Origin of the sequence: Priestia veravalensis (genome assembly GCF_001457055.1) — a bacterium.
Taxonomy (GTDB): Bacteria; Bacillota; Bacilli; order Bacillales; family Bacillaceae_H; genus Priestia; species Priestia flexa.
In genome coordinates this window covers 1-55,017 of the sequence record NZ_KQ758641.1, presented here as the reverse complement: position 1 = coordinate 55,017, position 55,017 = coordinate 1, and the positions used below count along the sequence as shown (strand labels likewise).

General features: G+C 37.2%; 67 protein-coding genes, 1 rRNA gene, 4 pseudogenes and 1 riboswitch (1 of these 73 only partly in view). Of the genes and pseudogenes, 42 read left to right on the top strand and 30 right to left on the bottom strand.

Going from position 1 to position 55,017, the window contains the following annotated elements; genetic code table 11:
* Both AS180_RS08635 and AS180_RS08630 read right to left on the bottom strand, forming a co-directional pair.
* Positions 1 to 659, bottom strand: the 5' portion of a protein-coding gene (locus tag AS180_RS08635) for a LytR/AlgR family response regulator transcription factor (RefSeq protein WP_025907306.1). It extends 103 nt beyond the left edge of the window; the window shows 659 of its 762 coding nt (coding positions 1–659); its start codon is at positions 657 to 659; its stop codon lies off the left edge, out of view.
* Between the two features lie 13 nt (positions 660 to 672).
* Positions 673 to 1,641, bottom strand: coding sequence for a sensor histidine kinase (locus tag AS180_RS08630; protein WP_197414236.1), 969 nt, complete (start codon positions 1,639 to 1,641; stop codon positions 673 to 675).
* A 31-nt stretch (positions 1,642 to 1,672) separates the two neighbouring features.
* Here AS180_RS08630 and AS180_RS23185 point away from each other — a divergent pair, with 31 nt between their 5' ends.
* From AS180_RS23185 to AS180_RS08590, 11 genes are all read left to right on the top strand, one after another.
* Complete coding sequence (locus AS180_RS23185; protein WP_152545187.1) at positions 1,673 to 2,038, top strand: hypothetical protein; 366 nt, start codon at positions 1,673 to 1,675, stop codon at positions 2,036 to 2,038.
* Positions 2,039 to 2,599: 561 nt separating this feature from the next.
* Entirely contained in the window at positions 2,600 to 4,084 is a 1,485-nt protein-coding gene (locus AS180_RS08625) for a hypothetical protein (protein WP_156413465.1), read from the top strand.
* A 14-nt stretch (positions 4,085 to 4,098) separates the two neighbouring features.
* Complete coding sequence (locus AS180_RS08620; RefSeq protein WP_062686689.1) at positions 4,099 to 4,539, top strand: ATP-binding cassette domain-containing protein; 441 nt, start codon at positions 4,099 to 4,101, stop codon at positions 4,537 to 4,539.
* The gene (locus tag AS180_RS08615) at positions 4,520 to 4,825 is read left to right on the top strand and encodes an ATP-binding cassette domain-containing protein (protein WP_062686688.1); all 306 of its coding nucleotides are present in this window, start codon (positions 4,520 to 4,522) and stop codon (positions 4,823 to 4,825) included. The genes AS180_RS08620 and AS180_RS08615 overlap by 20 nt, the downstream gene beginning before the upstream one ends.
* A complete protein-coding gene (locus AS180_RS22455) occupies positions 4,818 to 4,988 on the top strand; it encodes a hypothetical protein (RefSeq protein WP_153301208.1) in 171 nt (56 codons plus the stop codon). The genes AS180_RS08615 and AS180_RS22455 overlap by 8 nt, the downstream gene beginning before the upstream one ends.
* A 182-nt stretch (positions 4,989 to 5,170) precedes the next feature.
* Complete coding sequence (locus AS180_RS08610) at positions 5,171 to 5,395, top strand: hypothetical protein (protein ID WP_025909868.1); 225 nt, start codon at positions 5,171 to 5,173, stop codon at positions 5,393 to 5,395.
* Between the two features lie 5 nt (positions 5,396 to 5,400).
* Positions 5,401 to 5,529 (top strand): AgrD family cyclic lactone autoinducer peptide, encoded by a 129-nt coding sequence (locus AS180_RS22450; protein ID WP_139109175.1) that lies wholly within the window; start codon positions 5,401 to 5,403, stop codon positions 5,527 to 5,529.
* A gap of 183 nt (positions 5,530 to 5,712) precedes the next feature.
* Complete coding sequence (locus AS180_RS08605; protein WP_061786685.1) at positions 5,713 to 6,588, top strand: YitT family protein; 876 nt, start codon at positions 5,713 to 5,715, stop codon at positions 6,586 to 6,588.
* Between the two features lie 142 nt (positions 6,589 to 6,730).
* A riboswitch (Lysine riboswitch) is annotated at positions 6,731 to 6,915 on the top strand.
* A gap of 108 nt (positions 6,916 to 7,023) precedes the next feature.
* Positions 7,024 to 7,860: a transporter substrate-binding domain-containing protein gene (locus tag AS180_RS08600; RefSeq protein WP_061786686.1), complete on the top strand. Its 837-nt coding sequence runs from the start codon at positions 7,024 to 7,026 to the stop codon at positions 7,858 to 7,860.
* A gap of 66 nt (positions 7,861 to 7,926) precedes the next feature.
* Complete coding sequence (locus AS180_RS08595) at positions 7,927 to 8,655, top strand: amino acid ABC transporter permease (RefSeq protein WP_025909871.1); 729 nt, start codon at positions 7,927 to 7,929, stop codon at positions 8,653 to 8,655.
* A gap of 24 nt (positions 8,656 to 8,679) precedes the next feature.
* A complete protein-coding gene (locus AS180_RS08590; protein WP_025909872.1) occupies positions 8,680 to 9,420 on the top strand; it encodes an amino acid ABC transporter ATP-binding protein in 741 nt (246 codons plus the stop codon).
* Positions 9,421 to 9,444: 24 nt separating this feature from the next.
* Here AS180_RS08590 and AS180_RS08585 read toward each other — a convergent pair whose 3' ends face one another.
* Complete coding sequence (locus AS180_RS08585) at positions 9,445 to 10,059, bottom strand: TetR/AcrR family transcriptional regulator (RefSeq protein ID WP_062686698.1); 615 nt, start codon at positions 10,057 to 10,059, stop codon at positions 9,445 to 9,447.
* A 174-nt stretch (positions 10,060 to 10,233) separates the two neighbouring features.
* Here AS180_RS08585 and AS180_RS08580 point away from each other — a divergent pair.
* From AS180_RS08580 to kynB, 3 pseudogenes are all read left to right on the top strand, one after another.
* Positions 10,234 to 10,644, top strand: a pseudogene (locus AS180_RS08580) (kynureninase); the annotation flags it as partial.
* A gap of 53 nt (positions 10,645 to 10,697) precedes the next feature.
* Positions 10,698 to 10,943: pseudogene (locus tag AS180_RS08575) on the top strand (tryptophan 2,3-dioxygenase family protein); the annotation flags it as partial.
* A 25-nt stretch (positions 10,944 to 10,968) separates the two neighbouring features.
* Positions 10,969 to 11,592: pseudogene (kynB, locus tag AS180_RS08570) on the top strand (arylformamidase).
* Between the two features lie 38 nt (positions 11,593 to 11,630).
* On the opposite strand, the gene AS180_RS08565 reads toward kynB, so the two are convergent.
* From AS180_RS08565 to AS180_RS08540, 6 genes and pseudogenes are all read right to left on the bottom strand, one after another.
* On the bottom strand, positions 11,631 to 12,104 hold the full coding sequence (locus tag AS180_RS08565) for a DMT family transporter (protein ID WP_062686686.1): 474 nt from the start codon (positions 12,102 to 12,104) through the stop codon (positions 11,631 to 11,633).
* A gap of 21 nt (positions 12,105 to 12,125) precedes the next feature.
* Positions 12,126 to 12,553 (bottom strand): annotated as a pseudogene (locus AS180_RS08560) (DMT family transporter).
* A gap of 56 nt (positions 12,554 to 12,609) precedes the next feature.
* Positions 12,610 to 12,930: an ArsR/SmtB family transcription factor gene (locus AS180_RS08555; RefSeq protein WP_025909875.1), complete on the bottom strand. Its 321-nt coding sequence runs from the start codon at positions 12,928 to 12,930 to the stop codon at positions 12,610 to 12,612.
* 239 nt (positions 12,931 to 13,169) lie between these two features.
* Positions 13,170 to 13,451, bottom strand: a complete 282-nt coding sequence (locus tag AS180_RS08550; protein WP_062686685.1) for a cytochrome c oxidase subunit II — start codon at positions 13,449 to 13,451, stop codon at positions 13,170 to 13,172.
* A gap of 3 nt (positions 13,452 to 13,454) precedes the next feature.
* On the bottom strand, positions 13,455 to 13,745 hold the full coding sequence (locus tag AS180_RS08545; RefSeq protein WP_062686684.1) for a hypothetical protein: 291 nt from the start codon (positions 13,743 to 13,745) through the stop codon (positions 13,455 to 13,457).
* A gap of 49 nt (positions 13,746 to 13,794) precedes the next feature.
* Positions 13,795 to 14,058, bottom strand: a complete 264-nt coding sequence (locus tag AS180_RS08540) for a YesK family protein (protein WP_025909877.1) — start codon at positions 14,056 to 14,058, stop codon at positions 13,795 to 13,797.
* Between the two features lie 182 nt (positions 14,059 to 14,240).
* Between AS180_RS08540 and AS180_RS22445 the strand changes: the two genes are divergently transcribed.
* A complete protein-coding gene (locus tag AS180_RS22445) occupies positions 14,241 to 14,417 on the top strand; it encodes a hypothetical protein (RefSeq protein WP_156413464.1) in 177 nt (58 codons plus the stop codon).
* A gap of 168 nt (positions 14,418 to 14,585) precedes the next feature.
* Positions 14,586 to 15,257 (top strand): zinc-ribbon domain-containing protein, encoded by a 672-nt coding sequence (locus AS180_RS08535; RefSeq protein WP_025909878.1) that lies wholly within the window; start codon positions 14,586 to 14,588, stop codon positions 15,255 to 15,257.
* Positions 15,258 to 15,329: 72 nt separating this feature from the next.
* Here the strand turns inward: AS180_RS08535 and AS180_RS08530 are convergent, their stop codons facing one another.
* The 6 genes from AS180_RS08530 to AS180_RS08505 all read right to left on the bottom strand — a co-directional run bounded on the left by AS180_RS08530 (position 15,330) and on the right by AS180_RS08505 (position 21,401).
* Entirely contained in the window at positions 15,330 to 16,691 is a 1,362-nt protein-coding gene (locus AS180_RS08530) for an amino acid permease (protein ID WP_062686683.1), read from the bottom strand.
* Between the two features lie 209 nt (positions 16,692 to 16,900).
* The gene (locus AS180_RS08525; protein ID WP_025909880.1) at positions 16,901 to 17,581 is read right to left on the bottom strand and encodes an ABC transporter ATP-binding protein; all 681 of its coding nucleotides are present in this window, start codon (positions 17,579 to 17,581) and stop codon (positions 16,901 to 16,903) included.
* Position 17,582: 1 nt separating this feature from the next.
* Positions 17,583 to 18,617: an ABC transporter permease gene (locus AS180_RS08520; RefSeq protein WP_025909881.1), complete on the bottom strand. Its 1,035-nt coding sequence runs from the start codon at positions 18,615 to 18,617 to the stop codon at positions 17,583 to 17,585.
* Positions 18,618 to 18,726: 109 nt separating this feature from the next.
* Positions 18,727 to 20,106: a sensor histidine kinase gene (locus AS180_RS08515; protein WP_062686682.1), complete on the bottom strand. Its 1,380-nt coding sequence runs from the start codon at positions 20,104 to 20,106 to the stop codon at positions 18,727 to 18,729.
* The gene (locus AS180_RS08510) at positions 20,103 to 20,780 is read right to left on the bottom strand and encodes a response regulator transcription factor (protein WP_025909883.1); all 678 of its coding nucleotides are present in this window, start codon (positions 20,778 to 20,780) and stop codon (positions 20,103 to 20,105) included. The genes AS180_RS08515 and AS180_RS08510 overlap by 4 nt, the downstream gene beginning before the upstream one ends.
* A 189-nt stretch (positions 20,781 to 20,969) precedes the next feature.
* The gene (locus tag AS180_RS08505) at positions 20,970 to 21,401 is read right to left on the bottom strand and encodes a hypothetical protein (protein WP_062686681.1); all 432 of its coding nucleotides are present in this window, start codon (positions 21,399 to 21,401) and stop codon (positions 20,970 to 20,972) included.
* A 155-nt stretch (positions 21,402 to 21,556) separates the two neighbouring features.
* Between AS180_RS08505 and AS180_RS08500 the strand changes: the two genes are divergently transcribed.
* Together AS180_RS08500 and AS180_RS08495 are read left to right on the top strand one after the other, a co-directional pair.
* Positions 21,557 to 22,228, top strand: a complete 672-nt coding sequence (locus AS180_RS08500) for an NAD(P)H-dependent oxidoreductase (RefSeq protein WP_025909885.1) — start codon at positions 21,557 to 21,559, stop codon at positions 22,226 to 22,228.
* Between the two features lie 316 nt (positions 22,229 to 22,544).
* Complete coding sequence (locus tag AS180_RS08495) at positions 22,545 to 23,168, top strand: LysE family translocator (protein WP_062686680.1); 624 nt, start codon at positions 22,545 to 22,547, stop codon at positions 23,166 to 23,168.
* 123 nt (positions 23,169 to 23,291) lie between these two features.
* On the opposite strand, the gene AS180_RS08490 is transcribed toward AS180_RS08495, so the two are convergent.
* Positions 23,292 to 23,723 (bottom strand): YfmQ family protein, encoded by a 432-nt coding sequence (locus AS180_RS08490; protein WP_025909887.1) that lies wholly within the window; start codon positions 23,721 to 23,723, stop codon positions 23,292 to 23,294.
* Positions 23,724 to 23,964: 241 nt separating this feature from the next.
* On the opposite strand from AS180_RS08490, the gene AS180_RS08485 reads away from it, so the two are divergent.
* Entirely contained in the window at positions 23,965 to 24,594 is a 630-nt protein-coding gene (locus tag AS180_RS08485) for a nitroreductase family protein (RefSeq protein ID WP_062686679.1), read from the top strand.
* Between the two features lie 69 nt (positions 24,595 to 24,663).
* On the opposite strand, the gene AS180_RS08480 is transcribed toward AS180_RS08485, so the two are convergent.
* On the bottom strand, positions 24,664 to 24,915 hold the full coding sequence (locus tag AS180_RS08480; protein ID WP_062686678.1) for a methyl-accepting chemotaxis protein: 252 nt from the start codon (positions 24,913 to 24,915) through the stop codon (positions 24,664 to 24,666).
* Positions 24,867 to 25,022: a hypothetical protein gene (locus tag AS180_RS22435; protein WP_153301207.1), complete on the bottom strand. Its 156-nt coding sequence runs from the start codon at positions 25,020 to 25,022 to the stop codon at positions 24,867 to 24,869. Before AS180_RS22435 ends, AS180_RS08480 begins: the two co-directional genes overlap by 49 nt.
* A 160-nt stretch (positions 25,023 to 25,182) precedes the next feature.
* Between AS180_RS22435 and AS180_RS08475 the strand changes: the two genes are divergently transcribed.
* From AS180_RS08475 to AS180_RS08465, 3 genes are all read left to right on the top strand, one after another.
* Positions 25,183 to 25,791 carry a methyltransferase gene (locus tag AS180_RS08475; RefSeq protein WP_062686677.1) on the top strand — a complete coding sequence of 203 codons (609 nt, stop codon included), beginning with the start codon at positions 25,183 to 25,185 and terminating at the stop codon, positions 25,789 to 25,791.
* Positions 25,792 to 26,220: 429 nt separating this feature from the next.
* Positions 26,221 to 27,735: a glycine betaine uptake BCCT transporter gene (locus AS180_RS08470; RefSeq protein ID WP_062686676.1), complete on the top strand. Its 1,515-nt coding sequence runs from the start codon at positions 26,221 to 26,223 to the stop codon at positions 27,733 to 27,735.
* A 196-nt stretch (positions 27,736 to 27,931) separates the two neighbouring features.
* On the top strand, positions 27,932 to 30,721 hold the full coding sequence (locus tag AS180_RS08465) for a dynamin family protein (protein ID WP_062686675.1): 2,790 nt from the start codon (positions 27,932 to 27,934) through the stop codon (positions 30,719 to 30,721).
* 423 nt (positions 30,722 to 31,144) lie between these two features.
* Here the strand turns inward: AS180_RS08465 and AS180_RS22430 are convergent, their stop codons facing one another.
* The 5 genes from AS180_RS22430 to AS180_RS08450 all read right to left on the bottom strand — a co-directional run bounded on the left by AS180_RS22430 (position 31,145) and on the right by AS180_RS08450 (position 34,547).
* Positions 31,145 to 31,306 carry a hypothetical protein gene (locus AS180_RS22430; protein ID WP_156413463.1) on the bottom strand — a complete coding sequence of 54 codons (162 nt, stop codon included), beginning with the start codon at positions 31,304 to 31,306 and terminating at the stop codon, positions 31,145 to 31,147.
* Positions 31,307 to 31,430: 124 nt separating this feature from the next.
* Complete coding sequence (locus AS180_RS21615; RefSeq protein WP_076512909.1) at positions 31,431 to 31,559, bottom strand: YfhE family protein; 129 nt, start codon at positions 31,557 to 31,559, stop codon at positions 31,431 to 31,433.
* 111 nt (positions 31,560 to 31,670) lie between these two features.
* Positions 31,671 to 32,231 (bottom strand): GNAT family N-acetyltransferase, encoded by a 561-nt coding sequence (locus AS180_RS08460; protein ID WP_025909523.1) that lies wholly within the window; start codon positions 32,229 to 32,231, stop codon positions 31,671 to 31,673.
* A 252-nt stretch (positions 32,232 to 32,483) separates the two neighbouring features.
* On the bottom strand, positions 32,484 to 33,611 hold the full coding sequence (locus AS180_RS08455; RefSeq protein WP_062686674.1) for an amidohydrolase: 1,128 nt from the start codon (positions 33,609 to 33,611) through the stop codon (positions 32,484 to 32,486).
* 33 nt (positions 33,612 to 33,644) lie between these two features.
* Positions 33,645 to 34,547 carry a TIGR01777 family oxidoreductase gene (locus AS180_RS08450; protein WP_062686673.1) on the bottom strand — a complete coding sequence of 301 codons (903 nt, stop codon included), beginning with the start codon at positions 34,545 to 34,547 and terminating at the stop codon, positions 33,645 to 33,647.
* A gap of 238 nt (positions 34,548 to 34,785) precedes the next feature.
* On the opposite strand from AS180_RS08450, the gene AS180_RS08445 reads away from it, so the two are divergent.
* The 4 genes from AS180_RS08445 to recX all read left to right on the top strand — a co-directional run bounded on the left by AS180_RS08445 (position 34,786) and on the right by recX (position 37,480).
* On the top strand, positions 34,786 to 35,775 hold the full coding sequence (locus AS180_RS08445; protein WP_062686672.1) for a LacI family DNA-binding transcriptional regulator: 990 nt from the start codon (positions 34,786 to 34,788) through the stop codon (positions 35,773 to 35,775).
* Complete coding sequence (locus tag AS180_RS08440; RefSeq protein ID WP_374699987.1) at positions 35,772 to 36,188, top strand: carbohydrate ABC transporter permease; 417 nt, start codon at positions 35,772 to 35,774, stop codon at positions 36,186 to 36,188. The genes AS180_RS08445 and AS180_RS08440 overlap by 4 nt, the downstream gene beginning before the upstream one ends.
* A 3-nt stretch (positions 36,189 to 36,191) precedes the next feature.
* Entirely contained in the window at positions 36,192 to 36,587 is a 396-nt protein-coding gene (locus AS180_RS08435; RefSeq protein ID WP_082636363.1) for a family 1 glycosylhydrolase, read from the top strand.
* A gap of 83 nt (positions 36,588 to 36,670) precedes the next feature.
* A complete protein-coding gene (gene recX / locus AS180_RS08430) occupies positions 36,671 to 37,480 on the top strand; it encodes a recombination regulator RecX (RefSeq protein ID WP_062686671.1) in 810 nt (269 codons plus the stop codon).
* Between the two features lie 31 nt (positions 37,481 to 37,511).
* Here the strand turns inward: recX and AS180_RS08425 are convergent, their stop codons facing one another.
* On the bottom strand, positions 37,512 to 38,171 hold the full coding sequence (locus AS180_RS08425) for an SDR family oxidoreductase (protein WP_025909530.1): 660 nt from the start codon (positions 38,169 to 38,171) through the stop codon (positions 37,512 to 37,514).
* Between the two features lie 81 nt (positions 38,172 to 38,252).
* On the opposite strand from AS180_RS08425, the gene AS180_RS08420 reads away from it, so the two are divergent.
* Positions 38,253 to 38,573 carry a YfhH family protein gene (locus AS180_RS08420; protein ID WP_025909531.1) on the top strand — a complete coding sequence of 107 codons (321 nt, stop codon included), beginning with the start codon at positions 38,253 to 38,255 and terminating at the stop codon, positions 38,571 to 38,573.
* A 44-nt stretch (positions 38,574 to 38,617) separates the two neighbouring features.
* Here the strand turns inward: AS180_RS08420 and AS180_RS08415 are convergent, their stop codons facing one another.
* On the bottom strand, positions 38,618 to 38,776 hold the full coding sequence (locus AS180_RS08415) for a small, acid-soluble spore protein K (RefSeq protein WP_025909532.1): 159 nt from the start codon (positions 38,774 to 38,776) through the stop codon (positions 38,618 to 38,620).
* A gap of 136 nt (positions 38,777 to 38,912) precedes the next feature.
* Here AS180_RS08415 and AS180_RS08410 point away from each other — a divergent pair, with 136 nt between their 5' ends.
* On the top strand, positions 38,913 to 39,182 hold the full coding sequence (locus AS180_RS08410) for a YfhJ family protein (RefSeq protein WP_025909533.1): 270 nt from the start codon (positions 38,913 to 38,915) through the stop codon (positions 39,180 to 39,182).
* A 57-nt stretch (positions 39,183 to 39,239) separates the two neighbouring features.
* On the opposite strand, the gene AS180_RS08405 is transcribed toward AS180_RS08410, so the two are convergent.
* Positions 39,240 to 40,220, bottom strand: a complete 981-nt coding sequence (locus AS180_RS08405) for a metal-dependent hydrolase (RefSeq protein ID WP_061786169.1) — start codon at positions 40,218 to 40,220, stop codon at positions 39,240 to 39,242.
* 139 nt (positions 40,221 to 40,359) lie between these two features.
* Between AS180_RS08405 and mutY the strand changes: the two genes are divergently transcribed.
* Positions 40,360 to 41,454 (top strand): A/G-specific adenine glycosylase, encoded by a 1,095-nt coding sequence (gene mutY / locus AS180_RS08400; RefSeq protein ID WP_025909535.1) that lies wholly within the window; start codon positions 40,360 to 40,362, stop codon positions 41,452 to 41,454.
* 43 nt (positions 41,455 to 41,497) lie between these two features.
* Here the strand turns inward: mutY and AS180_RS08395 are convergent, their stop codons facing one another.
* The gene (locus AS180_RS08395; protein ID WP_025909536.1) at positions 41,498 to 41,722 is read right to left on the bottom strand and encodes a hypothetical protein; all 225 of its coding nucleotides are present in this window, start codon (positions 41,720 to 41,722) and stop codon (positions 41,498 to 41,500) included.
* Positions 41,723 to 41,870: 148 nt separating this feature from the next.
* Here AS180_RS08395 and fabL point away from each other — a divergent pair, with 148 nt between their 5' ends.
* From fabL to AS180_RS08370, 5 genes are all read left to right on the top strand, one after another.
* Positions 41,871 to 42,620, top strand: a complete 750-nt coding sequence (fabL, locus tag AS180_RS08390) for an enoyl-[acyl-carrier-protein] reductase FabL (protein ID WP_025909537.1) — start codon at positions 41,871 to 41,873, stop codon at positions 42,618 to 42,620.
* 72 nt (positions 42,621 to 42,692) lie between these two features.
* Positions 42,693 to 42,869 carry a gamma-type small acid-soluble spore protein gene (locus AS180_RS08385; protein WP_062686670.1) on the top strand — a complete coding sequence of 59 codons (177 nt, stop codon included), beginning with the start codon at positions 42,693 to 42,695 and terminating at the stop codon, positions 42,867 to 42,869.
* 241 nt (positions 42,870 to 43,110) lie between these two features.
* A complete protein-coding gene (locus AS180_RS08380) occupies positions 43,111 to 43,371 on the top strand; it encodes a YgaB family protein (protein WP_025909538.1) in 261 nt (86 codons plus the stop codon).
* Positions 43,372 to 43,675: 304 nt separating this feature from the next.
* Positions 43,676 to 44,209 (top strand): nucleoside tri-diphosphate phosphatase, encoded by a 534-nt coding sequence (gene ntdP / locus AS180_RS08375; protein ID WP_025909539.1) that lies wholly within the window; start codon positions 43,676 to 43,678, stop codon positions 44,207 to 44,209.
* Between the two features lie 168 nt (positions 44,210 to 44,377).
* Positions 44,378 to 46,126 (top strand): ABC transporter ATP-binding protein, encoded by a 1,749-nt coding sequence (locus AS180_RS08370; protein WP_025909540.1) that lies wholly within the window; start codon positions 44,378 to 44,380, stop codon positions 46,124 to 46,126.
* Positions 46,127 to 46,150: 24 nt separating this feature from the next.
* Here AS180_RS08370 and AS180_RS08365 read toward each other — a convergent pair whose 3' ends face one another.
* Positions 46,151 to 47,239, bottom strand: a complete 1,089-nt coding sequence (locus tag AS180_RS08365; protein WP_025909541.1) for an FUSC family protein — start codon at positions 47,237 to 47,239, stop codon at positions 46,151 to 46,153.
* 214 nt (positions 47,240 to 47,453) lie between these two features.
* Positions 47,454 to 48,752 carry a glutamate-1-semialdehyde 2,1-aminomutase gene (locus AS180_RS08360; RefSeq protein WP_025909542.1) on the bottom strand — a complete coding sequence of 433 codons (1,299 nt, stop codon included), beginning with the start codon at positions 48,750 to 48,752 and terminating at the stop codon, positions 47,454 to 47,456.
* Between the two features lie 147 nt (positions 48,753 to 48,899).
* On the opposite strand from AS180_RS08360, the gene AS180_RS08355 reads away from it, so the two are divergent.
* From AS180_RS08355 to perR, 6 genes are all read left to right on the top strand, one after another.
* Positions 48,900 to 49,913: an ABC transporter ATP-binding protein gene (locus AS180_RS08355; protein ID WP_025909543.1), complete on the top strand. Its 1,014-nt coding sequence runs from the start codon at positions 48,900 to 48,902 to the stop codon at positions 49,911 to 49,913.
* Entirely contained in the window at positions 49,906 to 50,697 is a 792-nt protein-coding gene (locus tag AS180_RS08350) for an ABC transporter permease (protein ID WP_025909544.1), read from the top strand. The genes AS180_RS08355 and AS180_RS08350 overlap by 8 nt, the downstream gene beginning before the upstream one ends.
* 3 nt (positions 50,698 to 50,700) lie before the next feature.
* Positions 50,701 to 51,486 carry an ABC transporter permease gene (locus AS180_RS08345; RefSeq protein WP_025909545.1) on the top strand — a complete coding sequence of 262 codons (786 nt, stop codon included), beginning with the start codon at positions 50,701 to 50,703 and terminating at the stop codon, positions 51,484 to 51,486.
* A 92-nt stretch (positions 51,487 to 51,578) separates the two neighbouring features.
* On the top strand, positions 51,579 to 51,980 hold the full coding sequence (locus AS180_RS08340; protein WP_025909546.1) for an ion channel: 402 nt from the start codon (positions 51,579 to 51,581) through the stop codon (positions 51,978 to 51,980).
* A 69-nt stretch (positions 51,981 to 52,049) separates the two neighbouring features.
* Complete coding sequence (gene bcp, locus AS180_RS08335) at positions 52,050 to 52,520, top strand: thioredoxin-dependent thiol peroxidase (protein WP_025909547.1); 471 nt, start codon at positions 52,050 to 52,052, stop codon at positions 52,518 to 52,520.
* Between the two features lie 275 nt (positions 52,521 to 52,795).
* The gene (gene perR, locus AS180_RS08330; RefSeq protein ID WP_061786178.1) at positions 52,796 to 53,200 is read left to right on the top strand and encodes a peroxide-responsive transcriptional repressor PerR; all 405 of its coding nucleotides are present in this window, start codon (positions 52,796 to 52,798) and stop codon (positions 53,198 to 53,200) included.
* Between the two features lie 11 nt (positions 53,201 to 53,211).
* On the opposite strand, the gene AS180_RS08325 is transcribed toward perR, so the two are convergent.
* Positions 53,212 to 53,583: a YgzB family protein gene (locus AS180_RS08325; protein ID WP_025909549.1), complete on the bottom strand. Its 372-nt coding sequence runs from the start codon at positions 53,581 to 53,583 to the stop codon at positions 53,212 to 53,214.
* A 220-nt stretch (positions 53,584 to 53,803) separates the two neighbouring features.
* Between AS180_RS08325 and AS180_RS08320 the strand changes: the two genes are divergently transcribed.
* Both AS180_RS08320 and AS180_RS08315 read left to right on the top strand, forming a co-directional pair.
* On the top strand, positions 53,804 to 54,673 hold the full coding sequence (locus tag AS180_RS08320) for a nucleotidyltransferase-like protein (protein ID WP_025909550.1): 870 nt from the start codon (positions 53,804 to 53,806) through the stop codon (positions 54,671 to 54,673).
* Positions 54,674 to 54,949: 276 nt separating this feature from the next.
* Positions 54,950 to 55,017: ribosomal RNA gene (locus AS180_RS08315) — 16S ribosomal RNA — on the top strand; the annotation flags it as partial.

Genomic DNA, 55,017 nt, shown 5'->3' with positions numbered 1-55,017 from the left:
TATTCATCAGGCTTAATTTCAGCTACTTTTGATAAAGGAATTAAGAATGATTGGTGCGGTCTGAAAAAATGATGTTTGCTTAGCATTTTTTCTAGCTCGTTCAGTGTATTGCTGCATTCAATTTCTTTGTTATCCTTTACGCTAATAATACATTTTCGGCCTCGTTTTTCAACGAAATTAATTTCATTGATTGTAATAAAGTGAATGGAGCTTTTGTCTCTTACCGTGATTTTCTTTGTCGCTTGTTCTTGTGTGCGATCAAAATTAAGTTCTTGAGAAACGGTTCTGTTTGAGCGCTGGTTACGAAACTGAACCAACGCTTTTTCAAGTCGTAAGGGGCTTACAGGCTTTAATAAAAAGTCGATAGGATATAATTCATACCCATGTAGAGCATAGTCAGAGTGACCCGTTACAAAAATCAATAAAATATCAGGAAATTGCTGTTTAATGGTCTCGGCCAACTTTAAACCATTGATGTGAGGCATGTCTATATCTAAGAAAACCAAATCAATCGCTGATGTTTGTATAAATGCTAGTGCGTCTCTGGGATCTGAATAACTATAAATGTTTTCAATAAATGGATATTGCGTTAATAAATTTTTTAACATATCCGTGCAATGGACCTGATCATCTACGGTTAAAACATTATATTTATCCATCCGTCTCTCTCCTTTAAATCGCTTTGTTCTTTTTCATGGCTGGAAGCCTAGCAATAAAAGCCGTAGTGTTACTAGTTGTTTCTAAGTAAATCATGCCTTCATACTTCTCGATAATCCGCTTAGTAGCAATTAAACCAATACCTTCATGATTATTTGATTTAGTTGTAAACTGATTATTAAATAGTTTTGAAGCAATGTGAGAGTCTATTTCTCCACTATTTGTTACTGTAAATATGTATTCGTTGGATAAATGCTCAAGCTCAATTAAGACTTCAATCCAGCTATCTTGTGTTTTATCGTGCGTTAGAGCATCCATCGCATTTGAAATTAAATTCCCTAGTACGCGATTAATATCGGTTACTTTGCAAGGAATGTGGGCTAAATTATCTTTTGCAATTACGGACATCTGAATATTTTTGGTATATGCTTGCTGTTTTAAAGTTAACAATAAAGCCGAAACGGCTGGATGATGAATAGGAATGACTTCATTTATTTTTCTCACATCTTCAATGACTTCCTCTATATATTCTTCAGTATCCTGAAACTTTTGCTGGGCGATTAATCCGTATAGTGTATGAAGGTGATGAATAAAATCATGCCGCTGAGATTTGATAACTTGAAAGTACCGCTTAATTTCCACTTCATGCTGTTTTTCTAACAGCTTCTCTAATCGTTCAGATTTATGCTTGAGCATAATTTGTGAAAAGAATAGTAGATAAATGATAGATACAACTGTAATGAATAAAATGGATGAATTTGTTTGTTGTAAATAAAATAAATTATACGAAATCGTAAATGCTACAACAATGATAAGTACCATAGTAACGCAAGTTAAGATGATATATTTAGGCCCAGATTTCTTATAAAAGAAATCATCTTGATCTTTGTAAATAATAGTTAGCGGAATGAAAGATAGTTTGTATTTAATAAATAGAAAGCTAATGAAATTAATTAATAGAATATGAGGTAACGCAATGAACATTTTCTTAAAGGAATAAGCTTCCAAAAAGCTTATGACATCAAAGATATTGCCTAAAAAAAGGAGCGCTATCAATTCTCCTAATAATAAAATACATAAACCGAGTACGACTGAAATAAAGGCAGCAGAAAAGCTAATCTTAAAAATTAAGCTTCCTAAGATGAATAAAATGAGAAAGCTGCATAAAAAAGTAATGGCGTGTGAAAAATTGGTCGTTAACTTTAACAGCATAATCGATGCTACTCCGATTGAGTTGACTGCTATGAACTGTGCTTTTACTTTCGAAAATTTAATACCTAAAAAGGCAATCAAGAAAAATATTAATGAAAAAACCTCTAAAAAGGTGCCTATTACTTCAACGAAGAAGTTCATTTTAATTCTTTTTACCTCCTATTTTTAATTATGCTAACAACCCTTTACGATATATAAAATAGCATATATTGAATTTTTTTAATATGTTAATTGCGATAATTATTTCTAAAAATAGCAATACTTGGTTAATATAACGAGTTGAACAGATGGTATTTTGACCCTGATAAGACAAAAAATCTCCTAGATAAGCAGAATATATAGACATATATGTATGTTTATTCTAAATTATTGTAAGAAGTTTTCTGAGTTACTATATTGTAATGAAATATAGTGGAGGGGTGAAAAAATGCTAAGCAAATGGCTGAAATGGAAGCTTTTTATTCGATGGAAAAATCAATGGAACTATATTAAAATCTTTAGAGATTTATCAGTCGGAAGAAGCCTCTGGGTCTTATTTTTTATTCAAAATATAATTAATTCATGTTTGATTTTTTTCGGAACGTATTTCCTTTTAAAATACGTAGTTCTTAACGAACATTTAACAAATGGTGAAGCGAAGCAAAGTCTAGTGATTAATCTAATTCTAAAGACGTTGTCTTCCATACAACAAAATGGGGAGATTCTTTGGTCCATTTTATTTTGTTTGATTATGATTTTTGCCTTTATTTCGGGGGTAAGTTCTTCTAAATGGCAAATACAATCCAAAGACCAAGAATGGTTAATGATTACGTTAAAGATCAAGCAAAGAAAAGCAAGCATCTTTCTCTATTTAGAATCGATTGTGTGGGACACGAAGGATTTTATCTTTAACTACATCCCAATTCTATTAGCTTTAGGCGTTGTTACAGGTGTAAATAAAGTTTATCTTGCTAGCTTACTAATTTTAACGTTAGGAAGCTACCTGCTGCTAACTTTACTTGTTTCAATATTGCATAACAATTATATGAAGCTACAGCATTATAAATGGAATTTCTTTTTGAGATTGTTAACGAACCTAATTCTTCGCCTTTTAATTGTGTATACAGCGTTTTTTGTTGGAAAAATGAGTTCTCCGTGGATTAAGGAATTTCCTCTAACGAGCAATAATGTCAATTATGAACATTACAATGAGTGGATCAATGAGGGAGTAGACGTCATCTCTTCTATTTTAGCACCACTATCAAACATCTTTTTACATCCCTATATGCCGTATAACGTGTTTTCAGACATTTTGTTTAATGGCCTTCAACTCCATGCCTTGCTGAAGCTAGCGATGTTCTTTATAGGAGTAATCGTTCTTTTATCCATTTTATCAAAAATGAATCATCATAGAAGAACTCCGTATTATCCTTTTAAGAGAATAGAGGCTTTCAATACTCTTTTATCTAAAGTTATTCCTGGCACATCGTATACAACCATTTTAGCGAAGCATCATTATCGAACGGATTACTTACGCTATCGGTTTCCAGTTGTTCTAGGGTCATTTTTATTTTGGGTAATTTGGGGAGTAATTACAGGTCTTCTGCAAAGTCTTGATCAAAGTGAAGAGATTTATTTTTTAATCATGTCATTTTATTTATTTTTCCTAACTTATTTCTATGTATATTCAATTTTCACCGAGTTAAATGGCATGTTTTCTGTGGACGGGGAAGGGAAGCAAGTAATTACTTATTTATTAAATGGAAAATCATTATGGGATGTGTTTAAATATCGATTTCATCTATTCGCTTTGACAAGTTTACCTTTGTTTATTGTCGCAGATATCCTATTCTTTTTCGTTAATCAAATGCCACTCATGTTAAGTATCATGACTCTGTTATTGCATATTATTAGCTTTTTCTTCTTTGCTTTATTAATGTTCTTGCCAGGGGTACTTAGACCACATTTTAATTATGAAAATATCGAACAGCTAGATGATTATCCAGATAAAAAAATTGTCGCAGATGTGATCCGTTTTGCGACTGTTGGGTTAATGGTTCCACTATTGATGCTTCCTACGGCTTTGTTTTTAGTGGGTAGTATTGGGGTTTCAAGTTATATCGTCATTCAGTGGGGCATGGCTGGAATGATTCTTCTTTTATTCGTTGGAATAGCGCTGCCGCTCGTTTCCAAACTGTTGGTTAAAAAATCAAGCTTTGAACAAATAAACCTATAGAGAGAAGGGATTGTATGAACTACTCTTTAAGCTTTCAAAACGTCAGTAAATCGTTTGAAACCAAACGCATATTAGACCATATCTCATTTGATATTGAAAAAGGGAAAATCACGGCATTTCTTGGTCAGAATGGAGCGGGTAAAACCACAACGTTGAAAATTGCAATGGGACTCCTTACACCGGATGAGGGAAAGGTGCTTTTGCATAATGAAAGCATAGAGAAAATGAAGAAAGAAGTCACCTTTATACCTGACCATCCGTATTTATACGACGAGTTAACGGGTCGAGAATATATAAAGTTCATCATGGAATTAACTGATTTGAATCTATCTAAAGAGGAAGTAGAGAAACAAGTTGTTTACTATCATTTAGAGAAAGAAATCGATAAGAAAATTAAAAATTTATCTTTAGGTAATAAAAAAAAAATTAGCTTTGATGGGCAGCTTACTGAATAAGCCTAGCGTCTTATTGTTAGATGAGTTCATATCGGGTATTGATCCGATTAATATGAAAAAAATAAAATCAATTTTAAAAGATTATGTATCAGCAGGTAATTCTATTTTGCTCTCTACTCATCAGCTAGAAGTAGCACAAACATTTTGTGACTCTTTAGTCTTTATTAATGAAGGAAAAATCTTGAAAATAGAAAGCGATATATCAAGTGTTTTTACAAAAAATGAAAGCTTAGAAGACTACTTTATTTCAATGTTAAATATGTCAGGAGGCACTCAGCATGACTAAAAAATTCTTTATACTGGCTACTATCGTGTTTTTACTATTCGCTTCACCGCCACTTATATTAGCTATTTATCAAGGAGAGGTAAAGGATATTATGGTCATCTCTTTGATTATAATTATTGTTTTTTCGATTACAACATATGAATTTGTTAGAAGAAAAAAGTAAGAAAAGACTAAGTCCTTAAAAAATTAAGGATTTAGTCTTTTTATTTTCGTCACTAATATTAGCAAAATAACCCCTGAAAATACAAAAAACGACCACAATATCTAAAAAATGTTTATTCTTTGGGTTTTTATTGTACTATTTATTCAGGAAGCAACGAACAAACAGGAGGATGAGAAAGTACCATGATGAATCAATCTGAAGTAATGGAAAATAAACAATCTGTATCACTCTCGACTACCAATCCCATTAGTCTAGTTAGCGCACTATTTAGTCCAGTTAAATTCTTTAGTCAACTAAAAGTGCAAAGAAAACTGGGGGTCAATATCTTCATTATTTTAGTTCTATATGGAATTATTACGTACTTACTTTCTCAACACTTATTAACGAATAATAAAAAAGGAGATTGATTTAAATGAAAAAGTATCTTTATAATTTTGTTGCTGCTACAGGTTTATTTATGACACAAGCTACCTTTACAACAAGTTGTTTTCTAGGACTGTATGAACCTGAATTGCCTGAAGATGAAGACGAAGAGCTATAATAAGTTTTTGTAATTATTTCTATTTTTAAAGTAGTTAAATAGCCAGTTGTCGGTGTTGAACCGATGACTGGCTATTTACGTTTTTTATGCTTAGTACCTTTTAGAGATACCTTAATTTTATAAATGAAGATGATTTTATGATAAAATTATTTGTGTCAAAAAATATTAGAAGTGAGGAATTACATGAATGCGTTAAAACAGCATCGAAAATCGAGTAAACAAAAACTATTGTTTCGGGGCCTTTTAGTCATCATTGGTGGCATTATCGCAGGTTATGGGTTAGAAACAGTATTAATTCCAAATAGCGTATCTGACGGGGGGGTGACGGGACTTAGCATCGTTGGTTCACAGCTCTTTGGAATTCCACTAGGCGTTTTAATCGCCATCATCAATCTTCCCTTCATCTGGTTAGGTTATCAGCAAATTGGAAAAAGCTTCGCTATTTTTTCAACCATCGGTATTGCTTCTTTAGCAGTTAGTACAACTCTTATGCATCACACTCCAGCCATTATTGAAGGAGATACGCTTTTAGTAACCGTTGTAGGTGGTGTAATCCTTGGTTTTGGAATGGGTCTAGCACTGCGTAATGGAGGAGCATTGGACGGTATTGATATGCTTGCTGTACTCCTTTCACGAAAGTCACCGTTTGGAACAAGTGATCTTATTTTATTTCTAAATATGTTTGTATTTATCGTGGTTTCTTTTGTGTTTGGCTTGCAAGGAGCCATTCTTTCTGCCATTGCTTACTTCATCGCTTCAAAGGTTATTCATGTCGTTGAAGTTGGGTTAAGCGGTTCAAAAGCGTTTGAAATCATTACAAATGAGCCTGTTTTAATGGTTAAAACAATTCGTGATCGACTAGGTCGAAGCGCTACATATAAAGAAGTATACGGCGGATATTCTCACGAAAAGTTCAAAGAGATTACGTGTGTTATTAACCGTTTAGAAGAAAGTAAAATGAAGGAAATTATCAGCGAAATCGATCCGGATGCTTTTGTGCGCGTGTATGACGTTGCCGAAGTAAAGGGTGGAAACTTTAGAAAAACCAACATTCATTAAATCATCCTTTTTATTCTGTATAAAATTGTTTTTTTTAGAGCTGAAAGAATTAGTTGGAAAATAATCCAATAAAAACCATATTGACAGATTAGGAAGAAAGATGTAGACTTGAAACAAATTTAATAAGACCTCACTTTTAGTCAAGTGAGGTAGAGGCGCGGTATTTAACAGTCTTTAGCAGAGTTTGAGAGACGTTGAAGCTAGAGAGAAGGAAATATCGCCGAAGTGAGTAAATTGTTCTCAACAATTGCTTGCTGGGTCTGTAGTGAAGAACTGCAGGACTGTCTCAATAAGTTTACCAGCTTATTGAGTTGTGCTATCTCATCTTTTAAAAGAGAGGACTTTAGGGAACGATGAATGAAACGACCTGAGTAAATCTCGGGTCGTTTTTTTATTGTCTTCAAAGCTTAAAAAGATATAAGGGGGAAACAAACTATGAAAAGAAAAGCAGGATTTTTCTTAACATTATTGCTTTCAGCAGTCGTTTTATTAGCAGGCTGTGGTCAAAGCAGTGAGTCAGCATCGGGTTCAGGAGACGCTGATACGTTTACGGTAGGCTTGGAAGCAGGCTATCCACCATTTAACTGGACTCAAAATGACGATTCAAACGGAGCGGTTAAAATTAAGGGCGGCTCACAGTATGCAGGCGGCTATGATGTTGAGATGGCTAAGAAAATTGCTGATGGATTAGGCAAAGAGCTAGTGATTGTAAAAACTGAGTGGGATGGTCTTGTACCAGCCTTAACATCAGGTAAAATTGATGCGATTGTGGCAGGAATGTCACCGACTGCAGAGCGAAAAGAAACAATTGATTTCTCTGATAACTACTATAATTCAAACCTAGTAATGGTTGTGAAAAAAGGTAGTAAGTATGAAGGTGCTACGAAGATTGCAGATTTCAAAGGCGCAAAAATTACGGCTCAATTAAACACGTTTCACTACTCCGTCATTGATCAAATTAAAGGTGTATCAAAAGAAACAGCAATGGATAATTTCCCAGCAATGCGCGTAGCGCTAGAATCAGGAGTTATTGATGGTTATGTATCAGAGCGACCTGAAGCAGTAAGTGCTTCAGCAGCAAATGATAATTTTGCAATGGTTGAATTCAAGGATGGCTTCAAAACATCAGCTGACGATACAGCTGTAGCCGTGGGTCTTAAAAAAGACAGTGAGCTAAAAGAAGAAATCAACAAAATCTTAAAAGGTATTTCAGAAGAAGAACGCACAAGCATTATGGATGCGGCAATCAAAAACCAACCTGCAGCAAAATAATGATGACATAACACCGGCTGTATCTACATACAGTCGGTTTTGTAATGAGGTAAGGGAGGAAGAACGATGAGTTTTGAATGGGTTATTACAATCATCTCAGAAAACTGGCCAATGTTTTTACGCGGAGCTGGGATGACGCTATTAATTGCGCTGACAGGTACCATTATTGGGGCGGTCATTGGGTTAGTTGCTGGTATTATCCGAACTGTTCCAACGCCAACGAGCGGGCTGAAAAAAGCAGGATTGAAGGTAACGAATTTCGTTTTATCTGTATACATTGAATTTTTCCGAGGTACGCCAATGATTGTGCAAGCAATGGTTATTTACTATGGTTCAGCGCTTGCATTTGGCTTTGATATGAACGTGATGTTGGCAGCGGTTATTGTTGTATCAATTAATACAGGAGCATATATGGCTGAAATTGTACGTGGCGGGATTATTTCCGTTGATAAAGGACAGTTTGAGGCAGCCAAAGCCATTGGCATGAATCATTATCAAACAATGATGAACGTTGTTTTACCTCAAGTCATTCGTAATATCTTACCAGCAACGGGTAACCAGTTTGTGATTAACATTAAAGATACGTCGGTATTAAACGTTATTTCCGTTTCCGAGCTATACTTTGTCACGAAATCAGTAGCAGGAAACAACTTTAGATATTTTGAGTCATTCTTTGTTGCTTGTATGATTTACTTTGTCATGACGTTTATAGTATCGCAAATTCTGCGCTACTTTGAGCGTAAATTAGACGGACCCGACAGCTACACGATGATTAAAACGGACCAAAATCGATAATGAAGGGTAAGGAGGTATAAGAAAATGGAACAAGTAATTGATATTCAACATTTAAACAAAGCGTATGGAAGTCATGAAGTATTAAAAGATATTAATTTCTCTGTTAACAAAGGAGAAGTTGTGACCATTATTGGTTCTTCGGGCTCGGGGAAATCAACGCTCCTTCGTTGTATCAATTTATTAGAGCAGCCGAACGGTGGCCAAATTATTTATAACGGGGAAAATGTTCTGGATGATCAGCATAATCTATTTGAGTATCGTAAAAATTTAGGAATGGTCTTTCAACAGTTTAATTTATTTGATAACCATAATGTTTTAAATAACTGTGTGGTAGGACAAGTCAAAGTGTTAAAGCGTTCAAAAGAAGAAGCTGAAAAGGTAGCGTTAGGCTATTTGAAGGTCGTGGGGATGGATCAGTACATCAATGCGAAGCCAAGACAGCTTTCAGGTGGTCAAAAGCAGCGCGTGGCCATTGCTCGCGCTTTGTCCATGCAGCCGGATGTCCTTTTATTTGATGAACCAACATCGGCTTTAGACCCTGAGATGGTGGGAGAAGTATTAAAGGTTATGAAGGAGCTTGCAGAGTCAGGTCTAACAATGCTTATCGTAACGCATGAAATGGAATTTGCTAAAGAGGTATCGGATCGCATTGTCTTTATGGATAAAGGCGTTATTGCAGAAGAGGGTACTCCTGAGCAAATCTTTAATCATCCAACGCACGAACGTACGCGTGAGTTCTTAAAACGTACGTTAAAAGACAAATAAGAAAAAGCCCCTGTGGGCATTTTCTTATTTATATAGCCCTCGAATGTAAACAGATGCGATGTTCCGCGCAATTTCTTCAATGGAGCTTTCGTATTCATGCCGAACGATATCCCAGAGGTACATTTCATTGGTGAAAAACCAGCCTCTTGCCACTAGTTCATGATTTAATTCATCTCTAGCAAGTCCCTTCTCTTGGGCATAAGCGATATCTTGTGAGATGCGCTGAATAAATTTCCTTCGAATATTCTTCCAGCTTTCCGACACGACAGGAGAGATGCCGATTGCTTGTTCGAATACCTGCATCATACTGCGCTCATGCTCAGCCATATGTAAAAAAGCATTCGTTTGCCTGTGGATGATGTTCGTTGCTTCCTCTTTTGTTTGTGGAAAAAAGGAGGTTTCTGCAATCTTATAGAATTCTGCCATGACGCTGTCCATGAGTACGATTAACAGTTCTTCTTTTCCTTTAAAATGAACGTATGCTGTTCCATAGCCAACTTCTGCTTTTTCAATAACTTGTTTAATGGTTGTTTTTTGAAAGCCTTCTTCCATAAATACTTCTTTGGCTGCTTGTAATAGTTTTTGGCGCGTTTTAATCGAACGCAAATGTCGTTTATCTTCTACGTTATGCTCTGTCATGATGTATGCTCCCTTCCATCTTTCTTTAGTTTCTAGCATATAGAAAATCTCATAAAAGGAAAAGAGATAGTTGTTAAAATGTTTATAATTTTCGGAAATATAATATTGACATCATGTCATATTTTTTGATAATCTTTGGTTAAGATAGCGATTACAAATGCTAAAAGGAGGAGGCTGCGATGTTTGATTCAACAAAAGAATGCGCAGGATGAATTAGTGGTTTTTCGAGAAGAATTTCACCTCAAACAAGACGCTATTTATATGGACGGAAACTCGCTAGGTCTTCTATCAAAGCCAGCGGAAACAACGCTGATGGAAGTCATCACAGATTGGAAAGAGAAGGGGATTGATGGTTGGACACAGGGTAAGCATCCTTGGTTTTCACTATCTGAAAAGCTCGGTGAAATGATGGCACCACTTGTAGGAGGCTTTCCTGAAGAGGTTATTGTAACAGGTTCAACAACTGTGAACCTTCATCAACTCATTTCAACGTTTTACGAACCAAGCGGAACACGCACCAAAATTTTAGCGGATGAGCTGACATTTCCATCTGATATCTATGCGCTTCAAAGCCAGCAGCGCCTCTCGAATCACCATGATGAAATGCTGTTTATTGTTATTCACCAAGCAAGCGAGCTGTGGATGAAGCATGGCTAACAGTTTATCGAAACGTTGATCAGTACTGGGATCTTTATGAGTTAGCTGAAAAGCTTGTTGATATTGGTAACCAGCAGCAAACATGGCGTTTTAGCCATATGAGTACCGTTGAACGAATTATCAGCAATAAGCCGGGAACAGGAGGTTCTTCGGGGGTAAACTATTTAAAGCGTGCGCTCGATAAGCACTTCTTCCCGGAATTATGGAGTCTGCGTACTAAGCTATAAGGATAAATAGAAAGGGTGCTAGATAATGAATAAATGGATCGATGTTTCACAGCTGCTCAGCAACAAGGTGGCATGTTGACCAGGTGATACGCCGTTTTCCTACAGAGTGAGCTGGAGTAAAGAGGAGTCTAGCTCAGTAAATGTAGGTGAAATTACAATGAGTGTACATACGGGTACTCATATTGACGCGCCGTTTCATTTTGATAGTGAAGGGAAAAAAGTAAAGGACTTAGACGTGAATCTTTATATTGGAGAAGCAAAAGTTGTGCATCTTCACAATCCTTCCAGTATAAGCGTTGAAGAGCTAAAGAAAATCGACTTAACTGGGGTAACGCGACTGCTTATCAAGACCGGTGCGTGGACAAATCGCGAGACTTTTCCAACGTCTATTCCACCTGTCGATCTAGGAGTAGCCGCTTATCTTTCAAATCAAAGTGTTAGTTTACTCGGTATCGACTTACCTTCAGTGGACTCGCTTGATAGCAAAGAGCTAGCTGCGCACCATGAGCTGGCGGCACATAACGTTCATATTTTAGAAGGACTTGTTCTTAATGCTATTGAGGAAGGAGACTATGAGCTAGCTGCTTTGCCACTTTCACTAACGGAAGCGGACGGAAGTCCAGTACGCGCGGTGTTGAGAAAGAGATAATCCAAAAAAAGCCACTCGCTTAGAGTGGCTTTTATCGTCTATGCAGCTTTTGAAGTTGATTTTTCAACAGACTTTTTGTTTCCAACATAGATCAGTCTTAGGGCAATTAACATCAGTACAATAGCGAGTCCACGCTTCCAATCCAATGAAATTTGTGCACCGCCAAAGAATCCAAAGTGATCAATAATAATACCTGCGCTTAGCTGACCGATAACTGTTGAAATGTTGGCTGCAATGACGCCGATTTGCGGAACGGCTAAAACAGTTAAAAATAAATAGCTAACCCCAAACCAAACCGCACTTAGCTGCCATTTTGGCGCATCTAAAAGAGCTAATACGTCACCTTTGCCAAAGAATAAAATAAGTAAAAATAAAACAAGTGTACCTGTTGCAAAGGTAAGAAACGCGCTTTCATACGTACCGGCTTTTCTGCTGAGCACGCCGTTTACGGAAGATTGAGCGCTAAGTAAAACGCCACCGATAACAGCTGCAATGAGCAAGATAAAACTCATCGTAAAACCTCCTTTAATTAATTAAAAAACGAGTAGTAAAGCAATTGCCATCAACGCAACGGCCATTACTTTTTCTTTTGTAATGGGTGTTTTGCTACTACCTAACCACCCTTTATGCTCAATAACCATGCTCATCGCCATTTGTCCGACAATTACGCTAATCATTGTTAAGCCAACGCCTAGAAGCGGAACGCCAATAACTAAAATCGTTAAATAAATGACGCCAAATACTCCTCCTGTAAGCTGCCATTTTGGTGCTTTTGCCGCGTAGGAAAGCGAACCTTTTCCTAAAAAAGCACAACGATTCCTAAAATAACAGAACCAACCGCGAAGTTATAAAAGCTGCTTTCTAGTTTTCCGACGGATTGACCTAGCACACCGTAAATAGCCCCTTCAATACTGAGGGACATTCCAGCTAACACAGCCACAATATAAATCCAAAATTTCATACTTTCACATCCTTATATCGAGATTTATAGATATGTTAAAGCAAAAAAAAAAGAACTTACAGCTCTTTTTTTATGATTTCAGCAATCTCCGCAATTTTTTTTTCGTTTCTGCGGTAATACGTCCATTTTCCATGTCTTTCTGATTCTAATAATCCAATGCGCTGAAGCATTGATAGATAATGCGAAGTAGTGGATTGTGATAAGTTTGCGCGTTCTTGAATATCTCCCACACAAATACCACCTTTGTCACTAATAGTTTTTGACAGGTGCGCAGTAGGCTTATCAAAATGCTCCATTGGATCTTTTAACCACTTCAACATTTCTAAACGAGTTTCATTGCCCAAAACCTTAAAAATATCTACAAGTTTATTTTCCATGATTCTATATTAATCGATATTTCTCGATATGTAAAGTTTTTAGTTTACCTTTTTTATAAACCGCATATGCCAAGGTAATACAAAGGCAAACACAATAAAAGATAAAATAACTGAAAAATCTACGTTTTGCATCCATGAGTTCATGTTGAGACATCTCTTTACGTAAGGGTATCTCTAGTGTTGCCTAAATAATCTATTTTAAAAGTTAGCCCTGTTCTTCTTTTTTCCACATTTTATAATTATAAAGAACTTGAACATTGAACAAGAAAGATCACGCTAATTAAACCGACAAACCCAAAGTATATGGGAAGAGGCCAATCTGAAAGGTAGTACAGAACTCCGCAAGCAACGATGATGAACGGAATACTTGTAAGCGTACGAATCATTTTTCGGCGATAAGACAGCTTGTAGTAGCTAACTGCAAAGTCTTTATCAACCTTTTCTGTTTTCTTGTATCTCTTAGAGAAAAAGAACGTAATCCCAATAACAACAATCGCAATTAATAAAAAATCAAATCCCATTTGTTACAGTCTCCTTTTTAATTCTTGGTTAATAATAAAAATACTTGATAATAGAATGAGTAATAGTCCTATTCCAATTACAATCACACTTTTCATTTGTGCATCGACTAAATCAAACCCTGTTATAGTGTTAAAAGCATAAATGAGTAAAAGTAAGCCACTTATAAGCGTGAAGATAGAAAAAGTGAGAATCAGCACTCTTTTCTTAATCAGAATACTAATGAAGAATACTAGAAATAAAATCATGATAAAAATAAAGAGATTTCCAAGAATAAAATCCAAAACGATATCCATAGCACAGTATTCCTCCTTAGAGAAAGTAAAATAGTTCCATGTGGAACAACTATCTTCTACGCTTCACCATTTGAGAAATTGTCACAATGAGTAAAGACAGCACGGCAGCTACAAAAACCATGATGCTCAATGCCCCATAACCAAGCCCTTCCCATCCTCCAACTAGTAAGCTAATTATAAACCCTGCTAGGCTAAGTACTGCTACAGCAAGGGGGATTACATATCTCAACGATTCTTTCTTTCGTCCAATAAGATAAGAAAAAATAAGAATCACTAAAGTAGTCATAATGATAAACGTATATGAATTTAGCATAATGTCCTCCTTTTCCGTTAATAAAGCTCTAAGTATGAATAAGGATATTAATTCCAATTTAACATAATATGGGATTTATTAAAAGGGTGTCTTTGTGGATAAACATCATAGAGGTATTTACAAAAATTTCTATCATGTACTATAATGATAAACAACTTTTAATAGATAGAAGGGGTTGTCAAATGAATACAGAAGACCGTCTAAGTGAAATAGAAAGAAAGTTAGATGACTTAAATAATAAGCTAGATCAAAGAAACAATAACTCTAGTTTGCGATTTGTTTTTAGATTTGTGCAGGTTATTTCGATTATTTTAATTCTTTTAGTACTGCTGGGAGTTATTAGCTTTTTTGCAGGGTAAGAGCATGAAAAAGGTTGAGGGGATTCCTCAACCTTTTAGTATGTAAACCGTTTAAAAACACTACTGTACAAACATAGTATGTAATAGGTTAATTGGTCTATCTCTCTCAGTTTGTTTGTAGTATAATTTTACTAGTTGTGTATAAAAAATAGACAGGAGGGGGCGCAGATGAAGTTTTGCACGAACTGTGGAAATTCATTGGGAGGGGAAGATCAATTTTGTAGCGGATGTGGTGCAGTAATTAATCGAAGTAAAAAGATAAGCGAACCTGTACAAAAAAAGCAGAACGCGTCAGCATCGCGTGTAGAAGAAGTGATAGGTACAGGAAAGAACAATAAAAAAATCACTATTGCTGGCCTTATTTTAATTATCGGTGTCATCATTTACATAATGATTCCAAAAAAGCTCACGGAAGCAGAATATGAACAGCTCGCTCTCGATTTATTAGTAAAGGATGTAGCGGTGCAAGAACAGTTTTCTAGTTCAATTGAAAATAGCTCCGTTGATGTCAACATGGAATGGGATTCAGAGTTTAAACAATTAACAAAGCCTGCTGAAAGAGCACAAGGGGAGTTTGAAGACATTTATAAAGAATTAAAGGGCGTAAAGCCACCAGAAATGTTTGAACATGACCATGAACTACTATTAAAAGCGTTTCATACTCACAGCGAGCTGATGATTGGAGCAGGTGAGTATTTTAAAACAGGAAATGAAGAAGAGCTTGAAAAGGTAGACGAATACGAAAACCAAGCAGAAGACTATTTAGATCAAACAGCTTTCTCTTCTGGCATATATAAAGAACGATTAATGAGGCGAATTGAGAAGCTAGGCATCGAATAAGTCAATAAGTTTTATAAAGTAAAGCATCCTCACTTTCTAGATTTTTAGTGAAGATGCTTTTTGTTCATTTTGTCAATGATGTAAAGAATCTTGTCTTGTTTTTTTAACTTTATAGAGAACAACGAGCAAAATAAACCAAAGCGGCGTGACAAACAGTGCAACGCGCGTATCCGGAGCGAGTGTTAATACCACTAAAATAAATGCTAAAAAGACTAAAACTAAATAGTTAGTAAACGGGTAAAGCGGCATTTTGAATGGATTTTCTTTTGCTAAATCAGGGCGATCTTTTTTGTATTTCATATGACAAATAACGATAATCCCCCATATATAAATGAATGATACGGTTGAAATACTCGTGATTAAGGTAAATACACCTTCTGGCATGGTGTAATTTAAGACAACTCCGATTAAAATGACCACAGTTGAGAAAAAGAGTCCGTTTGCGGGAACTTGTCGCTCGTTTATTTTTGCTAAAGAATTTGGTGCATCCTGATCTTTAGCTAGGGAATAAACCATGCGGCTTGTACTAAATACAGCACTATTTCCCGCAGACGCAGCTGATGTTAAGACCACAAAGTTAACAATTGTCGCAGCTGAAATAATTCCGATTGCAGCGAATACTTGAACAAAGGGACTCTGAGATGGATCTACATCATTCCAAGGATAGATGCTCATGATGACGAAAAGAGAACCGATGTAGAAAAGTAAAATTCGAATAGGGATATTATTAATGGCAAGGGGAATATTGTGTTCGGGATTCTCTGTTTCTCCTGCCGTTAATCCTACGAGCTCGATTCCTACAAAAGCAAATACAACCATTTGGAATGAGAGAATAAATCCGTTCAAACCATTTGGAAACATGCCTCCGCGATTCCATAAATTCCCTACGCTAGCAGTTCCGTTTGGTGTCGACGCACCCCTAATAATCATAAAAGTACCTGCAATAATTAAAGCTAATATGGCAATGATTTTAATTAATGCAAACCAAAACTCCATCTCACCGAATAGCTTGACCGTTGCTAGGTTCATCATGAGTAAAATGACAAGCGCAATGAGACCTGGTATCCATTGCGGTACGGACGGAAACCAATACTGAGTGTAAAGCCCAATAGCTGTTAAGTCAGCCATAGCGATACAGACCCAGCAGAACCAATAGGTCCAACCCGTAATAAACCCAAGCATGTCTCCTAAATAATCACGAACAAAATCGACAAAAGAATGATAATCAAGGTTGGTTAAGAGTAATTCACCCAGCGAGCGCATAATTAAGAACCCAATTAGTCCTGTAATCATATAAGCAAACAAAATGGACGGTCCCGCTAAGTTAATGGACTTTCCTGATCCGAGAAATAGCCCTGTACCAATAGCACCTCCAATAGCAATTAATTGGACATGTCTATTTTTTAAACCTCTTGCTAATTTTTGTTCCTGCATAAGTATTCCTTCTTTCATTTCTTTCTAGTTGGTGTGACGTAGTAAATTAGTAACTGAATATGGCTCATTATGTATCGTACGTTGAAAAGATAAATTAAAAATGACACTATATGATGTAGGATTAGCATCTTAAAGATTTTTTATTGGTAAACGGTCTAGACAGTAAAAAAGAACCTTTTCACCATGGGAGATGTGAAAAGGTCGCTGAGTTAATCCTGCATAATAACGCCATCGCTCATACGAATCACACGATTTGCATAGATAAGCATTTCTTCATCATGCGTAACGATAAGCGTTGTTATCTTCAGTGAATTTGTTAACTTTTGTAAAAGAGCCATGATGTCTTTTGAACGCTTTGAATCAAGGCTTGCTGTTGGCTCATCAGCAAACAGTATTTTTGGTTGATGAATGATGGCTCGAGCGATTGCGACGCGTTGTTTTTCTCCTCCTGATAAAGAGGGAGGGTATGCGTTCTTTCGATGTTCCATTTGTACAAGTTTTAAGATATGCTGTACTTCTTGCTTCTTTTCACGTTTTGACATCGATACTTCCGCTATATCTAACATTAAGAGAAGCTGTTCTTCAACCGTCAAAAATGGCACAAGGTGAGCAAATTGAAACACAAACCCAAACTTGATTGCACGCAATTTCCGCATTTGCTCAGGGTTCATGGTTACTAAGTCTTTTTCTTCAAATATAATGTGTCCACTTGATGCGGACTGCAGTCCAGCTGCAATTGTAAGGAGCGTACTTTTTCCAGAACCTGATGCACCAACAAGAGCAGTGATTTCACCTTCTTTTAATGAAAGGTCAATTCCTTTTAAAATATCTTCCCTTCGTTCTCCGTTAGTAAACGATTTCTTTACATGTTCTATTGTAAAAGTCGTCATTTTACATCTCTCCTTGTTGAATTGCTTTTAAAGGTTCAATCTTTTTAATTTGAATACCCGATAGCGTCGAGCCGGTAAAGCCGATAACGAGAAACACACCAGCAAGTTGAAGAGTAGTTAGAACAGGTAAGCTAAAAGGCATTCCTTCAGGTGCTATTAGGTTGAATAGCTGACTACATGCAATGGACAATAGAATAGAAGCAGCGGTTATAATCAGCATTTGCGTCCACATGATTGTAAACAATCTGCTCGTTTTCATCCCAATTGCTTTTAGAATTCCGTACAGTCCAATTTTTTGAACGTTCATCATATAAAAGAAAATGGCAAACAGCATACAGCTAATGACAATTAAAAACCAAATGATCATATTCAATGACATTTGTTCAGCATTGTAGCTTGGGATGGTAGCTAAAAACTCTTTGTTTGAAAAAGATTGAAGTCCATTAACAAACGGAGCTTCATCTATGTTCGGCAAGAAAATCAGCTGCAGGTCTTCTGTGGCAAACATTCCTTGGTAGTCCACCTCATTAATATAAGCAACGGGTGTATGACTATATTTGGCTTCATCGACAAAGCCTTTCACCACAAACGTTCCATCATACTGGTCATGAGTAAGCGTGTCCCCAACTTTGATTCCTTCTTTTTTCAAGGAGGAGTCTAGGATAACTTCACCTTTATTTAGATTCGGAAAGAGCTTTGAATCCGTTGATGTGACAAAGGAAACGCTACGTTGTTTATCTCGTTCATCATTCACAAAACCCATTCCAATTGAAAAAGCGACAGCGTCTTTATACTCGTTTAGAACACTCTCTTGAACAGAACGGTCAATTGACGAGAGGTTATACGTTTCTTCTGCTTCTTTCGTCATGTAGAACTGTCCGTCAGGCAAGTTTTTAATGAGTGCTGCATTATCCTTTGACAGACCGTTTGCAAGGCCAGAAATAATAAAGGTTAAAAAGCTTACAAGAAAGATAATGGAGCCTAGTATAAGGAATTTTGCTTTGTTTTTTTTGATTTCTTTCCATGCGATGTTCATCAAAATCTCCTCCAATTTGATTTCGTACTTTTAGTGTATAAGTTGTTTGTGAATGGACGATGAACGGCAGGTTACAAATGAAAAAAGCCCCATCCATCAGGATGTAGCTTTAGGAAATAGGAAGTTTAATTTGAAATAATGTGCCTTCACCTTTTTGACTGTCTACCTTAATTTCGCCGTTATGAAGCTTTATGATTGTTGAAACGATTGAAAGACCAAGTCCCGTTCCTTCGACCGTTTGTGAACGAGCGGTATCAGCACGGTAAAAGCGATCAAAGATACGCTTTTGCTGTGAAGTACTTAGACCGATTCCTGTATCCTGGAACGAGACTACTAAATAGTCATGCGCAACTTTTATTGAAACATCAATCGTTCCACCAGGCTTATTGTATTTCATCGCATTGGTTAACAGGTTATCCCAGACGGTGCTCAGCAGTGAGGGATCTCCCGTGATTGTAATATCTGGAAGGGAGTAGGTAATCATCAAGTCCCGTTCCCTAATTGCCCACTGGTGCGTTTTAATTAGGTTCTCAATCTGTTTTCCGACATGAAAACGCTGTGCCTTCATCATGTCTTCGTTTCGATCAAGAGAAGCGAGAAGTAACAGCTGTTTGGTTAAAATTGATAATCGATTAATCTCACTGTTAATGACAGAAATATATTGAACTTTTTCCTCGCTTGTTAGACTGTCTTGTTCTAAAAGGCCGGTATATCCTTTAATAGTAGACAGCGGAGATTGAATGTCATGAGAGATGTTCGAAATAAATTCTTTTCGCATATCATCTAGCTGTTCTAACTTTTGAGCCATTTGCAAAAAGCTTTTTGACAGTTCACCAAGCTCATCGTTTCGCTTCGTTTGAAGCTTAGGATGGAAATTTCCAGCAGCTAATGCTTTTGTTGCTGCCGTTAGGCTCGAAATGGGCTTTACCAAATAGTTCGTGCTAAATAAGACAAGAACGATGCTAAGTAAAATAGTGAGCGCAAGTAGCCATGCTAGCAATAGGTGCATTTCATTGAACAAAAGCTTGATGTCTGGTCGTAAAAAGAGGGCATATGACTTGCTGTTATGCGTAATTGGAACACCGATTGTATTAGTAAGCTCATTTGCAAAAAATCCGGTTACAAACGTTTGCTTGGGGAACTGGCGCATTCCATGATAGATCTCACCGTTTAAAACCTGTGCTTTGACTTCATTTTTTAATGCTGTATCTCGAAATGCTGCTCCAAAAAAACGTTCGGTGTCACCAGCGTCAACGAGATAAATTTGATACCCTACTTCAGCGATATTCTCAAGGTAATCACTCAATTGAATGTGTGGGTTTTCATTGATAAATTCAGCGATATCAAGAGCAATTTCCGTATTCTTTGCGTCGTTTGAAGGCTTTAATTTTTGCTGATAGTACAGGTTCGAACCTAAAAAAGCCAACACGCTGCTAAGGAGCATGATACTAGCGGTAATGATAACAAATTTGCTATAAAGAGACTTCATCGTTTCGTCTCCAATGAGTAGCCAACTCCGCGAACCGTTTTAATATGAAAGTCTTCTGTTAGGTTTGTAAAACGCTCGCGCAGCCGTTTAACATGAACGTCTACCGTTCTTGCATCACCTTCATAGTCAAGGCCCCATATGTGTTCAATCAGGTTTTCTCTGGAAAAAACACGCATGGAATTAGAAGCGAGAAAGGCCAGTAGCTCAAATTCTCTCAGCGGTAGAAGAAGCGTTTTCGTTCCAACTTTGACTTCGTAGCTTCTTTTATTAATGATCGTTTGGCCCAGCTTAATAACAGACGCATCATCTTCTTTTGCATATCTTCTTAAAAGTGCTTGAACGCGAAACAGCAGCTCTTTTGGTTCAAAAGGCTTTACAAGATAATCATCTGTTCCGGCGGCAAAGCCTTCTTCTTTATCTTCAATTTGGCTCTTTGCAGTGAGCAAAATAACGGGAAGGTCATATAAGCGACGAATCTCTTTTGTCAGAGTGTAGCCATCTATAAAAGGCATCATTACATCAACGACGGCTAGAGCAATGTCTTCTTCCTGTAGTCTTTCGAGCGCTTCGCTTCCGTGCTTTGCTTGTATTACATCATAGCCAGCTTGTGATAGGTGAATAGTTACAAGCTGGAGAATATGTAAATCATCATCGACAAGTAGAATCTTTTTCATATAAGCTCCTCGTTTTCTTTAAGAAATCTTTTCTTTTAAACATACCGCTGGTGAAAAGAATTTTCAAATGATGAAAAAAGCCATAACCTAAATTGTTATGACCCAAATCATGAGAGCTGCTATGTTAATAGGGAGGCTGAATGTTAAAAAGAGAAGAAAATACCTTTTTGGCTCATCGCTAAATTTCTCTTAATACACGACTCCATATTGACGAGATGCACAACTATGACATGTTTGTTCATCAAATCGATGCTCTTGACTCACTAAGTCTTTACAAAATTGACATCTTGCATATTCGCTTTTTCGTTTTTCGATAGTTTGAATCAAAAGCTTAGTTATTTTTTCGCAGAGTTGAACATGTGATAAAAGTTCGACTTCTTTCCAATAGAGAATATGAATTTGGTGGATAACTGGCTCAGAAGCAGGAATTGGCCCATCCCATTGTACAGTTTCATATCCGAATGATAAACCTTCGTTCATGGTACGCATATAGACCTGAGGTTGATCAGCAAATTCTTTTAGTGTTAAGTAAAAAGTTTGTTTTTTTATAATAGCATTGTTTTTTGATAACGGTGTATTGTTACATAGTGAAGAAACCCATTCTTTCACTTTTATTATCATGTTACTTTATCTCCTTCTCATTCTGCTTTACCTTATTATACAAAGGAAATATGGGATAGTTAATCTTTTTGTAAAAAGCTAAATAGTTGTATTCTGCAATGAAATTCATTACCATGACACATAGAAATTGATGAGAGAAGAAAGGTGGATATGTCATGAGCAACGAAGCAAAAAAACAAGAAATTCTAGATGCGTTTCATTTCCGTCACGCAACGAAAGAGTTTGATCCAACAAAGAAAGTGTCAGAAGCGGATTTCCGTTTTATTATGGAAACTGGACGCTTATCTCCAAGTTCATTAGGTTATGAGGCATGGAAGTTTTTGGTGATTGAGAACGAAGACTTAAAACGTCGCTTGAAAGAAGTTTCATGGGGAGCGCAAGGACAACTGCCAACAGCAAGTCATTTTGTTATCATTCTAGCGCGTACAGACGCACGCTATGATTCAGAGTACGCAATGAATCATCAAAAAACAGTTAAAGAAATGCCAGAAGATGTGTTAGAGTCTGTTTTACCAAGATTCAGAGCGTTCCAAGAAGAAGATGCTCGCTTATTTGAAAGCGACCGTGCACTGTTTGACTGGGCAAGTAAGCAAACGTATATCGCACTTGGTAATATGATGACAGCAGCAGCGCAAATCGGCGTTGATTCTTGTCCAATTGAAGGCTTTAATTATGAAAAAACGCATGAGCTTTTAAAAGAAGAAGGACTTCTTGAGGATGGTCAATACGATATCTCTGTTATGGTTGCATTTGGTTATCGCGTTGAAGATCCAAAGCGTGAAAAAACAAGAAGAGACTTTGACGAAGTAGTGCAGTGGATAAAGTAAAAGAAATAAATCATAGTAAAAAGCAGTTTCTATTATAAGATGCTGCTTTTTTGTATGAATATATGTTAAAATATAGAAAAACAGAGGGTGATGGATCATTAAAAGATTAACAAATATTCAAAGGCTATCTATTATTTCTTCTTTCATACTTGTTGTAGGAGCATCACTTGTGTTTTCAGAGTCATATTTTAATAATAAAGAGCTGAATACGTTAACGAACTCGTGTTTTAATAGCGGTGGAATGCCCGCTGTTGAGGTGGGAACACTCAATAAAGTTCTTTCGTTTGAATGCAAATAATACATAGGAGTTTTGATTATGGATTTCTTAATTTGGTTGTCATTTTTAGGAGCAGCTCTATTGCTTACGATTATGCCAGGGCCAGATAACCTATTTGTGCTTGCTCAAAGTATCTCTAATGGGAAAAATGCGGGTATTGCCACGGCATTTGGTTTATGTACAGGTCTGATTGTTCATATTTTAGCTACTGTTTTAGGCGTAAGCGCACTTTTATATCAATCATCTTTAGCATTTTCTATCATTAAATATGCGGGAGCTGCGTATTTACTGTACTTAGCTTATAAAGCATTTACAGCAAAAAGCTCTCCTTTAGAAGTACAGAAGACTCAACAAGTGAGTTATGATGCACTCTACAAAAAAGGAATTATCATGAATATTTTAAACCCGAAGGTATCCTTGTTTTTTCTAGCATTTTTACCGCAGTTTGTTACTGCTAGCGGTGGAAACGCAGCGTTTCAAATGCTGGTATATGGCATCACATTTCTAGTTCAGGCGCTCTTTGTCTTTACGGTAATCAGTTTATTTGCAGGTAAAGTGGGAACCGTCTTACGTAAACGACCAGCAATTTCACAAAAAATAAACTTGATTGAAGGCTCTTTGTTTACACTGATTGGGTTGAGAATTGCCCTGGGTGAGAAGTGAGAGGAAAAGTAAGTGTTTAAAGAGCGTGATACGTTTAACTGCACGCATTTTGGAAGAACAAGATGTACGCTTTATCATAATTTAATATCATAAAAAAACAAGGTGAATTTTCACCTTGTTTTTTTATGATACGTGCATATTTGTTTGAAACTCGTCTGAAAGCATGCGGTACGCGAGTACTTTCTTTTTGGATTTCTTCACCACATCTACATGATCGCTGTAGCCGTATATAAGCAGTTCAAAGGTATGTTTGCCGTTTACACTGTGAATAATAATGGGAGTTTTGTTTCGCTCAAGGTTAAGGTAGTGAGTACGATTCCCATCGTGTACATAGTATTGATCTAGAAACGTCGCTTTGTTAAAGGCTTCAATAATTTGTGCTTTTTCTTCACCTTCAATGGTGCTTCCATTTCTTTTCACAATAGCTGAATCAATGGATAAGGTAGGGTGTAGCTTGAACTTACCGTGAAGCCATTCTACGACTGTGTTAGGTAGGCACGTAATTAAAAGTTTAAGAGCACTGACAACAACAATAACAATAACTGTCCAGAACATCTTAGGTCATCTCCAATAATTAAAAATAAGAATGCATTCTTTATTTTAACACGGAATAAATGTACAAGTTTGGTCTATTATGTGACGGTTTTTATCAGAAAATATTTTTTATTTATTTCGAAAGGCTAATTATTTTACAAAATAAGAAAATGAGAGTAAGGTAATAGACATTGCATTAATAAAAGTAGATAACTTTAAGTAAGTAGTTATATAAAAATAACAATAAAAGGAGAGATTTAACATGCAAACAACAAATGACTTTAATAAAATTTTAAAAGAGCGTCGCTCAATTAAACGTTACGATCCAACTGTAAAAATCAGCCGTGAGGAAATGGAAGAAATTCTAACCGTGGCAACAACTGCACCATCTTCAGTTAACATGCAGCCATGGCGCTTTTTAGTAATCGAAAGCGATGAAGCAAAAGCGCAGCTTGCAGAACTAGCTAAGTTCAATAGTACTCAAGTTGAAACATCTGCAGCCATTATTGCTGTATTTGGAGATGTTCAAAACGTTGAATACTTCGATGAAATTTATGATAAAGCAGTAGAAGTAGGCTATATGCCACAAGACGTAAAAGACAATATTAAACAAGCATTTTCTTCATACTTTGAAACAATTTCAAACGAAGATATGAAGGATGTTGTCTTAATTGATGGTGGTCTTGTATCTATGCAAATTATGCTAGCAGCACGCGCGTATGGCTATGATACAAACCCAATTGGTGGCTATGAAAAAGAAAAAGTAACAGAAGTATTTGGAATGGACAAAGAGCGCCACGTACCAGTTATGCTTATTTCAATCGGTAAAGCAGTAGATGAAGGTCATCCATCAGTTCGCTTACCAATCAATCGCGTAGCTGAGTGGAAGTAATAATGAAAAGCCTGAGGTAATTTTCAGGCTTTTTTAGTGTGAAAAGTTCTTATGCCTCTACCAGTTTTGTCAGTGCTTAGCAGCTTCATCAATTGAAGCAAATTTAGCGATTGCTTTCTCCATTTGCTCTCTACTTGATGTAAGTGCTTTTTCAGAAGTGTTTGTCGCGTTTAAAATGGTGTGTACAAAAGACGTTATTTCTTCTACTTTACTGTGAACTTCTTTTGTTGATTCGTTTGCTCGGGTAGCTAAGTTTCGCACTTCTTTTGCAACTACATCAAAGCCTTTTCCATGTTCACCAGCATGAGCTGCTTGACCCAAAGTACCTCTCCATTTAAGTCAAATTCAATCATCGCTAAAGATTTCTCTAACGCACCGAGTACTGAATCTTGGTTTAACACCTGTGTGCTAGCACTTTTGTTTATCATTACTATTTGCTCCTTTTAAACAAACTCTCTTTATTATTTCGACTATTTTTACCCAAAATCAAGCTATTTGAAATAAAATTATTTGAAGTGAATAGAAATAGGTTTGAAAGAATGGGAAAGTAGGTATTAATGTATGGGGCAAACAAAAAGGAGTCTTAACATGACAGATCATTTTTATGACGAGCTGTTAAATATACAAACAAGTGGAAATCAACAAGGTTTTTACGATTCACTGCACTATCATCGCTATGAGCCTACACCATACAAAGGCCTTGATGAGCTATTTGCGAAGGTATCGCTGAGCTCTTCGGATCGAGTTGTCGACTTTGGGTGTGGAAAAGGGCGATTAAATTTTTACCTGCATTACCGCTATCAAGCATCTGTAGTTGGGATTGAAATGAATGAAGAATTATACAAAGAAGCGCTTCTCAATAAGCGAAGTTATTTAAAGAAATATCACCATCGCCGAGCTGAATTGTCCTTTCACTGCTGCTTAGCAGAAGAGTATGAAATTGATATTCGAGATACTGTCTTTTATTTTTTTAATCCGTTTTCCATTCAAATTTTTATGAAAGTCGTTGGGAATATCTTAGATTCAGTAGGAAAAGCATATCGACCCGTAACAATTATTCTTTACTATAGCTCAGAGGACTATACTGATTTCTTAACGCGCCGCACGCCTTTTCAGCTAAAGGAAGAAATCGAGATTCAAGGTTTATCGCAACGAAATTCACTCGAAAGATTTTTAGTGTACGAGCTGAAGTATTAAGAGATGAACAGGTAAGGTGTAAAAGAATATCACTAAAAAACAGACAATTTTGTAGAGATATGTTACTATATACTGTGGCAATACACCAATCCCCCTTATTACCTAAAGAACGTAATGCTAAAAAGCATGCCCACGAAAGAAGCAAGAACAAACTTTTCACCATACAACCAGTTCCATAAATTCCAAGTCAACAAACCGTCCTGCATAAGTAGATCGCAGGTAGGTCTTGGTTGCTTAGTGTTACATGAGGAATATTAGCTAAGTAAAAATGATGTAGCTTAAGTACGTCTTAACGCAATCTTTAAGGGTTAGTTATTATTGCTTCATAAAAAAATATTGTTTTCTATTTGGTTTTGCATATTGTTTGTGTTCTCCAATTGAAGTAAAGCCCTCTGCGAATTTATCAAAGATGGGAGTTTTTAATTTCAAATGAAAAAAGTTTCAACAGTTTTTTATGTTTCTATTGCCATCATGGCATTATTAGTTATTTTTGGTGTGAGTGCACCCAAAACGCTTGAGAGCGTGACGGGAGCAATCCAAGGTTTTATTACAGATTCATTTGGTTGGTATTATTTAATTGTGGTGTCTTTGTTTGTATTAGTTTGTTTGTATTTATTAGTAAGTCCGATTGGTCGAATTAAACTCGGGAAACAGGAGGACAAGCCTGAGTTTTCACGCTCAACCTGGCTTGCCATGCTTTTTAGTGCAGGAATGGGAATCGGTCTTGTGTTTTGGGGCACAGCTGAGCCTATTAGCCATTATGCGATCAGCTCTCCAACAGGAGAAGTAGGGACAGACCAAGGTCTGCAAGACGCAATGCGCTTTACGTTCTTCCACTGGGGAATTCATGCTTGGGCTATCTATGGTATTGTTGCGATGTGTCTAGCATACTTTACGTTCCGAAAAGGAGAGCGTGCATTAATCAGCGCAACACTAAAGCCAATTTTAGGGAAATATGCAGATGGCGTACTTGGTAAAATTATTGACGTTATTGCAGTTATTGCCACTGTAATTGGTGTAGCCACAACGCTTGGGTTTGGTGCGGTTCAAATTAACGGTGGTTTGTCTTATCTTTTTGATGTGCCATCGAATATTGTGACGCAATTCATTATTATTCTTGTTGTAACAGTGTTATTTATTGTCTCAGCCTTAACGGGATTAGGAAAAGGAATTAAGATTTTAAGTAATGCAAACATGATTTTAGCCTTTGCTTTATTTGCGTTAATGTTTATATTAGGCCCAACGCTATTTACGCTAAATATCTTTACAGATACGATTGGGAAGTATTTGCAAACATTAGTGAACATGAGCTTCCGTATTGCACCATTAAATGAAGAAGACCGTCAGTGGATTAACGGCTGGACAATTTTCTATTGGGCTTGGTGGATTGCATGGTCACCGTTTGTTGGAATCTTTATCGCACGCGTATCAAAAGGTCGTACAATTCGTGAGTTCGTTATTTTTGTGTTAATGATACCTTCTCTAATTGGTTTCCTTTGGTTCTCTGTATTCGGAGGATCTGCGTTAACGTTAGAGCGTGATGGTATTGCACAACTTTCAAAGCTGGCAACAGAAGAGTCTCTGTTTGGCGTTTTTGCAAATTATCCGCTAGCAACTCTTATGTCAATCTTAGCGATTATTCTTGTTGCTATATTCTTTATTACATCAGCAGATTCAGGTACGTTTGTGCTTGGAATGATGACAACAAATGGTTCACAAAACCCTGCAAACAGCGTTAAGTTGGTTTGGGGAATTACGCTAACAGTTATTGCGCTAGTGCTTTTATACTCTGGCGGACTTCAAGCGTTACAAAATACCATGATTATAGCAGCGCTACCGTTCTCTGTCGTAATGGCATTAATGACAGCTAGTTTATTAAAAGATTTAAACAAAGAAGCAAAAGCGCTTGGTATTGGTCAAATCAAAAAGAAAAAAACATCATAACTAGTAAAAAAGCATAGTGAATGATTATCACTATGCTTTTTTTAAAATTGTCAGGTTGATAGATTAATTAGGGAAAAGGTTGCGATTCAGCAATTGACATGCAAATGAAATTTTTCTTCCGGAGATTTCTGTTAAAATAATAGGAAGAGATCATTGAAAATGTTGAATTTCTATACATAGATGGAGGAATAGATGAATGACAATTGAAAGGCATTTAATTCAAAAGGAGTACTATGAAACCTTGCTTTCAGAAGAAAATTTATCTAATCCAATTATGGCGTTAGGTGAAGCGCTTTTGGAAGAACAAAAGCAAGAGGTTTATGAACTATCATTTATTCGTTTTTCACAAGGGGAAATTTATTTCCATAACAAAGACTTTGAAGCAGCTATTTATAAGTGGGAAAACGTAAATGGAGAGCTTGAGCTTTGGGCAAAGAAAAATATCGGAGATGCTTATTATGAGCTGGGACTGCTATCAATTGCCGAGGAGATGTATACCGCTATAGACTCGGAATCTAGCACGCTCACAGCGGAAGTTGGCTTAAAGCTATTTTCATTATATAAAGAACAGCAAAATTCCGAGCGCTCCTATGAAGTGATTAAGAACCTTGTATCATTTCAGCCTAGCTACCCGAACGTTACGCTGTTAGCAAGAGAGTTTTACGAAGAGCAGAGCGACTGGAAAAGTGCCGTAGAGCTAGCTGTGGACGAAGCGATTCGCACTGAGTCATTAAAGTGGTTTGATACATTAAAGAAATATGTAGATAAAGGCTATACAAAATCATTCGCACCTGATTATTTTTATCAGGTACTTATTACCTTCTATAAAGTTGATCAGCTACACTTTAAGCAGCTTGTCTGTGCACTTTGGAAGAGTTACGTTGGTCAAGATTCACACTTAGCGTGGGTTAAAACCATTAATAATATCTTTTTAAATGTAGAAGTAGGTCTATATGAATACTGGCAAGAAATCTCTCGCTTATATGAAGAGACGTACGTAGAGCTCATTAACGGTCAGTATACAATGCGTGACCTTCACGATGTTGTGCCACACTTGCTTGCTAACTGGCTAAAAGTTACGAGCCAAGCCCGCTCGTTATTTCCTTCAGCAGCTATTTTGGCATGGAATGAGCAGTTTACATCTTCGATTGCTTCACCTGCCTTACAAGAAGCAGAGCGTCTCATTTTTGAGTCATCAAGTGATATAGATGGCTTAACGTATTTTCTTGAGCTTGGTGAAAATATTACAAAATGGGGAAGGCACCATGGGCTTGAAGTTGGCTATAAGTTTAACTGGTTAGCTAGTTCATTTGCAGATTTAAAAACGAAATATGTTATGGTAGCGGGTGCGATGCAAAGCGATAAAGCCTCAATTGTTAATGCTGTATTAAACGAGCATATAGCAGGTGGAAATAACGTACCAATCCTAGTCTTCCATGATGAAGAATTTAAAGTGAATCAACGTTCGTCAAAAGAAATGAATACGAGTACAGAATGGCATTCTTTTAGTAAATTAAAAGAAGTAAGCGAAGCTGATACGTGCTTAGAAGTTCGAGTGCCAAATCGTTTTTTACAAGATCAACACTACGGTCTCATTGATATTCCAGGCTTTCACGGACAAATGGATGAAGCTGAGTATATGTTTGAGTATCTTCCTATTGCAGACGGACTACTATTTGTACTTGATGCAAATCAGCCGTTTACAGAAAAAGAGCGAAATATGTTGCTGCTTGTGAAGAAGCAAGCGCCAGAGCTTCCTATTCACTTCGTTTTAAATAAAGTGAATGCGCTAGAAGATGAGCGGGAAATGGAACGTTTTATCGAAGAAACGTCAGCTTATATTCAGGCTGATTTTCCAGAAGCGAGCATTTTACCATATGCTTCGGTATATGAGCTGGATGAGAGAGGTAGCATAGCTCGATTTATGAAAGAAAACTTCCACTTCACTAGTCTACAAAATAACCGTGAACGTCGCATTAGCAGTTTATTAACGTTTATTCGCAAAACGCTTTCGGATTTATTAAAACAGCGTGCGGAGCAAGAGAGTGGATACGTACAAGCTATTCATTGGAATGAAGATATGCTTGTGCGTGTGAATGGCTTTATTAATACGCTAGAGGATAAAGAAAGCGAAGCGGTTCATGAGCTTGTAAACGTGTATCAAGGTATTAAAGATCAAATGAAGCAAGCGTTAACGAAAAATCTTCCTAAGCTTCTGCGTGAATGTTCTAGCATGCTAAATGAAGAGAGTGATTTCCGTCGAATCCACCTGGAATTAAACAAAAAGATGAACGAGAAAATTCAAGAGTATATTGAAAAAGACCTTTTACCAGAATTTCGAGCGTCCCTGCATGACTGGATGAAACAGTGCAACGACCACTTTACTGACATGCAATCTTATATTGAAGATATGGGCAATAGCTTTAATGAAATGTATGAAAAAGAGCGTTTTATGCTCCAGTGTGATTTTAAAGTACTGGATGATTGGAAACGTGATATTAACCGAATGACAACGCGCATGCAGTTAGAAGAAGAAAACATCTTTTTACGCGTGAATCCAGCGCAAATTCTTTTAAAAAGCGCAGGAAAGATTTTTGGCTCGTTCTCGCAAAATAAAACGATGCTTTATAATCAATATAAAAAATATATTGAAAATGAAGAGTATGAAGATGTTACGGCATCTGTGCTAAATAAGTTCTTTCTACAATTTGATTTGTTTGAGAAGTCTCTAGAAGTGGATATTCATCTCTTTTTTGAGCCACCTATTCAAGAGCTGCACGGAGCAGTTGAAGAGTCTCATGAAACAATTGAGCGCAGTAAGAATGCACTTAATGAGATGAAGGAAAGCCTGACGGTATATAGTGATCCACTTTCTGTATTCCAATTACGCCTTCGCCAATATGAAATTATGCTACAAGCAGAAGAAAGCGTGACGTATGAAGAAATTAAGTCTACAAGTGTTGATCACTCTGAGTCATATTCATAACAAAAAGGCAGGGAAACCTGTCTTTTTATTATGCAGTTCATAGTATTGTAAAAAAGTAAAAAAATAGTGATAGGAAAGGTGCGGAGTAGAAGAGTTATCCACAACAAGTTTTTAATGAAAGTGCATACAAAATAAGGATATTAACAGAGTTATACACATTATCAACAATAATTCTGAAAATTCCTATAAAATATTCACATTGTTATACCAGGTCATAACGATTGTTAAATACAGTTATTAACGACTTATACACATTATCCACATACATGTTAGTAAGTTATGTGTATATCTTTTATTGTTTAGAAAGAGAGTTGAGCTAAGGAATTCCTTCTTACTGACCTAACTATTTATTATTGTTAAAAAATAACTGCATAACAAAAGAGTTTGGGACATAACAAAATGATTGCTTCTAAAAGACGAACACTAGCTGTTCCCATCTCTTTGATTTGTCTCAACACATTCGTTCCATTGCGCTACGGCCACTCGCTTTCCGCGGGGAGGAACCTGAGCTTCCTCGCTGCGCTGCGGGATCTCCGTTTTCCCTCTCTTTCCCGCAGGAGTCGAGTGTCCTACGCTCCATTCCACCCTGTTTCCAACATTGTTTTCACAATCAACCAAAAAAACCTGAACGATTAAAAGTTATGAACTCTCAATCGTTCAGGTACAGTAGAGGCTGAACTACTTATGTTTCAGTCTCTTTCCTAAGAGATTAATGTCTAGATTGCTTTTTAGTATAGCCGCCAGCTTGGTCTGCTAACTTAAATTCATGAGAATACGTTACTTCTTGTGCGCTTCTTAGTGTACTTTTCGTTTTTTCATGACGCTTTTTATCAGCCATTAAAATCCCTCCAAGTAGTTCATTTCTGTACTAAGTTTCACCAAGTTTGGCGTTTTTTAAACCAATAGGCAAACATAAAAAAAGAGCTATCCATGGAGATGGATTTGCTCTCTACGCTTCTTTTAACTGGTGGTCTTCATGAACTTCTTGCTCGTGACGCATGTAGTAAAGAGTATATAAATCCTTAGGGATTTCATATAAATCGTATACTTCTTCTTTTCGATTGATTTCATCGTATAAGCTTTTTCGCGTTTCGTTAGCAAGGACTGCATAAGGTAGCTTTTCAGCTGCTTTCAGTGAACGGACATTGACTTTTCGGATTCGCATAAATACGCGCTCAATCTCTAGTTCGAAAAAGAGTTCGTTAAAGAATGCTTCTTTGGCGAGCTGATTATATCCTTTGCCGTGATAAGGTTTGCCTAACCAAGTACCCAAAAAGCCAGCTTGGTCTTCAATATCAAATAAGTTAATCGTGCCGATTGGGTTACCCCATTCATCAAGAATTGTACGCGAGATGACTTCCCCGTGCTCTTCTGCTTCCATTGTTTGCTTCGTCACGAACAAAAACTCTTCTTGAGAATACGCTTTATGACGAACAAAAGGGAAGACATCTGGATGCATCATTAGGTCATAAAGAGATTGACAGTCTTGTAGGTCACGTTTTTTTAACATAACTTTTCCCTCCCGAATGAGGGCATACAAAGGACCTTCAAGTCCCCACCCTCGAAATTTTTTAGTAGTAAAAAAAATTTCGGGGTGGGAATCGAACCCACTAGAACCAGTTACCTGGTGGCGCACCATTTGCCTTCCCATTACAAGTCAACGATTTCAAATGTTAACAAGTGATGTGTATAGATTTGTTTTTTTCATATGTTTCTGTACGTATCATACTAAAAAAATTTGAAATTGAAAATAGTTATTTTGTTAATTTTTTTTAAATAATATCTTTCCATTAATCATTGTTACTAAAGGCTTAGCCAGGTAGTGAAAAGGGTGGTAATTCCATAGTACTAAATCAGCGTCTTTATTACGTTCAATGCTGCCAACACGGTGATCAACGCGCAGGTTTCTAGCAGCTGCAATTGTAATACCTTCGAGTGCTTTTTGTTCATCTAAGCCTTCTCTTACAGCAATGGAAGCACAAATATTTAAATATTGAATCGGCGTGTAGGGGTGGTCAGTTGTAATGGACACTTCTACGCCTTGATTCCAAAGTGCTTGATAGGTTTCCCAGCTTTTATTTTTGAGCTCAATCTTTGATCGTCTTGTTAGCGTAGGTCCAACACAAACCTTTAAGTTTCTAGAAGCTAGCTCATGAGCAATCAAATGACCTTCGGTGCAGTGTTCAATACGGATATCTAAATTAAATTCATCCGCAAAACGTAAAGCAGATAAAATATCATCCGCGCGATGAGCGTGAATTCGAACAGGAATTTCACGTTGCAAAGCCTGCACAAGAGGCTTGATTCGTAAACTGTCGGTATTGTCACAGTATTTTGCTTCATAGAACGCTTCGCGAAGCATCCCCATAATGCCCATGCGAGTGATGGATTCTTTGTTTCCATGACTGTGAATTCGCTTAGGGTTTTCACCAAGCGCAATTTTCAGACCAGCAGTTTCTTGGATGAGCATGTTTGAGATGTTGGTGCCAGTAGTTTTAATCACAGAAGTTGTACCGCCGATTACGTTTGCGCTTCCTGGCATAATATGAGCGATTGTTATGCCGTGCTGAACAGCGTCTTTGAATGCAGAATCAAGTGGATGTACGCTATCCAATGCTCGAATATGTGGAGTGAGCGGCTCGATAGTTTCATTTGCATCATTACCAGCCCAACCCGTGCCTTCGTCATAGAGTCCAAGGTGTGTATGAACATCAATAAACCCAGGAAATAAGTATCGGTTTTTACAATCTACGACTTCCACTTGAAGAGGAGGCTGTAAGTTCGGTCCAACATCTTTAATTTTTCCATTAGCAACAAGTACGTCGCAGTTAGATACTGCCCGTGATGTAATTGGATAAACTGTAGCGTTTTTAAATAGTGTCGCTTTCATAGCAAACTCCTTATCTGATACATTCATACACCGTTATAATAAGTCTTGTAATGCATTTTCTAATTTAGTATATGTAAAATGGTAGTTGTGTTGCATCATTTTTTCAGGAATTACGCGTTGTCCTTCTAAAATAATCATACTCATTTCGCCAAGCATAAGCTTCAGGCCAAAACTAGGGGCTGGAAGCCAGTGAGGACGGTGTAAAACTGCACCCACAGTTTGACCAAACTCTTTCATTTGGATAGGGGTAGGTGCTGTGACGTTAACAGGTCCTTGTACGTCTTGGTTCTCTATCGCAAACTGAATTATTCCCACAACGTCTTTAATATGCACCCAAGAGAGCCATTGATTTCCTGAGCCAACTGTTCCTCCTGCAAAAAAACGATAAGGCAAGGCAATCATTGATAATGCGCCGCCTTCTTTTCCTAAAATAACGCCAAAGCGCGTAAATACAGTGCGAATTCCTAAATCTTTAGCTTTCGATGCCTCTTTTTCCCACACTTTAACCGTTTCAGCTAAAAAGTCATCACCAACGGATGGAGACGTTTCAGTGAAGGTATCGTGTTCCGATGTTCCGTAATAACCTACAGCGCTTGTGTTAATATAAGCAGAAGGTTTTCTTTCTAAGCTATCCATAATTCGAATGATTTCACGAGTAGAAGAAACTCGACTTTGGACAATCGCTTGTTTTCGTTCCTCTGTCCATCTACCGCTATTCAACGAAGCGCCTGCTAGATTAATAAAGGCATCAGCCCTCTGAATAACATCTTCAGGCTTAGCATTTTCTTTTAGCCATTCTACATAGTGAAGGTTAGGATTGTGAGAGGGTTTATTAGCATTCCGTGTTAACACGTATACTTCATGCTGTTTTTTTAGTAAATCATGCACGAGTGCTTTTCCTACAAAACCCGTACCGCCAGCAATCACAACTTTCATTTTCATTCCTCCTTTTTGATAAGTACCACCTAATACTAGCTCTATTGTTTACCAAAACGATGGTTTCAATCATTGTTCTTATATTAGTACTTATAGTTATAAAACCCTTTTTTTATCGAAAAAAACATTTCTTTTTGTTAGATCATATAATGAAAATTTTAAAATAAGTATTGTCTATATAAAATGAATGCGTTATAACGACGCTATCGAAAGTGCTTTCGTAACAGAGGAGAAAACAATGGTTACAATTTATGATGTTGCAAAGAAAACGGGTTTTTCAAGTACAACTGTATCAAAAGCTTTAAATAACTATTCAGACGTTAGTGAAAAAACGAAGCAAGAAATTTTACGGGCCGCGGCTGAGATGGGCTATTTGCCTAACTCCAATGCTCAATCACTTTCTACAAAGAAGTCCCACATAATTGGCGTTGTGTTTGCTGAAGAAAACGGCGTTGGTATGAAGCATCCATTTTTTAACGCTGTGATTGAAAGTTTTAGGAAACATGCCGAGCGTGAAGGGTACGATCTCATCTTTGCTTCGCGAAATTTACGCAATCGTGATGTTAGTTATTTGGAACATTTTATGTACCGAGGCGTAGACGGAGTTATTGTATTTTGTTCGCGTGCTGATGACTCTCAAATTCAAGATTTAATTAACAGCAAGCTTCCCATTGTTGTCATTGATATGATGGAAGCTCCGTGCAGTACGGTTTATTCTGATAATGTGGAAGGAGGAAAGCTAGCTGTTCAACATTTACATTCACTCGGTCATGAAAGAATTGCTCATATTGCAGGCAGTTTTATAAATGCTGTTGGAGAAGCGAGAGCAAAAGGGTACCAGAAGGGAATGCAAGAAATAGGCTTATCAATTCGAGACGGTTATCTTGTAGACGGTGGCTTCTTTTCAATTGAAGAAGGAAAGCTAGCAATGAATAAGCTTTTAGATTTAGAGGTTCAGCCAACCGCAGTATTTACAGCTGGTGACCATATGGCGATTGGTGCAATTGAAGCGATAAAAGAGCGAGGGCTTCGAGTGCCGGAAGATATCTCAATTATTGGATTTGATGATATTGACATGGTACAGTATATTACCCCGAAGTTGACAACGATTAGGCAAGATACGGATTTAATGGGAAATCAAGCTGCACAAATTTTAATTGAACAAATCACTCACAAGAAAAAAGTGATCTCATCCAACGTCATTCCAGTTGAGCTTGTCAGTCGATAAGGGCGTCGATTTACGAATTTGGTCATTCATTTATCGTCGTTATGGCTGGGGTTTCTGGTATTTCAAGAGATTACTACGAAGCTGCTCTAGTTGATGGAGCTAACCACTGGCAAACGTTTACGAAAATTACGCTGCCATTATTAAAGCCAATTTTACTGTATATCATGATTACGTCTCTTATTGGCAGCCTGCAGTTATTTGATTTACCAATGTTTTTAACGGATGGCGTTGGTTCTCCAGACGGAGCTTTAAATACGATGGTGCTATATCTATATAACCAAGCATTTAAATACAACAACTACGGCTATGCATCAGCAGTTGCCTACGGATTATTTATCATTACCGTTATTTTCTCTATTTTTGTCTTCAAAGGAATGTATGGTAACCAAAATAAAAAGGAAAAGCAGGTGTAAACAATGATAGAACGACCTGTGGTGAATAAAAGTAAGCAAAGTCAATCGTTAGAGACTAAGGTTTCGATTAAAACACCCGGATCTGGAAAGGCAAAAGCAATCAAGCTGTTTATTTACGCAGCGTTTGATGATATTGTTGAAAATGGCCGCGTTCATGATGCAGGTCGTGTAGAGTACGTGGAGCAACATTTACAGGCTGTACATGAACTCAATGAAGAAGGAATGGGTATTGAAGGCTATTATTTATGGTCATTAATGGATAACTTTGAGTGGAGCTTTGGTTACGATAAACGCTTTGGAATCCTCTATGTAGATTTTGATTCTCAAGAGCGAATTTGGAAAGATAGTGCATATCGATATGAGGAAATTATTAAAAGCAACCGTAGCATCTTAATTTAAAAGCAACGGATACGTTCTTCTTGGTTCAGTGTGATATGATGAGCCAAGAAGAATTTTTTTGTTGAATTGGATGAGGTGAAAAAATGACGGTTATTACGAAAATTACAACGCAAAAGAATAGTGCAGAGAGATTTAATGTTTATATAGATCAAGGAAAAGGCGAAGAATTTGCTTTTGGTGTTGATGCCAATGTTCTCATTCAGTATGACTTGAAAAAAGGACGAGTGTTGGATGAGTTTGAACTAGCGGAAATTCAATTTGCAGATGAGGAAAAAAAAGCTTATAACTTAGCGGTAACCTATCTCTCATATCGAATGCGCTCTGAAAAAGAAGTAAGAGATTATTTAAAGAAAAAAGAAGTAGGAGATATGATTGTTCAGCAGGTGATTCAAAGGTTAGATTCTCACAGGTATTTAAATGATGAAGAGTTTGCCAAAGCCTACGTGCTTACGCAGGTTAACACTACGTCAAAAGGGCCGAGCGTTATTAAACGAGAGCTTCAAGAAAAAGGGATTAAACCAGACATCGTTCAGTCTACGCTTGAACATTTCTCAAAAGAAGAGCAAATTGAAACAGTAATGAAGCTCATTGCAAAGTTAAAGGGAAAATATAAAAAGTACTCAGAAATCGTCATGAAGCAAAAGATTGAGCAGTTTTTAGTGAACAAAGGCTATTCTTTTAGCATTATTAACGGAGCCATGCAGCACGTGGATGTTGAAAAAAATAGTGATGAAGAATGGCAAGCTCTTACACAACAAGGCATGAAGGCTCATAGGAAATACGCGAAGTATAGCGGCTGGGAGTATGAGCAAAAAATGAAGCAGAACCTCTATCGAAAAGGCTTTTCAATTGATCAAATTGAAGCGTTTATTTCATCCTTGGAAGAAGAATAAAGCCTTGCTGTCAGCAAGGCTTTTGTGTATGTTACATCATAATGTCTTCCTTTGTCATACGCTGGTTGAAAATAATGCTAGCTACTTCACTTGGATGCTTTAAGCGGCTTTTATCCGCGATATGATCGCTGTTGTCCCAAAAAGGCGTATCCATTCCGCCCATATAAGCAGCAGTGCATGAAACAGAAGTGTGCTCACATTCTACTTTTAAACTTTCAACAAATCCTCTGAGCGCAAATTTACTTGCGACATAAACGGATTCGTTTTTCTTTCCGCGCAGCCCAGCAGTTGAGATGATGGTTAAGATAGAGGCTTGCTCACGTGTTTGTAGATGAGGTAGCAGGGCTTGTGTGAGGTAAATTGTTCCTTTAACATTGGTATCAATGACCTCATCAATCATCTCTTTTGTGTAGCTTGTAAGTGGTCCAAAATGTCCCATACCTGCGTTGTTAACTAAAACGTCAACGGAGTGAAAAGACAAAAGATTATCCATTTTTTGTGTAAGCTCTTGGTAATTAGTCAAGTCCGCTGAAACGGTGGCAATGCAGCTTGTACCTAACTCTTCTTGTGCTTTATTCAGTCTTTCTTCATTTCTGCCTAATAAAATGACTTGATCGCCATTTTGTACATATAGCTTAGCAAGCTCGTTGCCAAGACCCGTTGCTCCGCCCGTAATTAATATTGTTTTCATGTAAGCGCCTCCTTATATTGCTCTCCTTTTAGTTATACCTTTTGTTATAATAAAAAGAAAGGAACAAAAGGGGGAAACATCGTGTCAGACAAAAGGTATAGTGAAATGAGTACGTATGAGATTCAGCAAGAGATTAGCGTGCTAAATGATAAAGCACGAAAAGCTGAGCAATTAGGGATGATTAACGAGTATGCCGTATTAGAAAGAAAAATTGTGATGGCTAAGTCGTACTTGTTGGATCCATCTTCATACAAACCTGGTGAAGTATATGAAATTGAAGGAGCTCCAGGTCAATATTTTAAAATTGATTACATGAATGGAGTGTTTGCTTGGGGGTTTCGTTTAGGAACCTCTGAGAAAGAAGAAGCACTACCAATCTCAATGCTTAAGAGCGATTCATAAAACAAAGCACGAATTGACGGCGATCAATTCGTGCTTTTATTTTGTTAGCCGTCTGTACGTTGGTTAGATGCGTGCATACGCTCCTGTGGGTTTGTGTTAATTGTTCCATCAGCGCGTTTTGAAGCGAATTCAGCTTTAGCGCGTGGCTCACCTTCTAGTTTGTTGTTTGATTGATTTGGAAAGTTTTTTTCTTTATTACGCATTCAAGACTGCCCCTTTTACAAAAGAATTTGTTGTGTGTATGATATAGTAAGTCAGGGAAAGCTATACTCCCCTTGACTTAGTGTAAGTCGAAACCAATCGTTTACTCATGAATAATTTGGTAATAGAGGTGTTTATATGGAAGATATTTTTGAAAGACTCACAAATCAATTACTTGCAAAAAATGATACACTTTCTTATGCACAAGCAAGAACGTGGGTGGAGCTATTTTGGGAAGATTTCGAGTCAACGTATGCAAAAGCAGGCTATGAATACAAGGGAAAAGAAGCTGCAGAGCAAGTTGTAAAAATGTACATTAACCACTATGGGGATAAGCTTCATGAAGTGGCGGTCAAAAACCCAAAATATAAGCACTTATTAAATAACGATGATTATTTAAAGCATTAATTTACAAATGAAAAGCCCCCTGGCTCTAGCTTAGGGGGCTTTAGGTGCTCAAATGGCTTAGTGAGGAAGATAGTCGAGCTTTTTACGAAGCTTTTTCTCACTAAAAATCCATCCTGTATACGAACAAATAATATTCAAATCATAATCAAGCTGAACCACTGCTACAAACGGGTAATAATCTTTGCTACGATAGCGAAGGTCAATGAAGCGAACTTCAATATGATCGCTGTATTCATCAACTTCCCAACGATAAATTGGGGAAAAAGATAAGAATGCAGCCAGGTTTTCATCACGTTTAGCAACATCAATTATGTCAGACTCAGGAATAGGAATCTTTTTAAATGTATCGTAAATAAAGATTTTCTGGCCAACTGCGCGCCCAACGTGGAAGTTTTCTTTGGTTGTGATGGCTAGGTGCCAGTGTGTAAAGCGAATCGTTGGTGAAATATTCATTTTTACCACGTCCGGAAACTTCTGGCGTATTTTCTTTGCAATTTGGTGTCTCATGTAAAAGCGCCATACATAGTACAAAGCAATAATACTGTACATGGTAATAAAGGTTGGGCCAGGACTCATTCCTAAGAACCAAATTAAGATGGCAACAACATGGACAGCAAAGATAAAGTAGTCAAATGTATTAATAACACCGAGCGCAATCCATTTATCAGTAAATGGCCTTAAGGCTTGTGTGCCGTAAGCATTAAACACATCAACAAAAACGTGAATGATAACGGCAGCAAAAGTCCAAATCCATAAGTGGAATAAATTAGCGTTTGGAAAAAACAGCGAAACAATTACAATAATAAGCAAGGGCCAAAGCGCCACTGCTGGAATTGAATGCGTGATTCCGCGATGATTTCGAATGTAGTGAGCATTATTTTTAAGTTTTAAAATCGTATCTAAATCAGGTGCTAATGAACCGGCAATAACGCCAATCATTACGGCTTCTGTGGTGACACTGCTTGCCGCGACAACAGGATCTAAAGTAGCAAGTGCACCGATGGCGATTCCCATTGCAATATGTGTACCAGTATCCATTAAAGCAACCTCCTTATTTGCTTAACCTTACTTTTCAGATAGAAGCAAGTGTGTTTAGAGTATAACATGAATAGAAACAGAACAATATTTCAATACCAATACATTGTATATATATAGCTCATAACTCGGAGGATATAACGTGAAACAAAGTAAAGATATTGTCAAAGATTTTCAAATAGAACAATTTCAGCACGATCTTATCTCATGGTTTGAGACAGAACAGCGCATTTTACCATGGCGACAAGATCAAGATCCCTATAAAGTATGGGTTTCTGAAATTATGCTACAACAAACGCGAGTTGATACAGTCATTCCATACTTTAATAATTTTATTGAGAAATTCCCAACGATTGTAGACTTAGCCTATGCGCCTGAAGACGACGTATTAAAAGCATGGGAAGGGCTAGGCTATTATTCACGAGCGCGAAATTTACAAGCAGCTGTTCGCGAAGTGCACGAACAATACGGTGGCAAAGTTCCCCACACGCCAGATGAAATCTCAAAGTTAAAAGGAGTAGGACCATATACGACTGGAGCCATCCTTAGTATTGCATACGGGGTACCTCAGCCAGCTGTTGATGGGAACGTCATGCGAGTATTGTCCCGTATTTTATCAATTTGGGACGATATTGCAAAGCCAAAGACTCGCAAGGTTTTTGAAGAGGTTGTTCATGAAATCATTTCAAAAGACAGCCCGTCGTTTTTTAATCAAGGCCTAATGGAATTAGGCGCCATTGTATGTACCCCAACTTCTCCATCCTGTCTTCTGTGCCCTGTGCGTGAGCATTGTCGAGCGTTTGAGCAGGGTGTTCAGCAGGAGTTACCGGTTAAGTCAAAGAAAAAACCACCAAGAGCTGTTCAAATCGCAGCGGCTGTTGTTACAGATGAACAAGGTAATTTCCTCATTCACAAGCGTCCCAATAAAGGTTTACTTGCAAACCTGTGGGAATTTCCAAATGTAGAAGTGGATCTTACAATTGGGACAGAGCAAACTCAGCTTACATCCTTTGTTGAAGCCGATTATGATACAGAAGTGGTGCTAGACCATCCTTTTACAGTCATTCAGCACGTGTTCTCCCACATTGTGTGGAACATTAACGTGTATAAAGGGGTACTCACGGGCAATATTGCTAACCGAGATGATTTAAAGTTAGTATCGGTTAAAGAAATAGAAGAATATGCGTTTCCGGTGTCTCATCAAAAAATTCTAAAGGAATACCATAAAATTACTTAATGAAAAGAGACTGTGGTTGTTCACAGTCTCTTTGTTGTTGTGTTTAATCATATATTACGTTGGTGGAGTGCGTGTAATCATCTTCATTTCGATGCAGACCGCCACGATTTTCAATTTCTTCTATAATTTGACGATGAATACCTTGGCCTTCAGTATTTAAATAAGGCATGATTTGCTGGAGGGAATGATGAAAATATGCGAGCTCATTATCTCGCCATTCGGTCTTTGCCATCATTGATAATTCAGTCATATCACGACCTATGTACATGCTTCATCACCTTCTTGTCATTAATTAAGCCTCATTCTTGCATCGTAAGCAAATGAATCTAGGCAGACTTATTTTTTCATCTCCCCTTGTTTCTTATACAGAAATATAAGTACAATATGAACAGAACGATACATAAGGAGTAGATAATATGGAACAAAAAGTAGCACTTGTAACGGGAAGCAGTCGTGGAATTGGAAAAGAAATTGCACTAAGACTTGCAAAGGACGGATACAATATCGTCCTCAACTATGCGCGTAGCAAAAGTGCAGCATTAGAAGTAGCAGAAGAAGTAAAAGCACTCGGACGTGAAGTGCTGGTTGTAAAAGCAAACGTCGGTAAGGTCGAAAAAATCAAAGAGATGTTTGAGCAAATTGACGAAGCTTTCGGGCGCTTGGATGTATTTATTAGCAATGCAGCATCTGGTGTTTTACGTCCTGTAATGGAGCTTGAAGAAACACACTGGGACTGGACAATGGATATTAACAGCAAAGGTTATTTATTCTGTGCGCAAGAAGCGGCAAAAAGAATGGAAAAAGTCGGGGGCGGCAAAATTGTAACCATCAGTTCACTGGGCTCGATTCGCTATTTAGAAAACTATACAACGGTAGGAGTTTCAAAAGCAGCAGTTGAAGCATTAACTCGATATCTTGCGGTAGAGTTAGCTCCGAAAAACATCATTGTGAATGCTGTATCTGGAGGAGCCGTTGATACCGAAGCGTTAAAGCATTTCCCAAATCGCAATGAGCTGTTAGATGATGCGCGTCAACATACGCCAACAGGTCGAATGGTTGAGCCAAATGATATGGTAGATGCGGTTCAATTTTTAGTGTCAGATAAAGCCAATATGATTTGTGGTCAAACGCTTATCGTAGATGGCGGACGTTCTTTACTGATGTAATAAACTAAAATAAAAAAGAGTGTATATCGCCGTAATCACCTGGACATATTAATTTTTGTGGAGGTGATTACAATGGCAAAACAACCAAACAAAACAAACGCGCAAAACGTAAAGCAACAAAACGCACAAGCTGCAAACAACCAATACGGTGCAGAATTTGCTAGCGAAACAGATGTGCAACAAGTGAAGCAACAAAACGCACAAGCTGAAGCAAAGAAAAACCAAAACTCTGGTAAATACCAAGGTTAATGGTAAAAGCGAAGCCAAGATTCTTATGAAGGATCATGGCTTTGCTTTTTAATTTGACAAAAGCTCTCGAAACTTTACATATCTCGTCAAAGGAATTAAAGGTGAAAGAACAGAATCTTAAAAGTGGACTTATACCCAAGAGCGTTCTGATTTCAATTTCAACAGATTCTGCTTTATAAATGTGTTACCTACCTGAAATGAAAGAAGTGAACGAGCTGTTTACTAGAAGGAGGAGTAAGACATGGAGCAATTTACAAAATTAGTGTCTCAACAATTAGAAACGATGGACCAACTTTTGTTTTTACAATCAGAAATTGAACGCTGTCAACAAATTGAAGAAGAGCTTATTAAACTACAGGCAGAAGCAAAGCTGGATTGTATCCGCGGAGAAATTAGCGTGATGAAGCAAAGGCTAAAAGAAATTCAGCAAACTTTTGAGGTACAAACAGAAGAGATTATCTCTTCATACAAAAAGGATTCCCACTATCCGGTATCTCGTTAAAGGAAAGCTGCACCTCTCTTTTTAAAGGATGTTTCCTTGCTAAAAAGAGAGGTGCAGCTTTTTTATTCAAGAAGAACCACATCACATTTGTTTTAAAATAGAAGAGAAACCGTTATAATAAATAGGAGAGGACAATGTATATACGAAACAAGGTCACTGTTTAGAAAGCAGATATGTTACCGCTTTGATAAAAAGCATCGATGGTTTTAACTAAAAGAAGTAATGACATATAAGACTAGGCTGTGACTACTTAAAAGCGTACGTGAGGTAATTGTGATAGTCAAAATGAAAGTAGGGAGTGGAGATGGGATTTCCAATGGAAGGAGAAACAATTCAAATACACAGTTATAAGCACGATGGCAAGCTTCATCGTGTGTGGGATCAGACGACGGTTTTAAAATCGACAAGTAGCCTGATGATTGGAGGAAACGATCGCACGGTCGTAACAGAATCAGACGGTAGAACGTGGATTACAAGAGAGCCAGCCATCTGTTATTTCCATTCGCAATATTGGTTTAACGTGATTGGTATGATTCGTGAAGATGGTATTTATTATTATTGCAATATTAGTTCACCATTTACGCATGACCAAGAAGCGCTGAAGTACATTGATTATGATTTAGATATTAAAGTATACCCAGATATGACCTATACGCTTCTAGATGAAGATGAGTACGAAAAACATCGTCAAGAAATGAACTACCCAGAAGCGGTAGACCGTATTTTACATACTCATGTTGAGCATTTGAAAACCTGGATTCGCCAACGTAAAGGACCGTTTGCACCAGAATTTATCGATACGTGGTATGAGCGTTTTTTAACATATCGACATGCATAAGCGCACGGATATAAGCGTCATTATAGGATCTAGAAATTTGACCTATATGATGCTTTTTTATGTTGAGTACCAGAGCTTAAAAACCGCATATGAAAGTGTGCAGAATGTTACATTATAAAAGAGGCTTAATAGGCATAGCCATTTAGAGGAAGAAGGGAGAGAGAACAAGTGGGGAGCATCAGGCGGTATATGGAATTTGTAAAGCCATATAAGTGGCAAATTGTTGGAACAGTTTTAATTGGTGTGGTAAAGTTTTCAATTCCACTATTAATTCCACTGCTGTTAAAATACGTACTTGATGACGTTATTGATTCAGATACATTATCAGACAGTGAAAAAATAAAGCAGTTGTTGATGATCATGGGTGGTTCTTTCTTTGTTTTTTTAATTTTACGCCCTCCAGTTGAATATTATCGTCAATATTATGCGCAGTGGGTATCAAGCAAAGTATTGTATGATATTCGAAACCAGCTGTTTGATCATATTCAAAAGCTCAGCCTTCGTTATTATTCTAATACGCGTGTAGGTGAAATCATCTCGCGTGTCATTAACGATGTAGAGCAAACGAAAAACTTCGTAATCACGGGTTTAATGAATGTTTGGCTTGATATGTTCACCATAGTAATTGCTATTATTATTATGTTTACAATGAACGTGCCACTAACATTGGTATCTATTATTTTACTGCCATTATACGCTTTATCCGTTAGATATTTTTATGGTAGGCTACGTCATTTAACTCGTGTACGCTCTCAAGCATTAGCTGAAGTACAAGGTCATTTACATGAACGGGTACAGGGAATTTCAGTTATTCGAAGCTTTGCGATTGAAAATCATGAGCAAGCGCAGTTCGATGATCAGAACCGTAATTTTTTACAAAAAGCAATTGATCATACAAATTGGAATGCTAAGACATTTGCAGTGGTGAATACGATTACGGACTTAGCCCCGTTAATTGTTATTGCGTTTGCTGGTTATCAAGTTATTAACGAAAATTTATCGATTGGTACTATGGTGGCGTTTGTAGGCTATATTGATCGGTTATATAACCCGCTGCGTCGACTTGTAAACTCATCAACAACATTAACGCAGTCCGTTGCTTCTATGGACCGAATGTTTGAATTTATTGATGAACAATATGACATTGTAGACTCGCCTAATGCGAAAGACGCTCTAGAGATTAAGGGAGCAGTTCAGTTTAATAACGTATCATTTGCGTATGAAGAAGATGAGTATATCCTGCACGATATTAACTTGGATGTTGAACAAGGAAAATCGGTAGCGTTTGTAGGTATGAGTGGTGGCGGTAAATCAACTATCATTAGCCTTATTCCACGCTTTTATGATGTCTCTTCCGGGGAAATTTTAATTGATGGTGTAAACGTAAAAGACTATCAAACGAAAAATCTGCGCGATCAAATAGGAATCGTTTTGCAGGATACGGTATTATTTAGCGATACGATTCGTAACAATATTCTATTGGGAAAACCGGGTGCCACAGATGAAGACGTTGTAGCAGCCGCGAAAGCAGCTAACGCCCATGACTTCATTATGAAATTGCCCAACGGTTATGATACGAAAGTGGGAGAAAGAGGAATGAAGCTTTCAGGTGGGCAAAAGCAGCGCGTCTCCATTGCTCGCGTATTTTTGAAAAACCCACCGATTTTAATTTTTGATGAGGCAACATCTGCATTGGACTTAGAAAGTGAACATTACATTCAAGAAACCCTTGAAAAGCTTGCGAAGGAACGAACGACGTTTATCGTGGCGCACCGTTTGTCAACCATCACACATGTGGATGAAATTGTACTCGTTCAGGATGGAAAAGTCGTTGAACAGGGTTCTCACGGAGAGCTAATGAAGAAAAAAGGATATTACTATGATTTGTTCACTGTACAGCAGTTAGGGCAAAATTAAAAGCCAGGTAGGTACCTGGCTTTTTTAATCTTGTTCTCGCTCATGATTAATTTCAAGTGCATTGTCTTCCTTATGATAATTGTGGAAACTATCGATTAATCGATCTAAATGCTCTAGCTCTTCACTGTATTCAATGATACTTGCGATGAGAGGAAATAAGTGATACAACATCTTGTTATCTTCGTCATCTTCAAGCAGCTTATATTTCATAAATGCATCAATTAATGCACGCTTTTTTGTATATGCTTCAGTTGGTACAGATGTTGTTAATTGAACTTTTAGCTTACCAATAAACTTTAACAGAGCCTGCTCGTGATACATTAGCAAGCATTCCATCTCAGATTTTATGAGATTCTGAAACGACTGTGGCATGTGTTGAATATCATTTTCAAGACGATGCAGCTGCTTTAATGTTTTAAGAGCATGGGAGGTTGTTGTAATCATTTGGCGGAAAAGCACAAGTTTTCGAGATTTAACAAATACCTTTTTCTTTGAATTCGTTCGCTCTTCTTTATAGAAATCAAACAGCTGATTGGCTTTCGTTAGCTGATCCTTGATTTTCTCAATGTCTTCTTTTAACAGCGTATATTCAGAAGCATGGTAGATATTCATACGAATCCACTTAATAATTTCTTCAGTTGTACCAACAATTTTATAATAAAGCTTTGTTTCATACTTTGGTGGTAAGAAAATTAAGTTTACAATAAACGCTGAAAAGACCCCTAATAAGACGGTTGCAAAGCGGATGACTGCAAACTGAACAAAGTCATCACTAGGGCTTTCCATAATAGCAATAACGGTTACCAGCGCAAGGCCAATTGTATTGCCGATTTTTAGCTTTAAATTAAGCGTAATTACCATAACAGCCGTTAAACCAATAATAAACGGATGTGTGCCGAATAAAAGTCCAAACCCAACTGCTAGTAACGCTCCGATGACGTTAGCTTGAATTTGCTCCAAAACTGTCAAATACGAGCGATAAATTGAAGGCTGAATAGCAAAAACTGCTGCGATTGCTGCGAATGTGGGTGATGGCAGATTGAGCAATTCAGCGACTAACAATGAAAGTGTAATGGCAATTCCCGTTTTTAAAATGCGGGCACCAAGTTTCATGCTTTCATAGTCCTTTCTATACATGAGATTTTGATAAAATAAATAAAAGCTTCTTTATAGTATACATAACCCATCTTGAATTATATAAACAATAACATACTATACAAGGTTTGCATGTGGATATCAAGAGGAAGGAATAAGAAAAATCCCGTTAAATAACGGGATTTTTCGACAAGTATTTTTATGTTCAATTAGTTTACAAGAAAAAGAAGGATTACAATTCTTTGCTTAGCTGCTCAAAAGCTTTTTCTACGGCTTCTAACGTCACATGGATATCTTCTTCCGTATGTTCTGTTGTTAAGAACCAAGCCTCGTATTTCGAAGGAGCTAAATTAATACCTTGATGAAGCATGAGCTTGAAGAATTTTGCAAACAATTCACCGTCTGTATTTTCAGCCTGTTCATAGTTAGTGACTGTCTCTGTTGTGAAGTAAAGCGTTAGCGCACCTTTTAAACGGTTGATAGTAATTGGCATTTTATATGTACGAGCGTGTTTTAAAATACCTTCTTCAAGGATCGCACCAAGCTTGTCCATTTTGTCGTATACGCCTTCTTCTTTTAATACTTCTAAGCACGCAATTCCAGAAAGCATGGAAGCTGGATTTCCGGCCATTGTTCCAGCTTGGTAAGCGGGACCTAAAGGAGCAACTTTTTCCATGATTTCTTGTTTACCACCGTATGCTCCGATTGGAAGGCCTCCACCGATGATTTTTCCTAATGCTGTTAAGTCTGGCTTCACACCAAGTAAGTCTTGGGCACCACCATACATGAATCGGAAAGCGGTGATGACTTCATCATAAATAACAAGTGCACCTGCTGCGTGTGTTAGTTCATTTACCTGTTCTAAAAAGCCTGGATGCGGCTCGACAATTCCAAAATTCCCTACGATTGGTTCGACCAGGACACCAGCAATTTGGTCTCCCCACTTTTCTAAAGCTTCTTTAAATGGTTGAATATCGTTGAATGGAACGGTAATAACTTCTTTTGCAATACTTTTTGGTACGCCGGCTGAGTCTGGTGTGCCAAGCGTTGAAGGGCCAGATCCCGCTGCGACAAGCACAAGGTCTGAGTGTCCGTGGTAGCAACCAGCAAATTTAATGATTTTGTCACGACCTGTATATGCTCGCGCTACGCGAATTGTTGTCATGACAGCTTCTGTTCCAGAGTTGACAAAGCGAACTTTATCCATTGCAGGCATCGCTTCTTTTAACATTTTTGCAAATTTTACTTCATGAGCAGTTGGAGTACCGTATAATACGCCTGTTTCCGCTGCGTGTGTAATTGCCTTTGTGATGTGAGGGTGAGCATGACCCGTGATGATTGGTCCGTATGCTGCTAAATAATCAATATATTTATTTCCATCAACATCCCAAAAATAAGCGCCTTTTGCTTTTTCCATTGCAACTGGGGATCCGCCACCTACTGCTTTATATGAACGAGACGGACTGTTTACACCGCCGACAATATGTTGAAGTGCTTCTCCGTGAAGCTGTTCTGATTTCGTAAACTGCATAATATGCCTCCTAAAGTATAATTCCACGTTCTATTCTACCAAACTTATTTGTTTCTTGAAAAACATTGTAGAAGGTGTATGATAGAAAACTGTGCATGAACAATTTAAATAGTAGATAAAACTAGTTGAATAGATGGAGGAAACGAGATGACAAATGCAATTGAGGTAAAGGGGTTGCGAAAAGAATTTAAGGCCTATTCGAGTCGTTCAGGCTTAAAAGGTGCGTTTCGTGACTTGTTTACAAGAAATTATAAAGTATTAAAAGCTGTAAACGATATTTCGTTTACAGTCAAACAAGGTGAAATGGTTGGATATATCGGAGAAAACGGAGCAGGGAAATCGACGACCATTAAAATGCTGACGGGAATCTTAACACCAACTAGCGGTGAGATTCAAGTGAACGGAATGAACCCTCATAAAGAGCGTGAGCAGTTTACGCGTACCATTGGGGTAGTATTTGGTCAGCGTTCACAGCTTTGGTGGGATATTGCTGTTCAAGAATCGTTTCGGCTACTAAAAAAAGTATATAAAGTATCAGATGAAGATTATAACAACCATATGGAGCACGTGATTCGAACGCTGGATATTGGTCCATTATTAGATAAGCCTGTGAGAAAGCTATCTCTTGGTCAACGAATGCGATGTGAGTTAGCGGCAGCACTTATTCATAATCCACCGCTGCTTTTTTTAGATGAGCCAACCATTGGGCTAGATGTATTAGTGAAACTAAAAATTCGTCAGTTCCTAAAAGAAATTAACGAAAAATACAATACAACAATCTTATTAACAACGCATGATTTAGCTGACATTGAAGCCTTATGTGAGCGCGTCGTTATGTTGGATGAAGGAAACATTATTTATGATGGTTCGCTACAAAAGCTGCGTTCTAACTGGGGAGATATGAAACAGGTTATATTTGAATTTACAAAAGAACCACTTCAAGAACAGCTGCAATTAATTACACAGGGGTTACCTGTTACGTGGGTGAGGGGAGACCGCCTCAACAGCTGGGTTGCTAATCTTGAGAACAAAGGAGATAGCATGTCACAGCTAATTGCTAAAGTAGCAGCGAAATACGAAATTGCTGATTTAAGTATTCATGAAATTTCAACTGAAGAAGTTATTCGTAACATCTATGAAGAAGGTGTTGTGAATGGATAAATATATTGAAATGATACGCATTCGTTTCTTAATGATGCTTGCGTATCGAACGAATTACTACAGCGGTATATTAATCTATGCGATTAATATTGGAGCCTACTATTTCCTATGGTCTGCTATTTACGGAGGGAAAGAAAATATTCAAGGGCTATCAATGACGCAGATGACAACATATGTAGCTGTGTCCTGGATGGCGCGCGCCTTTTATTTCAACAACATTGATCGTGAGATGGCTATGGAAATTAAAGACGGGAAAGTGGCGGTTGAACTAATTAAGCCCTATAACTATCTTGGAATGAAAATGATGCAGGGGCTTGGAGAAGGGATTTTTAGACTGCTATTCTTCTCCATTCCAGGAATGGTGATTGTCTGGTTTTTATTCCCGATAGATTTATCAGGCCACGTACAGACATGGATTTATTTTAGTTTTTCAATTATCTTTAGCTTTATTGTTAATACTCAGATTAACTTATTAACGGGAATTACGACATTCTTCTTGTTTAATAATGATGGATTAATTCGTGCAAAGCGCGTTATCATAGATTTGTTTTCAGGGCTTTTATTACCAATTAGCTTTTATCCTCTTTGGGCACAAGATTTAATGGGGTATCTTCCTTTTCAAGCAATCAGCTATATTCCAAGCATGATCTTTACAGAAGGATTTACGGGAAGTGAAGTGGTAACTGCATTGGTGACACAGCTTATTTGGTCACTGCTTTTATTTATTCCTATCGTCTTTCTATGGAATGTTGCAAAGAAAAAGATGGTCATCCAAGGAGGGTAAGCAATGTTTTATTTTTCTATGTTCTTTCAATACATCAGTCAATATATAAAAACCAGACTTCAATACCGAGCTGATATGGTTGTTGAAGTTGTATCTGATTTACTATTTCAAGCAGTAAACTTAATTTTTATTTTAGTTGTATTTGGCCACACTCAATTTCTCAACGGTTGGTCACGAGAAGAAATCATTTTTATTTATGGATTCTTCCTAGTTCCTTTTGCGGTATTCTCTTCATTCTTTAACATTTGGGATTTTAATGAGCGCTATATTGTTAAAGGTGAAATGGATCGTATCTTAACAAGACCTATTCATAGCTTGTTTCAAGTGATTTTAGAAAGAATGGAATTAGAGTCTTTATTTGGAGCAATCACCGGGGTGGCAGTGATGATTTATGCTGGCTCCATTTTAGACCTTTCGTTTGCTTGGTATGACTTTTTCATCTTTATTCTATTTGTGCTCGGGGGAGCGTTGGTATATGCAGGTATCTTTATTGCACTCGCAAGCATAGGTTTTTGGTCAGATGCTCGTACGTCTATTATGCCAACGATGTATAACATTGGAAACTATGGACGCTATCCTGTTGATATTTATAACAACGTCATTCGTTATGTGCTAACATGGATTTTACCGTTTGCCTTTGTTGGAGTATATCCAGCTGCTTACTTCTTAGGAAGAGAAGAATGGTATGGCTATGCATTTTTAACTCCAGTTATGGGGGTTATCTTTTTTACTCTAGCTATTGTCTTATGGAACGTTGGTGTAAAAAGGTATCGAGGAGCAGGCAACTGATGCCTGCTTTTTTTATGCTATTGAACAGTAATGAGTAGGTAGGGGACAACGTATAGTAATACAAGAACTTTTTTACTTAAAGGAGTATCCGTATGACGGTTTCGTTGATTCTAGTCATTGTGTTTCTAATGGTAGGAAGCATGAAATTTTTGTTTGAAAAAGAGCTCGGTGAATTTCATTTCTTCTCACTTGGTCATTTTTTTGTTTTACTTTATTCATATTTAACGGTTTTGCTTGGCTTTAGCTTAATCTATACGGTTTTTGAAATGAGTAATATAGAAGTAATTAGTGGAGGATTTTATCATCAAGAACATTATTTTTATACACTGTTCAACAGCATGTATTTTAGTGCCATTACGCTATTCTCTGTAGGGTATGGAGATATGTATCCCGTTGGTATTGGAAAGATGTTTGCAACAATCGAAGCTCTCATTGGGTATATGATGCCAGCTGTTTTTGTGATTCGCACGGTAAGTCGAAATGAGAAAGTTTAAAAGTTGTCTTAAATCGCGAAATTGGTTACCCTATAACCATAGAGAACTGTATAAAAGGAGCGATATAAGATGACAGTAACAGTAGGTGAAGTAGCACCAGATTTTAAACTAGCAGCTAACAATGGAGAAGAGGTAGCTCTATCTGATTATAAAGGTCAAAATGTTGTTCTTTATTTTTATCCAAAAGATATGACGCCGGGCTGTACGACAGAAGCATGTGATTTCAGAGATGCTCATCAAGAATTTGCAGACTTAGATGCAGTTATCTTAGGCGTAAGTCCAGATCCAATTGATAAACATCAAAAATTTATTGATAAACATGGACTACCATTTTTACTATTAGCAGACGAAGATCATCAAGTTGCTGAAGCATATGGTGTATGGAAGTTAAAAAAGAACTTTGGAAAAGAGTATATGGGCATTGAGCGCTCGACGTTCATTATTAACAAAGACGGTGAAATTGCGAAAGAATATCGCAAAGTGCGTGTGAAAGATCACGTAGCAGAAGCTTTACGTTTTATTAAAGAAAATTTAGCATAATTAAGGCATTCGTCTATAACAAAATCTTTCGTTATGCGTATGATAACAGTGTAGGGCATACCTCCTCAGGTGTTACGATATAAAGCGCGACTTAGATAGTCGCGTTTTTTTTGAATGAATAAAAAATCGTTTAAAAATAATATATAGTAGGAATTGTTAATGAGATTGACAAAGTGAAGCAGTAAGAGTTACACTAATTGTAAGAATTATAAAGTAAGAATGCTTATAGAAGAGAGGTGCATGACGTGTCAAATCATTTACAAGAAGCGCTTGAAATGCTGAAAGAAACTGGCGTTCGCATTACACCGCAACGTCATGCTATTTTAGAGTATTTAATCAATTCAATGACACATCCAACTGCTGATGATATTTATAAAGCATTGGAGGATAAATTTCCTAATATGAGTGTGGCAACCGTTTATAATAATCTACGCGTTTTTAAAGAAGTAGGAATTGTAAAAGAGCTAACTTACGGAGATGCTTCAAGTCGTTTTGATTATATTACGACCGAGCATTACCACGTAATATGCGAAAAGTGTGGAAAAATTGTTGACTTCCATTATCCAGGATTAGATGAAGTAGAAGCACTTGCAGCGCACATTACCGGGTTTGAGATTAGTCACCACCGTATGGAGATTTATGGTACTTGTCCGGATTGTACAACTAAAAAAGCACATTAAAAAGCTGATAGTTATGATATACTATCAGCTTTCTTTGTGTCTTTTCTATTATATTTCTCATCAAACTCTTTTCCATCAAGGGCTGGATCTAGAGTCAAAGGCTCATTGCAGTACATACATAAGTCTACTCGTCCAAGCATTTTCGTATGTTTATTACAGGTTGGGCATGTGACCTGTACAGCTTTAGTAGAAAGCATGCCAATCCAAAAGTAAACAACGGTACTAGCAATGATACATAGTAAACCTAATAGCATAAAAATGGTCATAAGCCACATGGAAGATTTAAAAAAGATTCCTCCATACATCACGATGAAGCCAATAAAAATTAAGCTTAATGCAAATGTCCTGATCTTATTGATTTTACTTGAGTATTTAATTCCCATGAAAAATCTCCCTCCCACTTTATAAATATAGCATAATTGTAAGAAAAATAAGTCTTTTAGGTTGAATTAACTGATAGAACTGTTTAGGGAGTGAATACAAGAGAGAATTTGTTATAATAAGCTGTGAGGAAGTCCATCACGAACATTCACACTAAATGTGTTTCAATATAAAAGAAGATTAGACCAATATCTTTAATTATGATAGTGAGGAGCTTGCAGAATGGAAGATATTTTACGACCGCTATACCAAGAGCGAGCAAGTAAAAAAGAAACGTTAGGTATTTTATTAATAGAAAAAAGGAAAACAGATTCACCAGTTACAGATGACTTAGATGCCATACTATTTATTATCACAAGTAACAATGAGGTACCTGTGTTTGTGAAGCAGTATGAGTATAAAGAACAAAGAGCAGCTCTTTATATAGCTTCAGAACAGCAGATCAGCGAATGGATTATGATAGGTACCAACCGACGTACTGTTGATTGGGTGTTAAATGGAAAAGTACTGTTTGATCGTAATGAATACGTAGCAAATTTGAAAAAAAGACTACTGGATTTTCCGCGCGAAGATCGAGTGAAGAGGATAGGTATTGAATTTGCCAAGCTTATTCGCCGTTTTAAAGAAGGAAAAGACTTTTATACGTCAAATCATCATCTAGATGCATTCAATCATGTGGTTCATGCTTTACACCATTTAGCGCGTCTATCAGTACTAGAAAATGGGTTTTACCCAGAGGTTACTGTTTGGAATCAAGTGAAAAAAATTGAGCCATCTATTTATCGTTTATATGAAGAGCTTGTTGGCAGCCAAGAAGAGATAAACAAGAAGCTTGAGCTATTATTCTTAGCTAGTGAGCTTTATGTAAATAAAAAAGTTGATATAGGTTCTACACATCTATTAACAATTATGAGCGAAAAAGAAGAGTGGACGTTTAATGAACTCATTTCACATCAGCAAGTTAACCCATATGCAATCGATTTAGGAATTTTGCTAGAATTCCTCATCCAAAAAGAGATTGTAGTTGTTCATAAAGTGGAGACAAAAGGAAAGAGTTTATATCATCGTCACTACGCTATTAATAAGGGTTAATAAAGGAAAGATAAAAAAACAAATGTTTTTTTATCTTTTTTTAAAAAAGATGTTGACGTTCATGAAAATACATGTTAAATTTATATACGTCGCTGATGAGCGATACCAAGTTTATGAAAAACTTGAAAAATAATCTTAAAAAAGTTGTTGACAAAAAGTTAACTACTTGGTAAGATAAGAAAGTCGCCTAAGAGCGGCGGTTGAACTTTGAAAACTGAACAGAGCGACAAACGTCAACGTTAATTTTTTAAAACTTTTATGAGCAAGTCAAACATTTCTTCGGAGAGTTTGATCCTGGCTCAGGATGAACGCTGGCGGCGTGCCTAATACATGCAAGTCGAGCG

Coding starts and splice junctions, on each gene's coding strand:
- AS180_RS08475 (WP_062686677.1), top strand. CDS start 25,183: ATGACAGATCATTTTTATGACGAGCTGTTAAATATACAAACAAGTGGA.
- AS180_RS08320 (WP_025909550.1), top strand. CDS start 53,804: ATGGAAGATATTTTACGACCGCTATACCAAGAGCGAGCAAGTAAAAAA.
- AS180_RS08525 (WP_025909880.1), bottom strand. CDS start 17,581: ATGACGACTTTTACAATAGAACATGTAAAGAAATCGTTTACTAACGGA.
- AS180_RS08520 (WP_025909881.1), bottom strand. CDS start 18,617: ATGAACATCGCATGGAAAGAAATCAAAAAAAACAAAGCAAAATTCCTT.
- AS180_RS08485 (WP_062686679.1), top strand. CDS start 23,965: ATGCAAACAACAAATGACTTTAATAAAATTTTAAAAGAGCGTCGCTCA.
- bcp (WP_025909547.1), top strand. CDS start 52,050: ATGACAGTAACAGTAGGTGAAGTAGCACCAGATTTTAAACTAGCAGCT.
- AS180_RS08380 (WP_025909538.1), top strand. CDS start 43,111: ATGGAGCAATTTACAAAATTAGTGTCTCAACAATTAGAAACGATGGAC.
- AS180_RS08510 (WP_025909883.1), bottom strand. CDS start 20,780: ATGAAAAAGATTCTACTTGTCGATGATGATTTACATATTCTCCAGCTT.
- AS180_RS08345 (WP_025909545.1), top strand. CDS start 50,701: ATGTTTTATTTTTCTATGTTCTTTCAATACATCAGTCAATATATAAAA.
- AS180_RS08515 (WP_062686682.1), bottom strand. CDS start 20,106: ATGAAGTCTCTTTATAGCAAATTTGTTATCATTACCGCTAGTATCATG.
- AS180_RS08350 (WP_025909544.1), top strand. CDS start 49,906: ATGGATAAATATATTGAAATGATACGCATTCGTTTCTTAATGATGCTT.
- AS180_RS08340 (WP_025909546.1), top strand. CDS start 51,579: ATGACGGTTTCGTTGATTCTAGTCATTGTGTTTCTAATGGTAGGAAGC.
- AS180_RS08415 (WP_025909532.1), bottom strand. CDS start 38,776: ATGCGTAATAAAGAAAAAAACTTTCCAAATCAATCAAACAACAAACTA.
- AS180_RS08425 (WP_025909530.1), bottom strand. CDS start 38,171: ATGAAAACAATATTAATTACGGGCGGAGCAACGGGTCTTGGCAACGAG.
- AS180_RS08325 (WP_025909549.1), bottom strand. CDS start 53,583: ATGGGAATTAAATACTCAAGTAAAATCAATAAGATCAGGACATTTGCA.
- AS180_RS08620 (WP_062686689.1), top strand. CDS start 4,099: ATGAACTACTCTTTAAGCTTTCAAAACGTCAGTAAATCGTTTGAAACC.
- fabL (WP_025909537.1), top strand. CDS start 41,871: ATGGAACAAAAAGTAGCACTTGTAACGGGAAGCAGTCGTGGAATTGGA.
- AS180_RS08540 (WP_025909877.1), bottom strand. CDS start 14,058: ATGCTAAATTCATATACGTTTATCATTATGACTACTTTAGTGATTCTT.
- AS180_RS08500 (WP_025909885.1), top strand. CDS start 21,557: ATGAGCAACGAAGCAAAAAAACAAGAAATTCTAGATGCGTTTCATTTC.
- ntdP (WP_025909539.1), top strand. CDS start 43,676: ATGGGATTTCCAATGGAAGGAGAAACAATTCAAATACACAGTTATAAG.
- AS180_RS08395 (WP_025909536.1), bottom strand. CDS start 41,722: ATGTACATAGGTCGTGATATGACTGAATTATCAATGATGGCAAAGACC.
- AS180_RS22455 (WP_153301208.1), top strand. CDS start 4,818: ATGACTAAAAAATTCTTTATACTGGCTACTATCGTGTTTTTACTATTC.
- AS180_RS08615 (WP_062686688.1), top strand. CDS start 4,520: ATGGGCAGCTTACTGAATAAGCCTAGCGTCTTATTGTTAGATGAGTTC.
- AS180_RS08405 (WP_061786169.1), bottom strand. CDS start 40,220: ATGGATACTGGTACACATATTGCAATGGGAATCGCCATCGGTGCACTT.
- AS180_RS22445 (WP_156413464.1), top strand. CDS start 14,241: ATGAATACAGAAGACCGTCTAAGTGAAATAGAAAGAAAGTTAGATGAC.
- AS180_RS08565 (WP_062686686.1), bottom strand. CDS start 12,104: ATGAGTTTTATCTTGCTCATTGCAGCTGTTATCGGTGGCGTTTTACTT.
- AS180_RS21615 (WP_076512909.1), bottom strand. CDS start 31,559: ATGGCTGATAAAAAGCGTCATGAAAAAACGAAAAGTACACTAAGAAGC.
- AS180_RS08630 (WP_197414236.1), bottom strand. CDS start 1,641: ATGTTCATTGCGTTACCTCATATTCTATTAATTAATTTCATTAGCTTT.
- perR (WP_061786178.1), top strand. CDS start 52,796: ATGCTGAAAGAAACTGGCGTTCGCATTACACCGCAACGTCATGCTATT.
- AS180_RS08590 (WP_025909872.1), top strand. CDS start 8,680: ATGGAACAAGTAATTGATATTCAACATTTAAACAAAGCGTATGGAAGT.
- AS180_RS08490 (WP_025909887.1), bottom strand. CDS start 23,723: ATGTTCTGGACAGTTATTGTTATTGTTGTTGTCAGTGCTCTTAAACTT.
- AS180_RS08625 (WP_156413465.1), top strand. CDS start 2,600: ATGATTTTTGCCTTTATTTCGGGGGTAAGTTCTTCTAAATGGCAAATA.
- AS180_RS08435 (WP_082636363.1), top strand. CDS start 36,192: ATGATAGAACGACCTGTGGTGAATAAAAGTAAGCAAAGTCAATCGTTA.
- AS180_RS08385 (WP_062686670.1), top strand. CDS start 42,693: ATGGCAAAACAACCAAACAAAACAAACGCGCAAAACGTAAAGCAACAA.
- AS180_RS08600 (WP_061786686.1), top strand. CDS start 7,024: ATGAAAAGAAAAGCAGGATTTTTCTTAACATTATTGCTTTCAGCAGTC.
- AS180_RS08495 (WP_062686680.1), top strand. CDS start 22,545: ATGGATTTCTTAATTTGGTTGTCATTTTTAGGAGCAGCTCTATTGCTT.
- AS180_RS08410 (WP_025909533.1), top strand. CDS start 38,913: ATGGAAGATATTTTTGAAAGACTCACAAATCAATTACTTGCAAAAAAT.
- AS180_RS08585 (WP_062686698.1), bottom strand. CDS start 10,059: ATGACAGAGCATAACGTAGAAGATAAACGACATTTGCGTTCGATTAAA.
- AS180_RS08450 (WP_062686673.1), bottom strand. CDS start 34,547: ATGAAAGTTGTGATTGCTGGCGGTACGGGTTTTGTAGGAAAAGCACTC.
- AS180_RS22450 (WP_139109175.1), top strand. CDS start 5,401: ATGAAAAAGTATCTTTATAATTTTGTTGCTGCTACAGGTTTATTTATG.
- AS180_RS22435 (WP_153301207.1), bottom strand. CDS start 25,022: ATGATAAACAAAAGTGCTAGCACACAGGTGTTAAACCAAGATTCAGTA.
- AS180_RS08355 (WP_025909543.1), top strand. CDS start 48,900: ATGACAAATGCAATTGAGGTAAAGGGGTTGCGAAAAGAATTTAAGGCC.
- AS180_RS08465 (WP_062686675.1), top strand. CDS start 27,932: ATGACAATTGAAAGGCATTTAATTCAAAAGGAGTACTATGAAACCTTG.
- AS180_RS08535 (WP_025909878.1), top strand. CDS start 14,586: ATGAAGTTTTGCACGAACTGTGGAAATTCATTGGGAGGGGAAGATCAA.
- AS180_RS08445 (WP_062686672.1), top strand. CDS start 34,786: ATGGTTACAATTTATGATGTTGCAAAGAAAACGGGTTTTTCAAGTACA.
- AS180_RS08530 (WP_062686683.1), bottom strand. CDS start 16,691: ATGCAGGAACAAAAATTAGCAAGAGGTTTAAAAAATAGACATGTCCAA.
- AS180_RS23185 (WP_152545187.1), top strand. CDS start 1,673: ATGACATCAAAGATATTGCCTAAAAAAAGGAGCGCTATCAATTCTCCT.
- AS180_RS08460 (WP_025909523.1), bottom strand. CDS start 32,231: ATGTTAAAAAAACGTGACCTACAAGACTGTCAATCTCTTTATGACCTA.
- AS180_RS08505 (WP_062686681.1), bottom strand. CDS start 21,401: ATGATAATAAAAGTGAAAGAATGGGTTTCTTCACTATGTAACAATACA.
- AS180_RS08545 (WP_062686684.1), bottom strand. CDS start 13,745: ATGGATATCGTTTTGGATTTTATTCTTGGAAATCTCTTTATTTTTATC.
- AS180_RS08605 (WP_061786685.1), top strand. CDS start 5,713: ATGAATGCGTTAAAACAGCATCGAAAATCGAGTAAACAAAAACTATTG.
- recX (WP_062686671.1), top strand. CDS start 36,671: ATGACGGTTATTACGAAAATTACAACGCAAAAGAATAGTGCAGAGAGA.
- AS180_RS08550 (WP_062686685.1), bottom strand. CDS start 13,451: ATGGGATTTGATTTTTTATTAATTGCGATTGTTGTTATTGGGATTACG.
- AS180_RS08595 (WP_025909871.1), top strand. CDS start 7,927: ATGAGTTTTGAATGGGTTATTACAATCATCTCAGAAAACTGGCCAATG.
- AS180_RS08470 (WP_062686676.1), top strand. CDS start 26,221: ATGAAAAAAGTTTCAACAGTTTTTTATGTTTCTATTGCCATCATGGCA.
- AS180_RS08610 (WP_025909868.1), top strand. CDS start 5,171: ATGATGAATCAATCTGAAGTAATGGAAAATAAACAATCTGTATCACTC.
- AS180_RS08555 (WP_025909875.1), bottom strand. CDS start 12,930: ATGGAAAATAAACTTGTAGATATTTTTAAGGTTTTGGGCAATGAAACT.
- AS180_RS08455 (WP_062686674.1), bottom strand. CDS start 33,611: ATGAAAGCGACACTATTTAAAAACGCTACAGTTTATCCAATTACATCA.
- AS180_RS08360 (WP_025909542.1), bottom strand. CDS start 48,752: ATGCAGTTTACGAAATCAGAACAGCTTCACGGAGAAGCACTTCAACAT.
- AS180_RS08365 (WP_025909541.1), bottom strand. CDS start 47,239: ATGAAACTTGGTGCCCGCATTTTAAAAACGGGAATTGCCATTACACTT.